This is a genomic window from Flavobacterium bizetiae (assembly GCF_902804475.1).
In the GTDB taxonomy this organism is placed as follows: domain Bacteria; phylum Bacteroidota; class Bacteroidia; order Flavobacteriales; family Flavobacteriaceae; genus Flavobacterium; species Flavobacterium bizetiae.
Genome location: NZ_CADCSU010000032.1, coordinates 1 through 57,671 on the forward strand (window position 1 = coordinate 1; position 57,671 = coordinate 57,671).

At 34.8% G+C, this 57,671-nt stretch carries 48 protein-coding genes, 2 tRNA genes and 1 riboswitch (1 of these 51 running past the window's edge); of the genes, 23 read left to right on the forward strand and 27 right to left on the reverse strand.

Annotated elements, in window-relative coordinates:
- From FLACOL7796_RS01985 to FLACOL7796_RS02040, 12 genes are all read right to left on the reverse strand, one after another.
- A partial coding sequence (locus FLACOL7796_RS01985; protein WP_197913309.1) for a fibronectin type III domain-containing protein occupies positions 1-3,681 on the reverse strand: 3,681 nt, incomplete at its 3' end.
- A 495-nt stretch (positions 3,682-4,176) separates the two neighbouring features.
- Positions 4,177-5,103, reverse strand: a complete 927-nt coding sequence (gene queG, locus FLACOL7796_RS01990; protein WP_173969173.1) for a tRNA epoxyqueuosine(34) reductase QueG — start codon at positions 5,101-5,103, stop codon at positions 4,177-4,179.
- A complete protein-coding gene (locus FLACOL7796_RS01995) occupies positions 5,100-6,446 on the reverse strand; it encodes a cytochrome P450 (protein WP_173969174.1) in 1,347 nt (448 codons plus the stop codon). Before FLACOL7796_RS01995 ends, queG begins: the two co-directional genes overlap by 4 nt.
- An 11-nt stretch (positions 6,447-6,457) precedes the next feature.
- The gene (gene ruvB / locus FLACOL7796_RS02000; protein WP_041516368.1) at positions 6,458-7,480 is read right to left on the reverse strand and encodes a Holliday junction branch migration DNA helicase RuvB; all 1,023 of its coding nucleotides are present in this window, start codon (positions 7,478-7,480) and stop codon (positions 6,458-6,460) included.
- A 175-nt stretch (positions 7,481-7,655) separates the two neighbouring features.
- The gene (locus FLACOL7796_RS02005; RefSeq protein ID WP_065448000.1) at positions 7,656-9,458 is read right to left on the reverse strand and encodes a cytochrome c oxidase subunit I; all 1,803 of its coding nucleotides are present in this window, start codon (positions 9,456-9,458) and stop codon (positions 7,656-7,658) included.
- A gap of 31 nt (positions 9,459-9,489) precedes the next feature.
- Entirely contained in the window at positions 9,490-10,674 is a 1,185-nt protein-coding gene (locus FLACOL7796_RS02010) for a cytochrome c oxidase subunit II (RefSeq protein WP_173969175.1), read from the reverse strand.
- A gap of 19 nt (positions 10,675-10,693) precedes the next feature.
- On the reverse strand, positions 10,694-12,088 hold the full coding sequence (locus FLACOL7796_RS02015) for a cation-translocating P-type ATPase (protein WP_173969176.1): 1,395 nt from the start codon (positions 12,086-12,088) through the stop codon (positions 10,694-10,696).
- 27 nt (positions 12,089-12,115) lie between these two features.
- A complete protein-coding gene (locus FLACOL7796_RS02020; protein WP_065448004.1) occupies positions 12,116-12,661 on the reverse strand; it encodes a c-type cytochrome in 546 nt (181 codons plus the stop codon).
- Positions 12,662-12,669: 8 nt separating this feature from the next.
- On the reverse strand, positions 12,670-13,194 hold the full coding sequence (locus FLACOL7796_RS02025) for a DUF3341 domain-containing protein (RefSeq protein WP_127337706.1): 525 nt from the start codon (positions 13,192-13,194) through the stop codon (positions 12,670-12,672).
- Complete coding sequence (gene nrfD / locus FLACOL7796_RS02030) at positions 13,187-14,587, reverse strand: NrfD/PsrC family molybdoenzyme membrane anchor subunit (protein WP_089048078.1); 1,401 nt, start codon at positions 14,585-14,587, stop codon at positions 13,187-13,189. The genes FLACOL7796_RS02025 and nrfD overlap by 8 nt, the downstream gene beginning before the upstream one ends.
- Positions 14,588-14,621: 34 nt before the next feature.
- A complete protein-coding gene (locus FLACOL7796_RS02035) occupies positions 14,622-17,687 on the reverse strand; it encodes a TAT-variant-translocated molybdopterin oxidoreductase (RefSeq protein ID WP_173969177.1) in 3,066 nt (1,021 codons plus the stop codon).
- A gap of 32 nt (positions 17,688-17,719) precedes the next feature.
- The gene (locus FLACOL7796_RS02040) at positions 17,720-19,051 is read right to left on the reverse strand and encodes a c-type cytochrome (protein WP_173969178.1); all 1,332 of its coding nucleotides are present in this window, start codon (positions 19,049-19,051) and stop codon (positions 17,720-17,722) included.
- Between the two features lie 219 nt (positions 19,052-19,270).
- Here FLACOL7796_RS02040 and FLACOL7796_RS02045 point away from each other — a divergent pair, with 219 nt between their 5' ends.
- A complete protein-coding gene (locus FLACOL7796_RS02045; RefSeq protein WP_173969179.1) occupies positions 19,271-19,660 on the forward strand; it encodes an SPOR domain-containing protein in 390 nt (129 codons plus the stop codon).
- 356 nt (positions 19,661-20,016) lie between these two features.
- On the opposite strand, the gene FLACOL7796_RS02050 is transcribed toward FLACOL7796_RS02045, so the two are convergent.
- The 4 genes from FLACOL7796_RS02050 to rimP all read right to left on the reverse strand — a co-directional run bounded on the left by FLACOL7796_RS02050 (position 20,017) and on the right by rimP (position 25,341).
- Positions 20,017-20,526, reverse strand: coding sequence for a DUF4920 domain-containing protein (locus FLACOL7796_RS02050; RefSeq protein WP_173969180.1), 510 nt, complete (start codon positions 20,524-20,526; stop codon positions 20,017-20,019).
- Between the two features lie 155 nt (positions 20,527-20,681).
- Complete coding sequence (infB, locus tag FLACOL7796_RS02055) at positions 20,682-23,567, reverse strand: translation initiation factor IF-2 (protein WP_173969181.1); 2,886 nt, start codon at positions 23,565-23,567, stop codon at positions 20,682-20,684.
- A 48-nt stretch (positions 23,568-23,615) separates the two neighbouring features.
- Positions 23,616-24,863, reverse strand: a complete 1,248-nt coding sequence (gene nusA / locus FLACOL7796_RS02060; protein WP_041516381.1) for a transcription termination factor NusA — start codon at positions 24,861-24,863, stop codon at positions 23,616-23,618.
- Positions 24,864-24,876: 13 nt separating this feature from the next.
- Entirely contained in the window at positions 24,877-25,341 is a 465-nt protein-coding gene (gene rimP / locus FLACOL7796_RS02065; protein WP_173969182.1) for a ribosome assembly cofactor RimP, read from the reverse strand.
- 174 nt (positions 25,342-25,515) lie between these two features.
- Here rimP and FLACOL7796_RS02070 point away from each other — a divergent pair, with 174 nt between their 5' ends.
- From FLACOL7796_RS02070 to FLACOL7796_RS02080, 3 genes are all read left to right on the forward strand, one after another.
- Positions 25,516-26,340 carry a universal stress protein gene (locus tag FLACOL7796_RS02070; protein ID WP_173969183.1) on the forward strand — a complete coding sequence of 275 codons (825 nt, stop codon included), beginning with the start codon at positions 25,516-25,518 and terminating at the stop codon, positions 26,338-26,340.
- A 189-nt stretch (positions 26,341-26,529) separates the two neighbouring features.
- Positions 26,530-27,945 (forward strand): aldehyde dehydrogenase family protein, encoded by a 1,416-nt coding sequence (locus FLACOL7796_RS02075; protein WP_173969184.1) that lies wholly within the window; start codon positions 26,530-26,532, stop codon positions 27,943-27,945.
- Positions 27,946-28,008: 63 nt separating this feature from the next.
- Positions 28,009-28,815: a helix-turn-helix domain-containing protein gene (locus FLACOL7796_RS02080; protein WP_173969185.1), complete on the forward strand. Its 807-nt coding sequence runs from the start codon at positions 28,009-28,011 to the stop codon at positions 28,813-28,815.
- Positions 28,816-29,053: 238 nt separating this feature from the next.
- Here FLACOL7796_RS02080 and FLACOL7796_RS02085 read toward each other — a convergent pair.
- A tRNA-Gln gene (locus FLACOL7796_RS02085) sits at positions 29,054-29,124 on the reverse strand.
- A 97-nt stretch (positions 29,125-29,221) separates the two neighbouring features.
- Positions 29,222-29,292 (reverse strand) — tRNA-Gln (locus FLACOL7796_RS02090).
- A 245-nt stretch (positions 29,293-29,537) separates the two neighbouring features.
- On the opposite strand from FLACOL7796_RS02090, the gene FLACOL7796_RS02095 reads away from it, so the two are divergent.
- The gene (locus FLACOL7796_RS02095; protein WP_173969186.1) at positions 29,538-32,816 is read left to right on the forward strand and encodes a glycosyltransferase family 117 protein; all 3,279 of its coding nucleotides are present in this window, start codon (positions 29,538-29,540) and stop codon (positions 32,814-32,816) included.
- 95 nt (positions 32,817-32,911) lie between these two features.
- Positions 32,912-33,547, forward strand: coding sequence for a polysaccharide deacetylase family protein (locus FLACOL7796_RS02100; RefSeq protein WP_173969187.1), 636 nt, complete (start codon positions 32,912-32,914; stop codon positions 33,545-33,547).
- A gap of 25 nt (positions 33,548-33,572) precedes the next feature.
- Here the strand turns inward: FLACOL7796_RS02100 and FLACOL7796_RS02105 are convergent, their stop codons facing one another.
- From FLACOL7796_RS02105 to FLACOL7796_RS02135, 7 genes are all read right to left on the reverse strand, one after another.
- Positions 33,573-33,875, reverse strand: coding sequence for a thioredoxin family protein (locus tag FLACOL7796_RS02105; RefSeq protein ID WP_026728605.1), 303 nt, complete (start codon positions 33,873-33,875; stop codon positions 33,573-33,575).
- 74 nt (positions 33,876-33,949) lie between these two features.
- The gene (locus tag FLACOL7796_RS02110; RefSeq protein WP_173969188.1) at positions 33,950-35,185 is read right to left on the reverse strand and encodes a metallophosphoesterase; all 1,236 of its coding nucleotides are present in this window, start codon (positions 35,183-35,185) and stop codon (positions 33,950-33,952) included.
- A gap of 174 nt (positions 35,186-35,359) precedes the next feature.
- Entirely contained in the window at positions 35,360-35,548 is a 189-nt protein-coding gene (locus FLACOL7796_RS02115) for a hypothetical protein (RefSeq protein WP_065448131.1), read from the reverse strand.
- A gap of 109 nt (positions 35,549-35,657) precedes the next feature.
- Entirely contained in the window at positions 35,658-36,998 is a 1,341-nt protein-coding gene (locus FLACOL7796_RS02120; RefSeq protein WP_232067270.1) for a sensor histidine kinase, read from the reverse strand.
- 11 nt (positions 36,999-37,009) lie between these two features.
- The gene (locus FLACOL7796_RS02125) at positions 37,010-37,684 is read right to left on the reverse strand and encodes a response regulator transcription factor (protein ID WP_173969189.1); all 675 of its coding nucleotides are present in this window, start codon (positions 37,682-37,684) and stop codon (positions 37,010-37,012) included.
- A 189-nt stretch (positions 37,685-37,873) separates the two neighbouring features.
- Positions 37,874-38,056: a hypothetical protein gene (locus FLACOL7796_RS02130; RefSeq protein ID WP_173969190.1), complete on the reverse strand. Its 183-nt coding sequence runs from the start codon at positions 38,054-38,056 to the stop codon at positions 37,874-37,876.
- A 51-nt stretch (positions 38,057-38,107) separates the two neighbouring features.
- The gene (locus FLACOL7796_RS02135) at positions 38,108-38,305 is read right to left on the reverse strand and encodes a hypothetical protein (protein ID WP_173969191.1); all 198 of its coding nucleotides are present in this window, start codon (positions 38,303-38,305) and stop codon (positions 38,108-38,110) included.
- A 328-nt stretch (positions 38,306-38,633) separates the two neighbouring features.
- Here FLACOL7796_RS02135 and polA point away from each other — a divergent pair, with 328 nt between their 5' ends.
- Positions 38,634-41,480, forward strand: coding sequence for a DNA polymerase I (polA, locus tag FLACOL7796_RS02140; protein ID WP_173969192.1), 2,847 nt, complete (start codon positions 38,634-38,636; stop codon positions 41,478-41,480).
- Positions 41,481-41,692: 212 nt separating this feature from the next.
- On the opposite strand, the gene FLACOL7796_RS02145 is transcribed toward polA, so the two are convergent.
- Positions 41,693-42,718, reverse strand: a complete 1,026-nt coding sequence (locus FLACOL7796_RS02145; protein ID WP_173969193.1) for a LacI family DNA-binding transcriptional regulator — start codon at positions 42,716-42,718, stop codon at positions 41,693-41,695.
- 197 nt (positions 42,719-42,915) lie between these two features.
- Here FLACOL7796_RS02145 and FLACOL7796_RS02150 point away from each other — a divergent pair, with 197 nt between their 5' ends.
- From FLACOL7796_RS02150 to tsf, 6 genes are all read left to right on the forward strand, one after another.
- Entirely contained in the window at positions 42,916-43,662 is a 747-nt protein-coding gene (locus tag FLACOL7796_RS02150; protein WP_173969194.1) for a ferritin-like domain-containing protein, read from the forward strand.
- A gap of 26 nt (positions 43,663-43,688) precedes the next feature.
- Positions 43,689-44,501 carry a ferritin-like domain-containing protein gene (locus tag FLACOL7796_RS02155; RefSeq protein ID WP_173969195.1) on the forward strand — a complete coding sequence of 271 codons (813 nt, stop codon included), beginning with the start codon at positions 43,689-43,691 and terminating at the stop codon, positions 44,499-44,501.
- A gap of 193 nt (positions 44,502-44,694) precedes the next feature.
- Entirely contained in the window at positions 44,695-45,150 is a 456-nt protein-coding gene (gene rplM, locus FLACOL7796_RS02160) for a 50S ribosomal protein L13 (protein WP_007808911.1), read from the forward strand.
- The gene (rpsI, locus tag FLACOL7796_RS02165; protein WP_099710716.1) at positions 45,150-45,536 is read left to right on the forward strand and encodes a 30S ribosomal protein S9; all 387 of its coding nucleotides are present in this window, start codon (positions 45,150-45,152) and stop codon (positions 45,534-45,536) included. Before rplM ends, rpsI begins: the two co-directional genes overlap by 1 nt.
- 176 nt (positions 45,537-45,712) lie before the next feature.
- Positions 45,713-46,504 carry a 30S ribosomal protein S2 gene (gene rpsB, locus FLACOL7796_RS02170; protein WP_083693453.1) on the forward strand — a complete coding sequence of 264 codons (792 nt, stop codon included), beginning with the start codon at positions 45,713-45,715 and terminating at the stop codon, positions 46,502-46,504.
- Positions 46,505-46,640: 136 nt separating this feature from the next.
- Positions 46,641-47,603: a translation elongation factor Ts gene (gene tsf, locus FLACOL7796_RS02175; protein WP_173969196.1), complete on the forward strand. Its 963-nt coding sequence runs from the start codon at positions 46,641-46,643 to the stop codon at positions 47,601-47,603.
- A 214-nt stretch (positions 47,604-47,817) separates the two neighbouring features.
- Here tsf and FLACOL7796_RS02180 read toward each other — a convergent pair whose 3' ends face one another.
- Positions 47,818-49,935: a M3 family metallopeptidase gene (locus tag FLACOL7796_RS02180; RefSeq protein ID WP_173969197.1), complete on the reverse strand. Its 2,118-nt coding sequence runs from the start codon at positions 49,933-49,935 to the stop codon at positions 47,818-47,820.
- 181 nt (positions 49,936-50,116) lie between these two features.
- On the opposite strand from FLACOL7796_RS02180, the gene FLACOL7796_RS02185 reads away from it, so the two are divergent.
- The 10 genes from FLACOL7796_RS02185 to thiH form a co-directional block, all read left to right on the forward strand.
- Entirely contained in the window at positions 50,117-50,797 is a 681-nt protein-coding gene (locus FLACOL7796_RS02185) for a queuosine precursor transporter (protein WP_173969239.1), read from the forward strand.
- Positions 50,794-51,435: a hypothetical protein gene (locus FLACOL7796_RS02190; RefSeq protein WP_173969198.1), complete on the forward strand. Its 642-nt coding sequence runs from the start codon at positions 50,794-50,796 to the stop codon at positions 51,433-51,435. The genes FLACOL7796_RS02185 and FLACOL7796_RS02190 overlap by 4 nt, the downstream gene beginning before the upstream one ends.
- Positions 51,435-52,007, forward strand: a complete 573-nt coding sequence (locus FLACOL7796_RS02195; RefSeq protein ID WP_173969199.1) for a DNA-3-methyladenine glycosylase I — start codon at positions 51,435-51,437, stop codon at positions 52,005-52,007. Before FLACOL7796_RS02190 ends, FLACOL7796_RS02195 begins: the two co-directional genes overlap by 1 nt.
- 85 nt (positions 52,008-52,092) lie before the next feature.
- Positions 52,093-52,190, forward strand: a riboswitch (TPP riboswitch).
- Between the two features lie 86 nt (positions 52,191-52,276).
- Positions 52,277-52,483 carry a sulfur carrier protein ThiS gene (thiS, locus tag FLACOL7796_RS02200; RefSeq protein WP_173969200.1) on the forward strand — a complete coding sequence of 69 codons (207 nt, stop codon included), beginning with the start codon at positions 52,277-52,279 and terminating at the stop codon, positions 52,481-52,483.
- A gap of 304 nt (positions 52,484-52,787) precedes the next feature.
- Entirely contained in the window at positions 52,788-54,611 is a 1,824-nt protein-coding gene (gene thiC, locus FLACOL7796_RS02205) for a phosphomethylpyrimidine synthase ThiC (protein ID WP_173969201.1), read from the forward strand.
- A 35-nt stretch (positions 54,612-54,646) separates the two neighbouring features.
- Positions 54,647-55,237, forward strand: a complete 591-nt coding sequence (locus tag FLACOL7796_RS02210; RefSeq protein ID WP_173969202.1) for a thiamine phosphate synthase — start codon at positions 54,647-54,649, stop codon at positions 55,235-55,237.
- A complete protein-coding gene (locus FLACOL7796_RS02215; protein ID WP_173969203.1) occupies positions 55,204-55,959 on the forward strand; it encodes a hydroxymethylpyrimidine/phosphomethylpyrimidine kinase in 756 nt (251 codons plus the stop codon). The genes FLACOL7796_RS02210 and FLACOL7796_RS02215 overlap by 34 nt, the downstream gene beginning before the upstream one ends.
- Positions 55,949-56,587, forward strand: coding sequence for a thiamine phosphate synthase (locus FLACOL7796_RS02220; RefSeq protein WP_173969204.1), 639 nt, complete (start codon positions 55,949-55,951; stop codon positions 56,585-56,587). Before FLACOL7796_RS02215 ends, FLACOL7796_RS02220 begins: the two co-directional genes overlap by 11 nt.
- The gene (locus FLACOL7796_RS02225) at positions 56,568-57,344 is read left to right on the forward strand and encodes a thiazole synthase (RefSeq protein WP_317168312.1); all 777 of its coding nucleotides are present in this window, start codon (positions 56,568-56,570) and stop codon (positions 57,342-57,344) included. Before FLACOL7796_RS02220 ends, FLACOL7796_RS02225 begins: the two co-directional genes overlap by 20 nt.
- Before the next feature lie 149 nt (positions 57,345-57,493).
- On the forward strand, positions 57,494-57,671 hold the 5' portion of the coding sequence (thiH, locus tag FLACOL7796_RS02230; protein ID WP_173969205.1) for a 2-iminoacetate synthase ThiH. It continues 950 nt past the right edge of the window; the window shows 178 of its 1,128 coding nt (coding positions 1-178); it begins with the start codon at positions 57,494-57,496; its stop codon lies off the right edge, out of view.

Here is a 57,671-nt window from a genome sequence, read left to right on the forward strand (position 1 = left end):
TGCTGCTGTAGAAGTCGTATTGCTCGCTGTTCCTGCAAATGGATTTACTGTAAAGCTAACATCTGAGTTTGTAGAAGCACAGCTTCCATTAGCTGCAACGGTATATTTAATCGTTACATTAGTATCTGTTGTAACTGCAGCAGGTGTATAAGTTGTTCCTGAGATAGTTCCTCCCCCTAATACAACACTCCATGTTCCTCCTGCCGGAGTAGCCGATAAAGTCTTGGTATCTGTACTACAAATTGCTGCTGTAGAAGTCGTATTGCTCGCTGTTCCTGCAAATGGATTTACTGTAAAGCTAACATCTGAGTTTGTAGAAGCACAGCTTCCATTAGCTGCAACAGTATATTTAATCGTTACATTAGTATCTGTTGTAACTGCAGCAGGTGTATAAGTTGTTCCTGAGATAGTTCCTCCTCCTAATACAACACTCCATGTTCCTCCTGCCGGAGTAGCCGATAAAGTCTTGGTATCTGTACTACAAATTGATGCTGTAGAAGTCGTATTGCTCGCTGTTCCTGCAAATGGATTTACCGTAAAGGTAACATCTGAATTTGTAGAAGCACAGCTTCCATTGGCTGCAACGGTATATTTAATCGTTACATTAGTATTTGCTGTAACTGCAGCAGGTGTATAAGTTGTTCCTGAGATAGTTCCTCCTCCTAATACAACACTCCATGTTCCACCTGCCGGTGTAGCTGATAAAGTCTTGGTATCAGTAGAGCAGATTGCTGCTGTAGAAGTTGTATTGTTTGCATTTCCTGGAAATGTATCTATAGTAATTTCCGCACTACCTGTCATTGTAGATGAACAAGATGTCGTTGCATTAACTGCTTTAACAGTATATGTACCTGCAGCTGTTTTTGTTCCAAATGTTATAGCATTACCATTTCCTGCAACAGGAGAACCAGTATCTGTACCATTTAATTTTAATTGATAATTTACTCCTGTTTGAGAATTACTTAAACCAACTGCTCGTCCTGATCCACCTGAACAATATGAACCTGCACCGGTAACATTATAAGCTATTGGTAATGCATTTACTGTTACTAGAACCACATCTGAAAAAACAGCAGAACAAACTCCATTTTGAACAACAGCTCTAAAATAAGTATTTGCTGTTAAATTCCCTGCCGCAGCACTTGTTAATGTTGTTGAAGTAATATTGATATCCGTAAATGTTGAAAAACCAGCATCTGTTGATTTTTGCCATCTTAAAACAGAACCTGTATTACTGCTCAATACTAAATTTGCCGGAGAGCTTCCAGCGCAAATTGCAGGTACTGATGCCACTGTTCCTCCAACTGAATAGGCGTTTACGTTTAGTGTAACATCTCTATTAACTGTACTGGTACAGTTTGGCGTTGCACTTGTTGTAGTAACACTGATTACTCTTAATGTTTTACCATTATTTGCTGCCGTTAAAACTGCAGTTTCAAAAAAACCTTCACCTGATACATCTGCCGCAATACCCGTAATAGGAGTTTGTGCAACTCCATCTATAGAATATGTAATAGTAGATGTACTGCCAGGCAATAATCCCGTCAACTTCATTCTTGCAGGAGAGCCGGCACATGCTGCTGCAGGTTGCGACACTGATGCCAAACTTGGAACTGGGCTTATTGTAATTAAAACTGATGTTGAATTTGCTTCCGTACATGAACCGCTTTTTACAACTGCTCTATAATAAGTATTCGTAGTAAGTGCTCCCATTTGAGCACTTGTTAAAACAGCAGCTGTAGCACCGTTAATATTATTAAATGCACTATTATTTATTGATGACTGCCATTGAATCGTTCCTGTATAACCTGTTAAAGTCAAATCTTGTGGAGACGTTCCTGAACAAATAGTTTGCGCACTTGATACTGTTCCCGCTACTGAGCCATTACCTACAACTACTGTAATTACATTAGAAGATGTTAGTCCAGCTCCGCAAGTATTGTGAGACCAAACTTTTAGGTAATAAGTCTGACCAGAAATCAAACCTGAAACATTATAAGAATTAGAAGTCGTTAAACTACTGCCATTATAACCAGGTAAATGATTAGAAAAATCAGAATTTGTAGAAACTTCTAATCCATAAGATGTTGCATTTGGAACCGTGTTCCAATTTGCTGTAAAACTATTACAAGTAATTGCCGTTGCAGCTGTAGCTGTTGGTGCACTTGCTCCTCCGTAAACCACTGACGCTACGTTACTTACATTACTACAAGTTGAAATAGACGCTATTCTTCGATAATACATAGTCGTATTAATTGACGGAGTTGTGTAATTTTGATTTGTAGCGCCTGAAATTGTACCAAAAGTTATATTATTGCTACTGCTTTCCCATCTATATGTGATATTCGAACCTTTGCCATCTGTTGCGGCAGCACCTGTAATTACAATAGAACGTGCAATATTATCACAAAAACTTGATGTACCAGGGCTAATTGAATTATTTGTTATTGGCGCATAAGCTTTATAAGTTATTGTAGAACTATTAGAAGTTTTACCATAGGAATCATCAAAAGTATAGTTTATTGTAACTGGCCCAACAATCGTGTTATCTATTGGAGTAAATGTAACTTTTCCAGTTGTAGAATCATAAGTAAATACTCCCTGACCTGAGACTGTTTTAGTTGTTTGAATTCCAGAAGTAGCAGGATCTAAATCTACAGAAGATTTATTAATAGTACCCATTGTATTAACTGCTCCATTATCGTTCGCTGTTATATCTCCAGAAGTTGCTGCTAAACCAATACATCCTTCAAAAGAATCTGCATTTGCAATTGGAGTAAGCAATGTAGCCGGGTCAACCGTTATATTTAAATTACGAATTTCATGAAAATTGTTTGATCCACCAGTTGAAGAAGAAATGGCAAATTTTAAATTAGGCGGAGCTGTAGTTTTATATTCATAATTATTAATTATTAAATCCCTTGCACTTCCATGGGTTAAATAAACATCAATAAAAAAACCACCACCTGTACGAGGTTTTAGAACAACCTCCATCTTTCTAAAACCTGCTATCGAACTATTTGTTGCATTCCTGTTACCACCTGCAACATTAAAAGAACTCGCTAAAGCAGTCGTTTGTACCGAAATCAGATGATCATAACCCTTCAAGTCAGATCCTGCTCCTCTTAAAGTAATATTACTAGGCAAAACACCACCTGATGCGCCACCACTTTTTCCTTCATTATTAGCTGAAAAATTTCCATATTCGTCAATTCCAATACCTAAATAACCTTTAGAAAAACCAGTTTCCTGATTTCTTTGGGCATAACCCAATGAACCTCCAAAAGCTCCAGCGGTTGCCGTAGCTGTTGCATCAAATAAAATAAAGGCAATACCATCGGCACCATTTCCGCTATGGGTATAATATTCAAATGAAATAGTCATACCATAAGCAGATGGAAACGAGTATATATCTGAATAAACAATTCCTTTTTGGCTACCATCTCTGTTTGTAAGCCTTAAATATCCTGAACCGTCTAGATCAGTATAACCATCTTTTGGACCAAAACCTCCGGTTAAAAAGGCTGATGGCGAACCGCCAAACGAAACACCTGGAGCCGTTGAATTTTTAAATGATTGTGAATATGGAAATTGAGCCCTCGTTTGACTGGTAACAAATAATAATAAAACAAGAGAAATTAGCCTAAGAAGTTTAGACTGACTAAGAGTAAAGTTACGCATAGACAACTGTGAATTTAAGAATAGAAATATTGAAAGCAGAAGAACCAAATTTGGTTTTCAGCATTTGAAGCAGATACGATAAAATAAAAGAAATGGATTTTGAAAATCTTAAAAAAGGAGTTTCCGGATTTTCACAAAAATAAAGTAGTTTTTGCACCATAAATGTATGTAGTTCAAGACACAAAAAATGTCTTTAGGTTAAATTAGTAGTTTTGGAGCCGCGAAAATATGCAAACACCTAATTACTAACTACTTTAGTCGATAAACTACACAGATAAACGTTGAATTACACTTTTAGTCGACAAAAATTAACCTTGAACCGCAGAAAACTTAACTATTCGATAATAAAAGAGGAGAAATTTCTTAATTTTTTGACGTATTATCGGTTTTTAAAGAAATTCAAGATAAAAACGTAAAAATCTTACAAATTAAAAAGAAAAAGAAATGAAAAAATAGTGTTTAAAAGAAAGAAAAAAGCATTCTTCCACTTTTAAATCACTCTAAAAATCTTACATTTCTTTTTAAACCTTCAAACTTGGTTCTTTTAATTGGGGAATTTTTAAAAACAGCACGAAAAGTCTCTTCCGTGATCTCAATCCAGTCTTTTTTGGAAAAAGAAAGTAGTTCCGGATTTGGATTAAATAAGGGCTCTGAATGAGGTTTCGAGAACCGATTCCAGGGGCAAACATCCTGGCAAGTATCACAACCAAACATCCATTCATCAAATTTTCCTTTCATTTCATAAGGAATATTTTCTTTGAGTTCAATCGTATAATAGGAGATACATTTGCTTCCGTCAACAACATGAGGCGCAACAATTGCCTGAGTAGGACAAGCATCAATACAGGCTGTACAAGAACCACAATGGTCTGTAGTCGCATGATCATATTCCAGGTCTAGATCGAGAATAAGCTCTGCAATAAAATAAAAAGAACCTACTTTTTGAGTCAACAGATTTCCACTTTTACCAATCCATCCTAAACCACTTTTTGCCGCCCATGCACGATCTAAAACAGGTGCCGAATCCACAAAAGCACGACCGGAAACATCGCCTATATTTTCCTGAATCGAGTGTAGAAATTCTTTTAGTTTTTCTTTGATTACAAAATGATAATCCTGACCATAGGCATATTTAGAAATTTTAAAGCTGTCTTGAGTTTGGGTTTCTTCCGGATAATAATTTAATAAAAGTGACACCACACTTTTGGCATCATCTACTAACAAGGTAGGATCTAAACGTTTGTCAAAATAATTCTCCATATACGCCATTTGGCCATGATGGTTGTTATTGAGCCATTTTTCAAGACGTGGTGCCTCCTCTTCCAGAAATCCAGCTTTAGATATTCCGCAAGAAAGAAAACCGAGGCGTTTTGCTTCTGATTTTATAAATTCTGAATATATTTCTTTTGCATTAATGCTCATCTTTTCGAAAATGAAACTTCTACACCAAGCGGTTTTAATGTAATTAAAGGATTAAACTGAACTGTATCAGTGCTGGATTTAATCTCATATTTTTTTACAATTTGAGCAATGGTCAAACACATTTCATAAATAGCAAATCCAGCTCCTATGCACATTCTTGGTCCCGCACCAAACGGGTAAAAATATTGCATAGACATTTTTTTCTGCTCGCCAAGAAATCGTTCAGGAATAAATTCATCCGGATTTTCCCAATATTTAGGATTTCGATGTAATTCGTAGAAAGAAACCCCAATAAGAGTTTCCTTTTTTATATGAAAACCAGCAAGAGTATCATCTGTAACATTTTGTCTGTCTGTAATCCATGCTGGCGGATACAAACGCATAGATTCATTTAATACTGCATTAGTATAAGTCATTTTTTGAAGCTGTTCCACAATATTCTCAGTTTGAGATTCTATCTCTAAAATCTCATCTAAAACTTTTTGTTGTACATCGGGATTTCTTCCTAAAAGATGTAAAGTAAAAGTCAAAGCATTTGCCGTAGTTTCATGTCCTGCGATAAAGAGCACTTTAATTTCATCTACTAATTGCTTAACCGACATACCTTCTTCCGTATCTTCATATCGGGTTTCCAAAAGCATATTGAGCAAGTCATTAATTTCTTCTTTCGAAGTCATTCTTTCTTCAATAATTTCATGAATAATGCTATTGTTTTCTTCAGCAAGTTCCAGATGTTTCTTTACTTGTCCGCTTAAAGAAAACCACCATGCTTTATGTGGAAGTCTAATTTCTTTGATTAAAAAATTCTGAACTTCTTCAATAATAAATTTAATTCGGTTTAGTTTTTCGTCAGAGATTGAAAGTTGAAACAATGACTTCGCCACGACATTAAACGCTAGCTGGCTCATTACAGGAAAAACATCAATAGATTCTCCCTCTACTAAATTATTCAATTCTGAAGTAATAGTCAAATTCATGTTTTCAACCAACTGATTCATCTTTTGCTTATGAAACGCAGGTTGAATTAATCTTCTTTGTTTTAACCAAAAATCACCATCAACAGTTAAAAGTCCTTTTCCTAAATATTTAGAAAGGTATACAGATTGAAATTTAGATTTATGATAATTCTTTTGATTCTTTTGTAAAATATATTGAGCAATTTCATTATCTCTTGATAAGATTATATGTTTAGAAACTCCAATTTTAAGAGAAAAAGAGTCTCCAAATTGTTCAAAATATCTTTTATGAAAAGGAATCGGATTTCTACGCACTCCTTCTGCATCCAGAAAGAATCTCACTATTGAAAGCCTGTTCGGGTAATTATATTTTCTATTTTCAGACATTTTGATTACAATTAAAACAATCCGCCCTGAATATTCGTATTTAATTTTCCTAAGTGCTTGTATGCTTTATCCGTTACCTCACGTCCGCGTGGCGTACGCATAATAAAACCTTCCTGAATTAAAAATGGTTCATAAACTTCTTCGATCGTTTCACTGCTTTCAGAAACTGCAGTTGCCAAAGTTGAAAGTCCAACAGGTCCGCCTTTAAATTTATTGATGATGGTTAACAAGATTTTATTATCCATTTCATCCAATCCATGCGCATCAACATTAAGGGCTCTTAAGGCATAACGTGCAATTTCAAGATCGATGGTTCCGTTACCTTTTATTTGTGCAAAATCTCGCACTCTACGTAATAATGCATTGGCTATACGAGGAGTTCCACGGCTTCTACCAGCTATTTCGATAGCAGCATCTAATGAAATTGGCATTTTAAGAATTGACGAACTTCTTTCAACAATAGTCGTTAAAAGTTCGGTAGTATAATATTGTAATCGCGATGAAATTCCGAAACGGGCACGCATTGGCGCCGTCAATAATCCTGAACGGGTTGTTGCCCCAATTAAAGTAAAAGGATTTAAATTAATTTGTACCGTTCTGGCATTTGGCCCAGACTCGATCATAATATCAATTTTAAAATCCTCCATTGCCGAGTAAAGATACTCTTCGACAATTGGGCTTAAACGATGAATTTCATCAATGAATAAAACATCTCTTTCATCGAGATTAGTCAAAAGACCCGCTAAATCTCCAGGTTTGTCTAAAACAGGTCCTGAAGTAATTTTGATACCCACTTCAAGTTCATTGGCCAAAATATTAGCCAAAGTAGTTTTACCTAATCCGGGAGGTCCGTGAAAAAGTGTATGATCAAGTGCTTCGCCACGTTGATTGGCTGCAGCAACAAAAACTTTTAAATTCTCTAAAACTTGATCTTGTCCGGCAAAATCATCAAATGACAGCGGACGCAATCTTTTTTCAAGATCTAATTCTTCTGGATTGTACCCATTTGTTGTGGGATCTAGGTTTTCATTCATTTTACAAAGATAGACAAAGTAATTAGTTTGTAAAATAGATAAATTTTAAATAAAACGAAACCCAATTTCAATTTTTTAAAATTACAAATTGCAATATGAGATTAAACTTAACTGGGATTTGGAATCTATAAAAACAAAAAAGACCATCTTTTCAGATGGTCTTTTTTAAATATTTTTAGTGGTGTAAAACTTCTTCACCTTCTTTCATTGGTACATTTTGAGGAACAAAATCTACATCGTGATTTGGGTTACTGTAGTCATATGGCCAACGGTATACGTGAGGAATTTCTCCTGGCCAGTTACCGTGAATATGCTCTACTGGAGTTGTCCACTCTAATGTTGTCGATTTCCATGGATTTTGTACTGCTTTCTTACCGTAGAAAATACTACTAAAGAAGTTGTACAAGAATACTAATTGGAACGCACCTCCTACAAGAGCAAATGTTGTAATTAAAACATTCACATTTTGCAAATCATCAAATAATGGGAAGTTTGTGTTTGTATAATAACGTCTTGGTAAACCAGCTAATCCGATAAAGTGCATTGGGAAGAAAACTCCGTAAGCACAAACTGCTGTTACCCAAAAGTGAATATAACCTAAGTTTTTGTTTAACATTCTTCCGTACATTTTAGGAAACCAGTGGTAAATACCAGCAAACATTCCGTAAAGTGCAGAGATACCCATTACTAAGTGAAAGTGAGCAATTACGAAGTATGTATCGTGAACGTTAATATCTAAAGTACTATCTCCTAAAATGATTCCTGTTAAACCTCCAGTGATGAAAGTAGAAACCATTCCGATAGAGAATAACATTGCAGGATTAAATTGCAGGTTACCTTTCCATAAAGTTGTAATCCAGTTGAACGCTTTTACAGCAGACGGAATTGCAATCAATAAAGTAGTAAAGGTAAATACAGATCCTAAGAAAGGATTCATACCTGAAATAAACATGTGGTGACCCCAAACAATTGTAGATAAAAATGCAATTGCAAGAACTGACATGATCATCGCTCTGTATCCAAAAATTGGTTTACGAGAGTTCGTAGCCATAATTTCAGAAACAAGACCCATTGCTGGTAAGATTACGATATATACCTCAGGGTGTCCTAAGAACCAGAATAAGTGTTCGAACAATACTGGAGAACCTCCTTGATAATGTAAAACCTCTCCTGCAATATAGATATCAGATAAGAAGAATGAAGTACCAAAACTTCTATCAAAAATCAATAATAAAGCAGCTGATAATAATACCGGGAACGAAATAACACCAATGATAGCTGTTACGAAAAATGTCCAGATTGTAAGCGGAAGTCTAGTCATAGACATTCCTTTTGTTCTTAAGTTGATAACAGTTACAATGTAGTTTAATGATCCCATTAATGAAGATGCAATAAAGATAGCCATCGAAACTAACCATAAAGTCATACCAGTTCCAGATCCAGGGATCGCTTGTGGTAAAGCACTTAACGGAGGGTAAATTGTCCAACCTGCAGAAGCTGGTCCAGCTTCAACAAATAAAGAAGATAACATGATTACAGCAGATAAGAAGAACAACCAGTATGAAATCATATTCATGAATCCAGAAGCCATATCTCTTGCTCCAATTTGAAGTGGAATAAGTAAGTTACTAAAAGTACCACTTAAACCAGCCGTTAGTACAAAGAATACCATAATGGTACCGTGAATTGTTACTAAAGCCAAATAAATATCATTTGCCATTACACCGTCAGGTGCAAATTTATCTCCTAATAAAACATTAAAGATTTTAAAAGACTCTTCTGGCCATGCTAATTGCATTCTAAAAAGCAAGGACATTGCAATACCAATTATACCCATAATAATACCGGTAATTAAGTATTGCTTAGCAATCATTTTATGATCAATACTAAAGATGTATTTAGTAATGAACGTTTCTTTATGATGATGTTCGTGCTCGTGATCGTGTCCGTGATCGTGACCGTGCGCTTCTGCTGACATATATGTGTACTTTAAATTTTCTTAATAAATATTATTTCATAGCAACTTTAGCTATAGCTGCTTTAACAGTATCAATTACCGCTTTTACAGTATCTTTAGCTGTACTATCTGTAGTAGCTTTTGCTCCTTCAGCTGGTGCTTTAGCAGCTGCTGCCGCTTTAATATCCTGAGCTAAAGTAGTTTTTTCGCTTAACCATTTTTTATAATCTTCCGGAGTATCAACAACCACTTTCATTTGCATGTTGTAGTGAGAAGCTCCACAAATTTTATTACATAATAATAAATAATCAAATGTATAAGGATCTAAAGCTGTACCTCCTTTTGCAACTAACTCAACGCTTTTTTCAGCTCTAAGTTTGTTGATATTTGCTACTTTCTCTACCATAAATGGTAACTCTCTGTATTCTGCAGTTGTATAAGTAGGAATAAAAGCAAATTCAGTAACCATTCCAGGAACACAGTTCATTTGCGCTCTAAAGTGAGGCATGTAAGCTGAGTGTAATACGTCTTGAGAACGCATTTTGAAATGTACTTTTTTACCTTTTGGAATATGCAATTCAGAAACTACAATATCATCAGCTGAGTTTTTATCAGACATATCAACACCTAAAGTATTAATACCTTCAATCAAACGAACGTTAGCTTTTCCTAAAACATTATCATTACCAGCATATCTCGCAGTCCATTTGAACTGTTGTGCGTATAATTCGATTTCAATTACGTCTTCATCTTTATCAACAAACATAATGTTGTTCCAAGCATACAATCCGTAAAGAATTAAACAAGCTAAAACTACAGACGGGATAATACTCCAAATTGCCTCTAATTTATTACTATCAGCAAAGAACAATGCTTTTTTATCTTTGTGTCCTCTGTTTTTAAAAGAAAACCAGTACAATAAACCTTGTGTAATAAATTGAACTACAAAAATTAAAACCCAAGTAATATTCATTAAGTTGTCTACCAAAAGTCCGTGCTCTGAAGCAGGAGTATGAAGTGCTAAATTACCCCATTTAAGTAAACCGTAGATCGTAAATATATATATGAAAGCTAAAAAGCCAAACATAACATATCCCTGAACATTATTATCATTATCTGATGCAACTTGAGAATCGTCCGAAGAAGATCCCACTTGAGTAAGATCAAATATCTTGGTCAATTGCCATAATGCAACTGCTAATAAAACTAAAACTATAATTACCAACAAACTTGTCATCTGTTTACTTCTTTAAATATTAATAATGAAAATGTTTACTTTCTTCAATGAAAGGATTTCTTTTTGCTAACAAAGGAGCTTTAGTTAATGCAGTGAACACTACAAAAATAAACAAACCTAAGAAGAAAAGTATAGATGCAATTTCAGAAACTCCAATAAACCATTTATCTCCAACTGTACCTGGCATAATCATATTAAAGAAATCTACGTAGTGACCTAGTAAGATAACAACACCAGCCATTACAATTACCCAGCTAAGACGTTTAAAGTCTGTGTTGATTAATATTAATAATGGGAACACGAAGTTCATAACTACAGCACCAAAGAATGGCAAGTTGTATAATTGAATTCTTGTTACGAAGTATGTTACCTCTTCAGGAATATTAGCATACCAGATTAACATGAATTGAGAGAACCATAAATAAGTCCAGAAAACACTAATACCAAACATAAATTTAGCTAAATCGTGAATGTGACTTGTATTTACATACTCTAAATATCCTTTAGATTTTAAGTAAACAGTTACTAATGCAATTGCAGTAATACCACTTACGAAGAAAGATGCGAAAACATACCATCCAAATAAAGTACTGAACCAGTGTGGATCGATTGACATAATCCAATCCCAAGACATAATAGACTCAGATACGATAAAGAATACTAAGAAACCAGCAGTTAATTTGAAATTCTTTTTGTAGTATAGATCATCTTTTGCGTCATCCTGAGCTAAACAATTTTTTCTAGATTGGTAACGGTATAAGTTCCATCCTACTAAAAAGATAGCTGCTCTAATAATCCAGAAAGTAAAGTTTAAATATCCTGATTTTCCAGCAATAATTTTATCATAGTTTGGACTATTAGGATCAGTAACCCCTTCACCTAACCATACAAATATGTGATTAAAGTGTAATCCGCAAAGAATTAAGATAATAAAGAAAATAATTGAACCTATCGGTAAATAAGCTGTGATTCCTTGCATAACTCTAAACAAAACCGGAGACCAACCTGCCTGAGCAACTTGTTGAATAGCATAAAATGCTAAAGTTCCCATAGAAAGTAGTAAGAAGAAAATACAAGCAACATATAAAGCTGACCAAGGCTTATTTTGCAATTGGTGCAATACATGCGTTAAATGTTCTTTGTGTTCATCAGCAGCATTTACTGTTTCATGCTCGCCACCTTTGTGCGATTCATGCGAAGCTTCAGCAGCTTCGTGGTGTCCAGCTTCTTGATGAGAAGTTTCTGCTGTTGCTTCATGCGCAGCACCATGAGAACCATGTGCATCTGCAGCTAGAATTTTTTCAACTTCTTGAATATCTTTAGGAGCAGTTAAAAAACCATATCCAATTCCTAATACACCAAGTACCATTAGGATGATAGAAAAAGTTTTTAATTTACTTGAAAATGTATACATATCTATTACGATCAGTTTGTTCAACAATTATAATTGGCTTTTTAGTTTTAGAACATAGTCAGCAACTAACCAACGTTCGTGGGCACTTAATTGATTTGCATGTGAACCCATTGCATTTAAACCATAAGTTTCAACGTGAAAGATACTTCCTTCAGTGATTTCTCTGTCTTTATAGCTAGGTACTCCAAGAAATTTTTCTCTTTCAACCAATTTACCTTTACCGTTTCCAGTTGCACCATGACAACTGATACAGTAAATTTCGAAAAGTTCTTTTCCTTTACCGGAATTTCTTTCGATAGAATCCAAAGGCGATTTTAAATTAGCTTTAGCCAATTCATAACCAGCAGTTGAATTTTCATATTCATAAGGCTCAAAACCTCTATTAATACTTCCTTCTGCAGGAAGTTGTCCTTCTTTTCCACCTTTAAATATTTTTGCCTCTGAATATGGCTCATATGCCAAAGACTCATACATATTAGGGAAATACTGATAGTTTGGTGCCGAAGTATTGTGGCATGATGAAACTAAAATAGTTATACCAACTAAAAGTGTTATTTTATATATCCTTTTCATAGCTACAATTAATTCTTTTCAATTACTTTAACTTCAACAGCACCTGTACCTTCAAAGAAAGAAACTAGTTCTGCTTCGTTATCATTTACGGCAACTTCCATTAAAAAATGGTCATCTGTTGTTCTTACATCAGGATTTTCAGCTTCTTTGAATGGCCATAATCTACTTCTCATATAAAAAGTAATAACCATTAAGTGGGCAGCAAAAAATACTGTCATCTCAAACATAATTGGCACAAATGATGGCATATTCTGAATGAAACTAAAACTTGGTTTTCCACCAATATCTTGTGGCCAATCATGAATCATGATATAACTCATCATGGTTGTAGCAACAGAAATACCAACACATCCATATAAAAATGCACAAATTGCTAATCTTGTTGGTGCTAAACCCATAGCTTTATCCAATCCGTGAACTGGGAATGGAGTAAAAACCTCTTCAATATGATGATGAGCAGCTCTGGTTTTCTTTACTGCATCCATCAAAATATCATCGTCATTATAAATGGCGTATATTACTTTATTACTCATGATGTGAATCTTTATTTGCTCTTTCTCTAATGTAATTATCTCCTGTTCCTTTCAAAATTGTTTTTACCTCTGCCTGAGCAATTACAGGGAATGTTCTAGAGTATAATAAAAACAATACGAAGAAGAAACCTATCGTTCCGATGAAAATTCCAATATCAACAAATGTTGGTGAAAACATTGTCCAAGAAGATGGAAGGTAATCTCTATGTAAAGAAGTAACAATAATTACGAATCTTTCAAACCACATTCCGATGTTTACAACGATCGAAATAATAAATGAAAACATGATACTTGTTCTTAATTTCTTGAACCACATAAATTGTGGAGAGAAAACGTTACAAGTCATCATCGACCAATATGCCCACCAGTAAGGTCCGGTAGCTCTGTTCAAGAACGCATATTGCTCATATTCTACACCTGAATACCAAGCTACGAATAACTCAGTGATATACGCTACCCCTACGATAGAACCTGTAATCATGATTACAATGTTCATTAACTCGATATGTTGTAATGTAATATACGCTTCAAGATTAGAAACTTTTCTCATAACGATCAACAAGGTATTTACCATTGCAAATCCTGAGAATACCGCTCCGGCAACGAAGTACGGAGGGAAGATTGTTGTATGCCATCCTGGAATTACAGAAGTAGCAAAGTCCATAGATACAATCGTGTGTACAGAAAGTACAAGAGGAGTAGCTAAACCAGCTAATACTAAAGATACTTCTTCAAAACGTTGCCAGTCTTTTGCTCTACCACTCCATCCAAAACTTAGGATAGAATATACTCTTTTATTAAAAGGTGTTATTGCTCTATCACGTAGCATTGCAAAGTCAGGTAATAAACCAGTCCACCAGAAAACTAATGATACTGAAAGATACGTAGAAATTGCAAATACATCCCAAAGTAGCGGTGAGTTAAAGTTAACCCATAATGATCCAAATTGATTTGGAATAGGTAAAACCCAGTATGCTAACCATGGACGACCCATGTGAATAATTGGGAATAAACCTGCCTGAACTACCGAGAAGATAGTCATAGCTTCTGCAGAACGGTTAATCGCCATTCTCCAACGTTGACGGAAAAGTAATAATACCGCAGAAATTAATGTTCCGGCGTGACCAATACCAACCCACCAAACGAAGTTCGTGATATCCCAGGCCCAACCAACTGTTTTATTTAATCCCCATGTTCCAATACCGGTAGATACGGTGTAAATAATACAACCTAACCCCCAAAGGAAGGCTATTAATGCGATTGAAAATACAATCCACCAATGTTTGTTTGCTGGCCCTTCAACAGGGGCAGCTACATCTACAGTTACATCGTGATAAGATTTATCACCTATAACTAAAGGTTTTCTAATGGGTGCTTCGTAGTGAGACGACATAATCCTTTATATGTTTCTTAATTAATAATTTATTCTAAGTATTTCTAACTTTAACATGGTAAACCACATTAGGTTTTGTTCCAACATGCTCTAATAAGTGGTATGATCTATCATCAGCCGCTAATTTAGCAACTTTACTTTCAGCATCATTAACATCACCAAATATCATTGCTCCAGAAGAACAAGCATTTGAACAAGCTGTTTGGAATTCTCCATCAGCAACCGGACGACCTTCATTTTTTGCTTTCAATTTAGTCGCCTGTGTCATTTGAATACACATAGAACATTTTTCCATAACTCCACGAGAACGAACGTTTACGTCTGGATTTAATACCATACGACCTAAATCATCATTCATGTGGTAATCGAATTCACTGTTTTTGTTGTACAAGAACCAGTTAAAACGACGTACTTTATACGGACAGTTGTTTGCACAATAACGAGTACCAACACATCTGTTGTATGCCATGTGGTTTTGACCTTCACGACCGTGAGATGTAGCAGCAACAGGACAAACTGTCTCACATGGTGCGTGATTACAGTGTTGACACATTACTGGTTGGAAAGAAACTTGTGGATTATCTCCAGGTTTTTCCATTTCGTTAAATGTAGACAATGAACTAGATAAACCAGCTATATTATCTTTTCTTTCGTTATCTCCTTCAAAAGTACTTTCAGAAGAGTAATATCTGTCAATACGCAACCAGTGCATATCACGACTTCTTCTTACCTCTGCTTTACCTACAACAGGAACGTTGTTTTCAGCGTGACAAGCAATAACACATGCTCCACAACCTGTACAAGCGTTTAAGTCAATAGAAAGGTTAAAGTGATGTCCTGTAGTACGATCAAATGATTCCCATAAATCGACAGTTGTAGCTTTTACTTCTTCGTGATCTAAAGATACCATTGGTTGTTCGTTCCAATGTTCAGCATCTTCAGTATTAAAAATTTTAAGAGTAGTTTCTTTAATGATATCTCCTCTACCCATTAATGTTTTCTGTCCCTGAACACAAGCAAACTCGTGAACACCATTTGCTTTCGCAATAGTAACAGATTGAACACTATTGAAGTTTTTATATAATGAGTAAGCGTTTAAACCTACTACCATTTCTTCTTTTAAAGCAGCCTTACGACCGTAACCTAATGCCAAACCAACTGTACCAACAGCTTGTCCTGGCTGAACAATTACCGGAACGTTTTCCAATTTTAAACCATCAGCAGTAGTAATTGTAGCATAACTTCCGTTTAAACCTCCGTTTGCAACAATTTCATTTGATAAGTTATATTTTTTAGCATCAGCATTCGAAACTGTAACATAGTTATCCCAAGAAACTCTTGTGATTGGATCAGGAAACTCTTGCAACCAAGGATTGTTTGCTTGTTGACCGTCACCCATACCTGTTTTAGTATATAATACTAATTCAAACTCTCCACTAGATTTAGATTTAGCAACAGCATTTGCAGCAGCACTATAATCAACAGATCCTGCAGATAATGCAGATGAACCAATAACAAAAACACCATCATGTAAAACTTTGTTCCAAGAAGAACCTGCGATAATTGAAGCTGAATTAGCTTTAATATAATCATAGAAGTTTCCAGGAGTTCCGTTTAATGACAATAAAACGTCTTGAAATTGTTTTGTATTAAAGATAGGACGAATAGTTGGCTGAGTCAGACTATAAGTTCCTTTTGTAATTACAACATCTCCCCAAGCCTCTAAATAATGAGGAGCCGGAGCAGCAATTGTAGTTATAGATGCAGTTTCATCTTCTTTTAAAGAAAACGCAACTGACGTTTTTACTTTTTTCAATCCAGATACAAAAGAAGCTGAATCAGCTAAAGTATAAACCGGATTAATTCCGCTCATGATTAAAGTATGAACACTTCCAGCATTCATATCTTTTACCAATTGAGACACAACCGCATTAGATCCTTTTCTAATTTGTCTTGTACCAGCAGTATTAAAAGCTTCACTCGCCAATACCTGATTGATCGCTAAAACTAATAATTGAGCATTTTTATCTTCAAGACCTGAAACTAATACTCCTTTAGCACCAGCAAGTTTCAACTGTTGAGCAGCTTTAACTACTTCTGGTTTAAACTTAGCATCTAAAGAATTAGCTACAGAAGATCCTGTAATTATATTATAAATTTGAACTAAAGCTTGTTTTTGATCAACACTACTCATAGGAATACGCTTATCAGCAGCAGCTCCAGACAATGTCATGTTTGATTCTAACTGAAAGTGACGAGACATTTTCTTAGATCCGGTAGGCCCTGCAGGAATTCTTCCCTGAGCATATCCTGAATCATATCCACCACCTTGCCAGTCTCCTAAGAAATCAGCTCCAACAGAAACAATTAAAGAAGCTTTTGAAAAATCATAATCAACAAGCGCTCTTTCTCCGTAAACTGTTTCGAATGCATCTAGTGCTTCTGATGAAGAAACTGCATCATAAACAACATGTTTTGCATTAGGATTTTTAGCAATGAATTCAGCTATTAATTTTTCAGTAGATGGACTCGCCAAAGTATTTGTCAACAATACCACTTGTCCGCCTTTTGCTTTTGCTTCAGCAAGACTTGATTTTATTCTCAAATCAACAGCAGACCAGCTACCATTTTTTCCGTCCACCTTAGGCTCTTTCAAACGCATGCTATCATATAATGATAAGATAGATGCATGAATTCTAGCATTAGCTGAAAACTTAGATCCAGAAATAGTATTGTTATCAATTTTAATTGGACGACCCTCACGAGTTTTTACTAATAAGTTAGCAAAATCAAAACCATCAAAAACAGTAGTTGCATAATAATCTGCAACACCAGGAATGATTTGTTCTGGTTGTAAAACATATGGTATAGACTTGTGAACAGGACCTTCGCAGGCAGCAAGCGTAACCGCTGCAGTACTAAATCCTACGTACTTTAAAAAGTCACGACGTGAAGTTCCAGATGAAGCTAAAGCATCTGCATTTCCTAAGAATTCTTCAGTAGGAATTTCTTCAACAAATTCGTTATTTCTAAGCGCCTCAACAATAGAACTATTCTCTAGTTCTTCAACACTTTTCCAGTATTTTTTGTTTGATGACATTGTATATAAATATTAAAATCTTAATAATTCGATTAATAGTGGCATTTACCGCATTCTAAACCTCCCATTTGCGCTGCAGTCAATTTTTCTACACCGTATTTTTTAGAAAGTTCAGCATGAATTTTATCATAGTAAGCATTACCTTCCATCTTAACATCAGTTTTTCTATGGCAATCAATACACCATCCCATTGTTAATTTAGAATATTGCTTCATGATCTCAAATTCCTGCACTGGACCGTGACAAGTTTGACATTCAACTCCCGCAACATTAACGTGTTGAGAGTGGTTGAAGTAAACAAAATCAGGAAGATTATGAATACGAACCCATTTTACCGGCTGCGTTTTTCCAGTATACTCCTGTTTAGCTTTATCCCAGCCAACAGCATCGTATAATTTTTGGATTTGAGCATCGTAAAATGCTTTGCTGTACTCAGGAGTAGCAGTAGTTTCAGCAACTTCAGAAATATTTTTATGACAGTTCATACAAACATTCAAAGATGGAATACCAGCTGTTTTACTCACACGAGCAGCAGAGTGACAATATTTACAATTGATTTCGTTATCACCAGCGTGAATTTTATGAGAATAGTGAATTGGCTGAATTGGCTCATAATTTTGATCAACACCTACTTGCATTAAGTATGCATACACAAAATAACCACTTGCCAAAAGCAAGAATATAGAAGTAACCAAAACCAGGAATTGGTTTTTAGCAAAAGCTTTCCAGATTGGAGTTCTAGCTTCTCTAGGAGCAACTTCAATACCATTATTACTTGCTACTTTCGTTAACACTTTGTTCACCATGAACAACATAACTACCAAGATAGCCATTACAAGAGCAAGAGCTCCTAAAATAATGTTATTTGAAATTCCACCACCTTCAACGTTAGTTCCAGGAGGAGTAGCTGCACCAGGAGCACCGGCAGCAGGCTCAGCTTTTACTTCAGAAGTATAAGCAATAATGTTATCAATATCACCTGTTGATAATTGAGGAAAAGAAGTCATTACTGACTTGTTGTGCTCTTCAAATAATTTAACTGCAACAGGATCTCCTGATTTAATCATTTCGGAGCTGTTATGCACCCACTTGTAAATCCATGCCATCTCATGTTTGGCAGCAACCCCTCTTAGGGCCGGACCTGTTGACTTAGCATCTAATTTGTGACATGCAGCGCAATTTGCATTAAAAAGTTCTTTCCCTTTTACTGGATCACCACCTGCAGCAGCAGCCGGAGCAGCAGCTTCAGGCGCCGCCGGAGCAGCAGCTTCTTGAGCAAATGAAGTTAGGGAGAAAATTAACGTTAGCGATAAGCTAAGTAGTAATTTTCTTGAGATCGAATTATGGTTACCCACCTTTTTCATATAGTATAATAATTATCTACTAATTTTTGGTATGATTTTTTCTGTAATAAATCAACGAAAAACTAATACCTTCTTTTAAAACTTGCACAAAAATACGACTTATGAACTATTCTCAAAACCTTAAAATACTCTTAAATATCAATTTATATCAATTCTAAATAATATTAAAATTTTATATACAAACTTTAAATAGTAATTTCGCGTAAAAACCATCACATTATGAGAATTTTAACCCCTTCAAAAAGAGTTTTCTTAACACTAACAATGTTCACATTAGCATATAATATTAATGCTCAAGACCAAAATTTAATAGTAAATCAAGATCCTAAATTTGACCAATTATTGAGTGAAAAACGAAAAATTAACACGTCAATAAACACAAACGATACTTACAAAATTCAAATATTTAGCGGCAAAAGCGAAGAAGCAAAGAAAACGTTATCGGATTTTAAAAGAGAATTTAACACCATAGACGGAACAATAATTTTCAATACACCCAACTATAAGGTCATGGTAGGTAATTTCAAAACCCGAATAGAAGCCGAACGAAATCTTGCCGAGATAAAAAAGAGATATAAAAGCGTCTTTTTAATAAAGCCAAGCAAATAAAAACATCCATTAAACACACAAAAGCGAGATTATATCTCGCTTTTTTTATTGATAAAATCTAAAACATATAAAAAATCCTCGTTTAACAGGGATAAACAACCCACCTATTCGATAATAACCCGATTTTCAAACAAGGCGCATACATCTTTATTTACTTCAATAAACACTCGCCTTATACCAAAAACCCTAACAGTACATCAAATTAGACCATATTACTTTGCGTAATTACCAAGCCAATTCTTAACAACAAAAGGAATTCATTATACACTTAAACAATACTCTACAAACAAAAAAGCTCCAATTAAACATTGAAGCTTTACAATACAATTATAAAATTGGTATTCTAACCCAACAAGCTAGTTCACCACCTTTATACCTTTTGCCAGAAACCTTATTTCTTCTTTTGGTAAAGTAATAGCATCAATCTCTGATTGTGGCTTTTTAGCATCTTTAGCATAATGTTTAAGTTCTTCTACAGATGTTATTTCTTTTTCGGCAACACCTTCCAAAATAACATTTTTTCCCTTTAATGCAGTAGGCACAAAAAAGCCATAATCTTTCATTTTTACAAAAAATGAAGAACCATCATCAGTTTTAAGAGTTACCCAGCATCCTTTTTTAGGACACACATCTGTCACCTCACCTTTTACAATAACATTCTCCGCCTTTTTGTCCTGTTTTAACTTTCCTTCTAATGCTTCAACCGAAATTGCTTTAGCCTCAGATGTTTTAGACACATCAGCTCCATAATAATCACCAACGGCAGCATTACCTGCCGGCGGACCTTTCTTCGCTACAGCTTCCTGAGAAAAAGACGAAGCAGAAATACTTATAAAAATAACAACAGCGTATAATAATCGTTTCATATCAAAATATTTTTTATCAAAAATAACATTAAAATTTAAAACTAGTTATATTCTTATTTAATTATAAAATCAATCTTAAAAGCCCCTTTCATCAAAAATTAACCACAAAAAAAGTCCCAATTTTCATTGGGACTTTAAAATATAATTATTGAATATTATTTCAATTTCTTTTTAATTGCAACTTCATGGTATGCTTCAATAACATCTCTTTCTTCGATGTCGTTGTAACCTTTAATTTGAATACCACAATCATAACCTTTAGAAACTTCTTTAACATCATCTTTGAAACGTTTCAATGCAACAAGTTCTCCTGTATGCACCACTACTCCTTCTCTGATAACTCTAATTTTAGAAGATCTCATGATTTTACCATCCATCACCATACAACCTGCAATCGAACCAACTTTAGAAATTTTGAAGATCTCACGGATCTCAGCAGTTCCTAAAACTTCTTCTTTCATCTCAGGAGCTAACATTCCTTCCATCGCATCTTTCAAGTCATCGATAGCAGCATAGATAATAGAATAGTAACGGATATCGATTTCTTCTTTATCAGCCAACTGTCTTGCATTTCCAGCAGGACGAACATTAAATCCGATAATGATCGCATCAGAAGCAGAAGCCAACATAACGTCAGTTTCAGTAATTGCTCCAACACCTTTATGTATGATATTAATTTGAACTTCTTCAGTAGAAAGTTTAGAGAACGAATCTGATAATGCTTCAACAGATCCATCCACGTCTCCTTTAAGGATCACGTTCAATTCTTTAAACTGACCAAGTGCGATACGACGACCAATTTCATCAAGTGTAATATGACGTTGCGTACGTACAGATTGTTCACGCATTAATTGAGAACGTTTAGAGGCAATTTGTTTTGCTTCTTTTTCATCTTCAAATACATTGAATTTATCACCTGCAGTTGCAGCACCATCTAAACCTAATACAGATACCGGAGTTGACGGTCCTGCTTCAAGAACAGTATGCCCTCTTTCATCATGCATAGCTTTAATCTTACCATGATGTTTACCAGCCAACATGTAATCTCCAATTTTCAATGTTCCTTGTTGAACTAAAATTGTAGAAACATATCCTTTTCCTTTATCTAAGAAAGCCTCAACTACAGTTCCCTGAGCCGCTTTATTTGGATTTGCTTTTAAGTCTAAGATTTCAGCTTCTAATAAAACTTTTTCTAATAATTCTTTTACTCCTGTTCCAACTTTTGCAGAAATATCATGTGACTGAATTTTTCCACCCCAATCTTCAACAAGTAAATTCATACTAGCCAAACGCTCTTTGATTTTTTCAACATTAGCATTTGGTTTATCAATTTTATTGATTGCAAATATAATTGGCACCCCCGCAGCTTGTGCGTGAGAGATTGCTTCTTTTGTTTGTGGCATGATGTCATCATCCGCCGCAACAACGATAATAGCGATATCGGTAACCTGAGCTCCACGTGCACGCATCGCGGTAAACGCCTCGTGACCCGGTGTATCTAAGAATGCGATTTTTTGACCATTATCTAAAGTTACTCCGTAAGCTCCAATGTGTTGTGTAATACCTCCAGACTCACCAGCAATAACATTTTCTTTACGGATATAATCCAGTAAAGATGTTTTACCGTGATCGACGTGACCCATTACAGTAACAATCGGTGCTCTAACTACTAAATCTTCTTCTTTATCTTCTACTACTTCAATAGCATCTTCGATATCAACTGTGATAAACTCAACTTCATAACCAAACTCGTCAGCTACAATAGTTAATGTTTCAGCATCTAAACGCTGGTTCATGGTTACCATGATACCAAGAGACATACAAGTTCCAATTACTTTAGTAATCGGCACATCCATCATGATTGCAATTTCACCTACAGTAACAAACTCAGTAACCTTAATAGTTTTACTTCCTTCGTCAAGTGCTCTTTGCTCTTCATCAGATTTCTGACGGTGCGTATCTCTCTTATCCCTTCTGTATTTAGCAGCTTTTGATTTTCCACCTTTACCCTGAAGTTTTTCAAGAGTCTCTCTAATTTGGTTTTTTACTTCCTCTTCAGTAGGCTCAACTTTAGCAACAATTGCAGGACGGTTTCCTTTTACGAAACCTGGTCTAGCGCTTCTGTTAGCATTAAAACCTCCACCACCAGTATTTGGTGTAATTTTATTAGGGTTTGGAGTTCCTGGCGCATTACCTGTAGCAGGTTTTGGCGCACCCGGAGTTCCCGGTTTAGGAGCAATTCTTTTACGCTTATTTTTATTCGCGTTATTTCCGGCTCCCGGAGTTCCTGGTTTATTAGGAGTTATCTTTGGATCTTCTTTCTTTTTCTTAGGCTTATTAAATTGAGACAAGTCAATTGTTTGCCCTGTAAGAGTAGTTCCAGATAATTTTTGATATTGTGTAGTAATCGTTTCCTCTGCAGTTGTAGGATCAGTTGAAATAACCGGTTCCTGAGCAACTTTTGGAGTTTCTACTTTTACTTCTTTAACTTCTTTTTTCTCTGTAATAATAGGTTTTTCTACCTTTTTCTCTTCAGAAACTACAGGAGCCACTGGCTCAGGCTGTACAACTTCTTTTTGAACAGGTTTTTCTGGTTGAGCTGGAGCAACAACAACTTTTGGCTCTTCTACCTTAGCTGGTTCTTCAGCAGGAGGAGAAACAACAGTAGGTTTCTTTGGATTTAAATCAATTTTACCAACTTGAACAGGTCCGGTTACAACAGCTCTCGCTTTTATAATCTCTTGTTGCTTTTGGCGCTCTTCGTCTTGTCTGCGTTTGTCTTCAATTTCTTTTTCACGTTCTACACGCAAAGCTTCTTTTTCTTTTCTTTTCTCTTCACCAACTTCTTTAGAAGCTTCTTTGTTCCCCTTATCGCCCGCAAATTGGCTTTGTAGGATATTAAATTCGCTATCAGAAATTTTCGCATTTGGATTTGCATCAATAGCAATTCCCTTATCTTTTAGATAATCAACAGCTCTTTCTAACGAAATATTTAATTCCCTTAAAACCTTGTTTATTCTTATTACTCTCTCTTCAGACATATAACCTTTTTATTATTACCTTTTTCGTTGTGTTGTTAGAGCAGATAACTAGCTATCAAACTCTTCTTTTAGTATTTTCATAACATCAAGAATTGTTTCCTCTTCTAAATCTGTTCTTCTTACTAAATCTTCTACTTCTTGCTTCAAGATACTTCTAGCTGTATCCAAACCAATTTTTGCAAATTCTTCGATAACCCAGCCTTCAATTTCATCTGAAAACTCAGTTAATTCAACGTCATCATCTTCGCCACTAGCAACATCACCTTCTCTGATAACATCTAGCTCGTAGCCTGTTAGCTGACCCGCTAATTTTATATTATGACCACCTCTACCAATTGCTTTAGAAACTTCTTCTAATTTCAAGAAAACTTCAGCTCTTTTGTTTTCTTCATCAATTTTGATTGAAGAAACTTTTGCAGGGCTTAATGCTCTTGTAATAAACAATTGAATATTACTTGTATAGTTGATTACGTCGATATTTTCGTTTCCTAACTCACGAACAATTCCGTGAATACGAGATCCTTTCATACCCACACAAGCTCCAACAGGATCAATTCTATCATCATAAGAATCTACCGCTACTTTTGCTTTCTCTCCTGGAATACGCACTACATTTTTAACAGTAATCAAACCATCGAATACTTCAGGAATTTCTTGTTCAAACAATTTCTCTAAAAACTTCTCAGAAGTTCTAGACATAATAATTTGAGGTTTATTTCCTTTCAATTCAACGCTTTCAATGATTCCACGAACGTTATCTCCTTTACGGAAAAAGTCAGACGGAATTTGTTTTTCTTTTGGAAGCACAATTTCATTTCCTTCATCATCGACCAAAATTACAACTCTTGGGCGAACATGGTGCACTTCTGCAGTATAAATATCACCAATAATATCTTTAAATTGTTTATAAAGATTTGTATTATCGTGTTCGTGAATTTTAGATATAAGGTTTTGGCGTAAAGCTAAAATAGCTCTTCTTCCTAAATCGATCAATTTAACTTCTTCAGAAACTTCTTCACCTATTTCAAAATCCGCTTCGATCATTCTTGCTTCAGTCAAGGTAATTTCTTCGTTCTCAAAATCAAGATCTTCGTCAGCAACAATTACTCTTCGTCTCCATATCTCCATATCTCCTTTATCAGGATTTATGATAATATCGAAGTTATCATCAGAACCGTATTTTTTCTTTAATGCATTTCTAAACACGTCCTCTAAAATTGCCATAAGCGTTACACGATCAATAAGTTTATTATCTTTAAACTCTGAGAATGAATCGATTAATGCTAAATTTTCCATGCGAATTCTTTAATTAAAATGTTACTGTAACAATTGCCTCTTTAATTTCTGTATAAGGTATTTGTTGCTCTTTTTGAACTGTTTCTTTTCCTTTTCCTACTTTTTTCGGTTCTCTTGCCTTCCAAGACAAAATTATAAAAACATCGTTAGCTTCTACTAATTCTGCTTCAATTTTTTCATTATTTGTAGTAACAATCAATGTTCTACCAATATTTTTCTTGTATTGCCTTGTCATTTTCAATGGTGATCCTACTCCAACCGATGCTACTTCAAGCGAAAAATCCTGCTCTTCACGATCCAGATTATTCTCGATTGCACGACTTATGTCAATACAATCCTGCAACGCCACTCCATTATCACCGTCTAAACCTACACTAATCTTGAAAGAGTCTGAGATAGCCAGATCAATCAAAAAGATTGAGGGCTTTTCTAAAAGAGCCTCTGCTATTAATCCGTTTACTTTTTCTTTAAATGTCATAATTTTATAAAAAGAGGGGACACTTAGTCCCCTCATTATTTAGATTTTAATAAATAACGGTGCAAATATAGTGTTTTTTTTATAAATCAAAATAAATAGATTGCTCTAAAAATATTTCTTATCTTTATAATAGCATTAAAACAACAGAATTTCACATTATTTAACCCAAAAACTATGAAACGAATTCTAGTACCTACCGACTTTTCTGAACATGCCGAAAACGCCTTAAAAGTTGCTGCACAAATTGCCCAAAAAAACAATTCTGAGATTATCATCTTACACATGCTTGAATTACCAAGCCAAATGAACGATGCTGTTTTAGGAGGAGCAAGCATTCCTGAAACGATGCTTTTTATGAAAAAAGCGAATGAAATGCTTGACGAAGTCTCATCAAGACCGTATCTGGACGGAATTTCGATAACCGAAATTGTAAAGATGGACAAGCCTATTCATGGCATCACACAAGTTAGCAAAGATCATGAAGTAGATTTGATTGTTATGGGATCTCATGGCTCATCAGGAATCGAAGAATTATTAATTGGTTCTAACACTGAAAAAGTAGTTCGCAATTCAGAAATCCCGGTTTTAGTGATCAAAAAAGGCATTACAAATTTCAATGCTTCAAATATTGTTTTTGCTTCGGATTTTTCTGACGAAACGAAAAAGCCGTTTGAAAAATTTGTAAACCTAAGCAAACTTTTTGAAGCAAAAATACACCTTGTTACAATTTGCACTCCTAACAGTTTTAAACCAACTCATGTAGCAGAAAAAGCAATGAATGATTTTACAACTGAATTTAACCTTAGCAATTATCAAACACATATTTACAACGATACTAATATCGAAAAAGGAATTATCAACTTTTCTAACAGTATAAATGCAGACATTATAGGAATGTGCACACACGGAAGAACCGGATTCGCCCACTTCTTTAACGGAAGTATTAGCGAAGGATTAGTAAATCATGCCGTAAAACCCGTAATTACATTTAAAATTTAAAACCTAAATAAATCATATACTAAAGCCTCTCAATCGAGAGGCTTTTTCTTTATAATCATCACCAACCTACCCTGTAAAGAAAAATATTTTTTCATGAGCTTTTTAACAAAGTTACTTTGAGCTTTCCAACAAAGTCAACAGCGTAGTTAATCAAGATCTTTGTCAAATAAAAATCACAAACAATACAACATGAAAACAATAGACAAGATTTACGTTAACGGAGAATTTATCACTCCACAAGGAACAGAATATTTTGATTTAATAAGCCCAACTACAAATGAAAAACTTGGAAAAGTGCTTTTAGGAAATCAAAAAGACACACAAAATGCTATTGCAGCTGCCAAAGAAGCTTTTAAAACTTTTTCTAAAACCACAACAGCCGAAAGAATTCAATATTTAAAAAACATTCAGGCTTCTATCGAAAAAAGAAAAGAAGAATTTATCGATGTAATGATTGAAGAGTACGGAGGAACACGCCAATTTGTAACCATTAGTTACGACTACATGCTAAAAGGTTTTGAGTCTGCAATTAACTTACTAAACACTTACAACTTTACCAAAACAATGGGAGAATCTGAAGTTCAGATGACACCGCTTGGCGTAGTAGGAATCATTATTCCATGGAATTCAAGCAATGGTTTTATATGCAGTAAATTATCGACTGCAATTGTAGCAGGATGTACGACTGTAATAAAACCAAGCGAAATGAGCGCACAACAAACGCAATTAATCGCAGAATGTCTTCACGAGGCAGGATTACCAAAAGGTGTTTTTAATATCGTAAACGGATTAGGAGAAATAGTTGGAGCTGAAATAAGCCGCAATCCGGATATTGCCAAAATCTCTTTTACCGGATCTACGAATGTGGGAAAAATTATTGCAAAAGAAGCGGTTGAAACCATGAAAAGAGTTACTCTTGAACTGGGCGGAAAATCTCCTAATATCATTCTTGACGACGCTAATTTTTCAGAAGCAATTCCGCTTGCTATAATCGCTGCTTATATGAATAGCGGACAGGCCTGTATTGCCGGAACACGATTATTAGTTCCTGAAAACCGACTTGAAGAAGTCAAAGAACTAATCAAAGAAGTTATTTCAAACACTATTGTTGGCGACCCAAAAAACGAAACCACTGCAGTTGGACCTATGGTAAGCGCAAAACAATACGAACGCGTTCAAAGCTATATTCAGACCGGGATTAACGAAGGTGCAGAAATTTTAACAGGAGGCTTAGGAAAACCCGAAGGATTAGAAAAAGGAAATTTTGTAAAACCAACCGTTTTTGTCAATGCAAACAATCAAATGCGAATTGCCAGAGAAGAAATTTTCGGACCAGTTTTATCTGTTATAACATACAAAACCGAAGAAGAAGCAGTCGAAATCGCCAACGATACCACCTACGGATTACAAGCTTATGTAAGTTCATCAGATGAAAAAAGAGCTCATAAAATTGCCTCTCAAATAAATGCAGGACGTGTACAAATAAACGGAATGGGACATGATCCTATGGCTCCGTTTGGAGGATTTAAACAATCCGGAATAGGCAGAGAATTCGGAATAATGGGACTTGAAGCTTATCTCGAACCAAAAGCATTAATTCGATAAAAAACAAAGATCCGGAAAATCTTCTTTTACAAAGATTTCCGGATCTTTTAGTAACTTTACATTATGACAGCAAAATCAACAACAAAACCCCAAATACTCTACTCCTGTTACTATTCTCGTAGTCGCGAAGGCGAGAATTTCATACCCGAACACGTATTTAGCTATCAGATTTCAGGAGAAATGATTGCTTCCGACAGCAAGAACACTTATACTTCAAAAGAAGGAGATTTTCGTTTTAGCAGAAGAAATCATTTAGCAAAATTCGTCAAGATTCCGCCCGAAGGAGGTGAATTCAAAACCATATCACTTTTCTTAGATCAGGAAATCCTGCGCGAAATTAGTGCCGAATACAACTTTAAAATCAACAAAAAAACAGATTCTGAAGCCATGATTTCATTGGCTCCAAATCCGCTTTACAAATCTTTTATGGAATCACTGATTTCTTATCTCGAAGTAGAACAAGAAAACAACGAAGCTCTTTTTCATTTAAAAATAAAAGAAGCCGTTCACCTTTTACTTAAAGTAAATCCTGAATTGAAAGATATCTTATTTGATTTTAATGAGCCTGGCAAAATTGACTTAGAAGCATTCATGAATAAAAACTTCCATTTCAATGTACATCTTACCCGTTTTGCGTATCTCACCGGAAGAAGTTTGGCCACTTTTAAAAGAGATTTTCAAAAAGTGTTTCAGGAAACACCCGGAAAATGGCTTTTAAATAAAAGATTGCAAGAAGCTTATTACCTAATTAACCAAGGAAGACCACCATCAGAAGTTTATATTGGCGTTGGCTTTGAAGACTTATCTCATTTTTCATTTTCATTCAAAAAGAAATTCGGCATTGTTCCGTCTTCTTTATTTTCGAAATAATAACGGAAAGCAAAAATTCCAATTTTTAAATTCCAAATTCCAAACTGCACAAACTTAGAAGCCGTTATAATTCTAGTTCCCAAGCGTAAAACCACGGAGTATAGACGTAAAATAAATTTCATAAAACCTACCCATTCCCTACCCGTTCCAGAAATTTGGAATTTGGGATTTAAAAATTGAGATTTTTTCTTAAAATTTATTCCATAAAAAAAACCTCTCGATTGAGAGGCTTTTTATGTTGGTCTACAAGGACTCGAACCTTGAAAGACTGCACCAAAAACAGTTGTGTTACCATTACACCATAGACCAATAATAATGCTTACGCGAATGCAAATTTAAAGCTTTTTTTAGTTTGCACAACTTTTTTTTTGAATAAAAAAGCCTCTCGGTAGAGAGGCTTTTTATGTTGGTCTACAAGGACTCGAACCTTGAAAGACTGCACCAAAAACAGTTGTGTTACCATTACACCATAGACCAGCGTTGCTGTTAAGCGAGTGCAAATTTAGAGCTTTTTTTAGTTTGCGCAAACTTTTTCATTAAAAAAAATCATTTTTTTTCATTTTTCTTTCTCTCCAACTCGTAATGATTTCACAAGTATTTCACAAACAATACATTACTCCAAACAAATACTTTTGTAGAATTTTATGTTAATGCTCTTCTCTTTCAACAAAAAAACATTTTCTTTGTAAGATAGAAAATACACATAATTATAACACCTAAATATGGCACAATTCAATTTCAATAAATGGAATACAATTATTGGTTGGTTTGCATTTGCAATCGCTTTAACTACCTATACATTAACTGTTGAACCAACTATGAGCTTCTGGGATTGTGGCGAATATATTGCCACAGCAGCTAAACTAGAAGTTGGTCACCCTCCCGGGGCTCCTTTATTCCAGATGATGGGCGCATTTTTTGCCATGTTTGCCATAGATGCACAACATGTCGCTGTAATGGTAAATATGATGTCTGTTTTCTCAAGTGCCTTTACTATTCTATTTATGTTTTGGTCTTCGTCTATGATTTTGAAAAAGATTATAGAACGTTTTTCAGAAATCAATCAAAACAATTCTATTGTAATATTAGGAAGTTCTTTTGTTGGAGCTCTAGCCTATACATTCTCTGACAGTTTCTGGTTTAATGCCGTTGAAGCTGAAGTTTACGCCATGGCTTCTCTATTGATTGCATTACTTTTCTGGCTTGGTCTTCGTTGGGAACAAGACATGGACAAACCTAAAGGAAACAAATGGTTATTAGTAATCTCTTTAGTTGTAGGACTTTCTTTTGGAGTTCACTTTATGGCTTTATTGACTATTCCTTCAATAGGTTTTCTTTACTACTTTAAACATTATGAAAAAGTTACTATCAAAAACTTTCTTATTGCCAATGTTGTAGTAATTGGTATTTTATTATTCATCTTCAAATTGCTTTTACCATTAACTATGGAAGCATTTGCTGATACTGAGGTTTTCATGGTAAACAACATTGGACTGCCATTTAACTCAGGAACTATATTCGTAGCATTGGTTTTAATTGCTTTCTTTTATTTTGGATTAAAATTTACAAAACAAAAAGGCTTAGTTTTCTATAACACTATAATTCTTTGCATCTTATTTATCTTTATTGGTTTCTCAACCTGGATGATGTTACCGGTTCGTGCGAATGCAAATCCTGTAATTAACGAAAACAAACCATCTGATGCTGCCGAAGTTTTAGCCTATTATAACCGTGAACAATACGGTGTAAACCCTTTATTTTATGGACCTCAGTACACAGAAGTTTTTGCCGGTCTTGATGCAAAAAATCCATACTCAGACAAAAAACCTAACTACGAGAGAGATTACAAAACAGGTAAATATATTATTACCAATAATTATAAAAACGCCAGTCAAAATTCAGACGACAATCAAAAAGCGATTTTGCCAAGAATGTGGAGTACTGAAACAGGACATATTCAAAACTATATCAGTTTTACAAACCCTCCTAAATTCAAAATAAATCCTAACTACGATTACGAACAGGATTTAGGAAAATACGGAATTGACGCAAGCCAGTTAACCGAAGAAGAATACAACAAAGCCACAGCACAATTGCGTAATGAGGTTGAAAAAACAATTTCTGAATTCAGAAATGCGTATGCTCAAAAACAAATTGATAACGAAGGTTACGTTAAGTTCTTAAAAAGCTATGGCGATTATTTAATTATCGAAAAACCAACTACTGTAGATAATTTCAGCTTCATGTTCGAATACCAATTTGGATACATGTACTGGAGATATTTAATGTGGAATTTCGTTGGACGCCAAAGTGATGTTCAGGGGAAATACGATAATCTTGACGGAAACTGGATCAGCGGAATCAAAGCACTTGATTCTCTACACCTTGGTTCTCAGGACAATTTACCGTCAGACGTTTTAAACAACAAAGGAAGAAACGTTTATTTCTTCTTACCATTTATTTTAGGTCTTATCGGATTAATGTACCATGCCAACAAAGACCTTAAGAGCTTTTATGTACTTCTGGCGTTATTTTTATTTACCGGAATCGCATTAAAAATATACCTGAACGAAAGACCATTCGAACCTCGAGAAAGAGATTATGCACTTGTAGGATCTTTTTATGTATTTGCAATCTGGATAGGTTTTGGAGTTTATTCACTCTACGAAACAATTCAAAAATACATTGCTCCTAAAATTGCAGGTCCGGTTGTTATCGCTGCAAGTTTACTGGCAGCTCCTGTTTTAATGGCATCTCAAAACTGGGATGATCACGACAGATCAGGAAAATATACTGCCGTTGCAATGGCAAAAGCATACTTAAATTCTTGCGACAAAAATGCCATTTTATTTACCATTGGAGACAATGATACGTTCCCGCTATGGTATGCTCAGGAAATTGAAGGTATTAGAACTGATGTTAAAATCGTAAATACAAGTTTATTTATGACAGACTGGTACATTGATCAAATGAAAGCAAAAGCTTACGAGTCTGATCCTTTACCAATATCTTTCACACATGATCAGTATGTAGGGGATAATTTAGATTATGTTGCTCATATTCCTAAAATTGAAACACGTTGGAACATCACTGATTTTATTGATTTTATCAAGAATCCAAAATCAACTGTAGGTTTGCAAAACGGACAAACAATTCATTTTTATCCAACAAATAAAATCAGACTTAACGTTGATAAAGCAACCATTATTAAAAACAAAGTCGTTAATCCAAAATACAACGACTCTATTGTTCCTTATATGGATATTGACATTAAAGGAAGTGCGTTGTACAAAAACCGTTTAATGATGCTGGATATCTTAGCGAACAATAACTGGAAAAGACCAATTTATTTTAGTGGAGGCGCTTTTGACGACGAAGATTATTTATGGTTGAAAGATTATTTACAGCTAGACGGAATGGTTTACAAATTAGTTCCTATTAGAAACAAGCCTTCAAAAGATGGCGGACCAATGGATATGGGACAAATTGATGCTGATAAAATGTATGATATTGTAATGAAATGGGATTGGGGAAATAGTAATGGTAACATTTATCACGATCCTGAAACCAGAAGAAACAGTATCACATACCGTACAAACTTATCACGCTTAATGAACCAACTTATTGCAGAAGGTAAAATTGATAAAGCCAAAAACATTATCAACTTAGCAATAACAAAAATGCCTCTGGATAAATTTGGATACTACTCTTTAGTAGAACCATTTGCAGGAGGATATTATAAAGTTGGAGAAACTGCCAAAGCACATGATTTACTAAACAAACTAGTAAATAAATACAAAGAGGAGTTAAATTATTATGCGACTTTAACACCTGGCGACCAAAGCGATTTAGCAATTGATATCATTACTGACATTGAGCGTTACAGAAGCTTGCTACAAGTTATGAAAGAAAATAAAGATCTTGCTTTCTACGAAAAACACAAAGTAACATTTAATACTTATGTAAATGTCTTTGAACGTTTTGGAAGAGAAAAAGAATAATAATATACGAAAAACATAGCAATTAAAAAAATGCAGCGCAACTTGATAAATAGCGCTGCATTTTTTATTTTTACATATCTGTAAAACAAATTAAAATGAGCTTTTATTGGGTAAAAACAAATTCATTCATCAAAAGGGTATTTTCTAAATATTGTTGGGACATTCCAAACAACGAAAAGAAAATATACCTAACCTTTGATGATGGCCCAACTCCCGAGATTACAGACTGGGTTTTATCTGAATTGAAAAAGTTTGATGCAAAGGCTACTTTCTTTTGTATCGGAAAAAACATAAAAGCCAATTTAGCTTTATTCGAAAAACTTCTTACAGACGGACACGCAATAGGAAATCATACCATGAACCATGTTAATGGATGGAAAAGCAACAATGATGACTATATTGAAAACGTTAAGAATTGTGCTGCCGTTTTAGAAGAAGAAAAAACATGCAACCTTATATTTCGCCCGCCTTACGGGAAAATTAAAAAAGCACAATCTAAAATCCTAAGAAAATTGGGGTATAAGATTATTATGTGGGATGTTTTAAGCGCTGATTTTGATCAGACGATTACTCCTGAAAAGTGCCTTGAAAATGTTACTAAAAATGTAAAATCAGGAAGCGTAATTGTGTTTCATGACAGCATAAAAGCGTCACCTAATTTAAAGTTTGCCTTGCCTAAAACTTTACACTTTTTAAAGGAAAATGGCTATACATTTGACATTATTCACTAAATAACCTCAAACAAAAAGTAGTATTTTATTGATTGAATTGTTCCTGGACAATTCCGATAATGGTATTGGCATCAAGTTCTCCGGATTGTCTCCAGATCATTTGCCCTTCTTTATAAATCATTAAAGTAGGCAATCCTTTTATACGTAAAGCTTCTGCAAGCTCCTGATTTTTATCTACATCAATCTTAATCACTTTGGCTTTATCGCCTAGCGCAGCCGCAACATCCTTAATAACAGGATGCATCGATACAGATGATTCGTTCCAATCTGTGTAAAAATCAATTAACACCGGAACCTGAGCATTTATAAGTTCTCCAAATTTTGACATAAAACCAAAAATTTAATTCTTTTTTATTCTGTTAAAAAGAGATAATTATATACAAATGTAGCATTTTTAACGAATTAAGCCACATTGTTCCCTTTTTTTAGTTCAATCACTGTTATTTCAGGCATTATACCTACTCGCCCCGGATAAGCGTGAAAACCAAATCCGCGATTTACATAAACGTATCGGCCAACATTTTCGTATAATCCTGCCCATTGTTTATAAATGTACTGCGCCAGACTCCACTTAAAATATCCCGGAATTTCAATTCCAAACTGCATTCCATGTGTATGACCTGCTAAAGTCAAATGAAAGTTTTTAGGATGATTTTTAATCTCATACTCCCAATGACTCGGATCATGACTCATTAAGACTTTAAAATCGTCCTGATGCACATTTTGAGAGGCTTTATTTAAATCTCCGGCCTTTTTAAAATTGTGCCCCCAATTCTCTACTCCAATCAGCGCGATTTTATCATCGCCTTTTTGAATGTAAGTATGCTCATTTAACAAAAGCTCAAAACCTATTTGTCCGTAAAGATTTTTAATTTCTTTGAAGTTTTCGTCTTTTTCTTTTTCAGAAGGCCACGTTACATATTCGCCGTAATCATGATTTCCTAAAACTGAAAACTTCCCGTATTTATAATCTTTTATTCTATTAAAAGTCTCCAACCACGGATGCATTTCTTTAGCATGAGTATTTACAATATCTCCGGTAAATAAAATCATATCTGCCTCTTGCTCATTAATCAAATCAATGGCATAATTTATTTTGTCCGGATTATCAAAACTTCCGCTATGAACGTCTGAAATCTGAGTAATTTTAAACCCATCAAAAGCGTCCGGTAAATCAGGAAAATAAATCGTCTGCCTGAAAACTTTAAAATTATATTTACCTTCAAAAATTCCGTAAATCAGCGATAAAAAAGGAACAGCAGCCAAACCTAATGCTATCTGACTCACAAATTTTCGCCTGTTTGGCATCATCTCAGAACGCGGCGTGTTATACATGAAATAATTCAGGATACTTGCTCCTATTCTAAAAATATCTTCTCCAAACATCACAAGTGTCAAAACTATTTTTGGCACATAAACCAATAACATCAACCCCATTGTAAACATGGTTTGCTTGGTTTGCCCAACAGAACGATCAAATTGCGTAAAAGAGTAAATGATAAAAATTAAAAGCAGTAAACTTATAATTTGATAACTCACCAAAACCCATCTCAATTTCACTAAGGTACGAAAGGCTTGATAAGAATAGAACTCAATAAATAAAAAAAGAGCACATAGAATTATAAAACGAATGATCATTATTTATAGTTTTAAGCAAAGTAACAAAGAATGAAATTTCAAATGGTTTTTATTATCAAAAATTTAACTCAATAAGAACAAAAAGCTGATAGATTTCTCTACCAGCTTTTTCTCTACCAAATTTTTTAAAACCTTTATAATCCACAACACGGTTTACATCAAACCTGTATTGTTTTATTTTTTAGCTTCTGGTTTAGCTGCTTCTGCTTTAACTTCAGCTTTTTTAGCTTTTTTGTCTGCTTTTTTCTCTTTTTTAGGAGCTTTTGCTTCTTTTGCCGGAGTTGTTTGTGCTGGAGTTGTTTGAGCGCTTACCATTGCAGTTGTTCCTAAAACAGCTACTGCTAACATTACTAATTTTTTCATGATTGAAGTGTTTATGATTATTATTATTATTTTCATTTATTATACCTCAAAGATATATACGCTAAATGAAGACAAAATGAAGATTGCACTACTTTGAAAAAATTAACGTTTAATTGTGTTTTATGATTTCAGGAAACAGCAATACAAAGGTTGTACCTTCATCAGGAGCCGAAGAAACCTTTATCTCGATATGATGAAAAGAGGCAATACTATCAGCAATAGCAAGCCCTAATCCCTGCCCTTCCTGATCTGAACTAATTCTGGCAAACCTGCTGAATATTTTTTCGATTTGAGAAGCATTCATCCCAATTCCGGAATCTGCTATCGAAATAAAATAACGTTCCTCTACAAAACCATCTGTAACTATAATACTTCCGTTCGGTTTATTGTACTTTATTGCGTTCGTTACCAGGTTATAAATCAAAATATGAATAAGGGTTTTATTTCCTGTAAAGGAAAAATCATGCTCCATTTTATTTAAAAACTGAATTTCTCTATCATCAATTCGATCTTGCAAATCTTCCTGAAGATCTGTAACAATCTCATGAAAATTTACCTCTTCATTTGCTTCGTACTGATTGTTTTCGATTCTGGAAATCAGCAATAAATTATTGATGATTTTTTTTAGCATATCAAGAGTTCGCAATGAACCCGCAATTTTATCAAAAGCATTATCATCTAAAGAATCATTTTGAAGCAAATTCTCGAACTTGTTTTTAAGCAACGCAATAGGCGTTAACAATTCATGCGAAACATTTGATATAAACTGTTTTTCTTTTTTAAAAAGTTCCGCAATACGATCCATCATCTGATTTAAAACAAAATCAAGTTCCCTAAAATCTCTCGATCTTGCTTTTATGGGTGTATGATCAAAAGCTTCAGGCTCGTTGACACGCCTTATTTTCGTATCAATAATTTTGTAGAAAGGTTTTAGTAAATATTCAATATAAAAAGTATCTGCCAAAAAAGTAATCAGCAAAATAACCACAAAGACAATTATAATAAAGAACCTGATAATAAATGTAAGATCCTTTACTTCACCAAGACTACTTCCTATTTCGAGTTGATATCCCTGATTATCGTATGTAAAATGATATTGAAGAATGCGATACTCATTTTCTTCTCCTTCTATAATACGGTATTCATTGGTAAAAACAGCTTTCTTTTGATTTGCTTTTTTTACAGAAGATTTAGAAAGTACCAAAAACTCACTATGTAGTGTAGAAAATTGCGAGTAGGTTTCAGTCGAATCGTCTTCATTTTCTATAAAATCATCAATTTCATTTCGATCCAAATGCTGTATGAACTTTTGTTTCTTCTCCAGCAATCCATTATTAATATGTCGGTAAACAACATTTTCAACCAGAATGGGCAACATTAGCCATAAAACCAAAATCACTAACAATCTGGTTAGCGCATTAAAAATAGCCAATTGATGCTTTATCTTCACAATGTTTTTATTTACTCATTAATACGATAACCAACGTTTCTAACGGTTTCAAACCAATCTATTGCGGTATGTTTGTCTAGTTTTTTTCGAAGATTTCGAACATGAACATCAATAAAATTAGAATCTGAATTTACTTCGAGAATATCGCCCCAAATATGTTCGGTTAATTGTAATCTGGTAATTACGCGATTTTTGTTCAGCACTAAATACTGAAAAATATCAAATTCCTTTTTGGTAAGACTGATCGGAATATTATCGTAACTCACTTTATAATCCTGAAGCTGCAACAAAAAACCATGAATACTCAAACTGTTCACGGTAAAACCATGAATTCTTCGAATTACAGCAAATAATCTCGCACTAAGTTCTGTTAGCGCAAAAGGTTTCGTCAAATAATCATCGGCTCCCAAATGCAGTCCATTTATTCTGTCGTCTAGCTCTCCTCTGGCCGTAAGCACAATAACCGCAATTTTTGATTTTGTTTTTCGAACTGTTTGCAAAACCTCAAATCCATCTCCGTCAGGCAAGCCAAGATCAAGAAGCATCGCATCATAATCGTTACTATTTACCTCTTCAAGAGCATCGCTGCAATTATGAGCAATCTTGCAAACGTAACCTACGTTGCACAAAAAATCATAAACCTCTACGGCAAGTTCTTTATTATCTTCAACAATTAGAATATTCATAATACAGCGTTTAAGCGCAACTAAATTTAAGCAATTCTAAAAAAAATATTGCGCAATATTAAAAAAATTAACGAATCAAAAAAAGCTGATAAATTTCTTTATCAGCTTTCGCCATCTGCATTCTCATAATCATTACTTCTGTTTTGCCTCCTTTACAATTCTTCGAAAGCAAAACGAAAACAATTTCTATTATTTTACTTTAGCTGCCTCTGCTTTTGGAACTTCTGTTTTTGCTTTTTTATCAGCTTTATTTTTGTGGTGTTTTGTTGCTTTAACTTCTTTTGCAGGCGCTGCCGGAGCTGGAGTTGTTTGAGCACTTACCATTGCAGTTGTTCCTAAAACTGTTACTAATAACATCAATAATTTTTTCATGATTTCTAAATTTTTAAATTAATTAACCTTTTGTTTTATAATAACCTTTTCTTATTTTTTTACTTTAGCAGTCTCTACTTTAGCAGCTTCGCTTTTTTCTGATTTTACTTTTTTATCAGATTTGGTTTTTGGATGTTTTGTTGCTTTAACTTCTTTTGCAGGAGTTGCTTTAACATCTTTTGCAGGAAACGCACTAACCATTACACTTGTGCCTAAAACTGCCACTAATAACATCAATAAATTTCTCATGATTTCTATTATTTAAAAAATTAATTCCTTTTATTTTATAGATCAAATGTACCCCTGTAATATGAAGACAAAATGAAGAAATTCCTGATCATAACTATTTTAACTTGACATTAACTATTGGTGCTTTTTTCACCATATAAGTAATATAAGTTCATTTAATTTTATCAATGAAATTTTAGACGCACTGCTGTGCGTCTCTACAATGCAGTGCGTCTCTAGAGAATGCGTACTGCTAAAATGAACTTATATTACTTATATGGTAAAAAATTTCTTTTTTGATTAATTTTTGAAACCCAATTGTTTATTTTTACAGACTAATATTTTTTTTATGTCAACTCAAAAACGTCTTTTTCTTCTCGATGCTTATGCACTAATTTTTCGTGGTTATTATGCCTTTATAAAAAATCCGCGAATTAATTCAAAAGGAATGGATACATCAGCGATCATGGGATTCATGAATTCGCTTTTAGATGTTATTAAACGTGAAAAACCAGACCATTTGGCTGTAGCTTTTGATAAAGGCGGAAGCCAATTACGTAACGAAATATTCCCTGAATATAAAGCAAATCGCGACGTTACGCCCGAAGCGATTAAAATTGCCGTACCTTATATATGTGAGCTTTTAAAAGCCATGCACATTCCTATTATTCAGGTTGAAGGTTTTGAAGCCGATGATTTGATTGGAACAATTGCCAAACAAGCCGAAAAAGAGAACTATAAAGTTTTTATGGTAACTCCTGATAAGGATTTTGCACAATTAGTATCAGAGAATATCTTCATGTACAAACCAGCCCGTATGGGTAATGGTATTGAAATTTGGGGTGTTCCTGAAGTTTTAGCCAAATTTGAAATCGAAAGACCGGAACAGGTAATTGACTTTCTGGGTATGATGGGTGATGCTGCCGATAATATTCCTGGACTTCCCGGAGTTGGAGAAGTAACAGCCAAGAAACTTTTGAAAGAATTTGGAACAATGGAAAATCTTTTAGCGAATACAGATAAGCTGAAAGGAAAAATGAAAGAGAATATCGAAGCTAACAAAGAGAAAGGATTACTTTCTAAAACATTAGCCACAATATTATTAGATTGCCCGGTAACTTTTAATGAAGATGATTACGAGTTAACCCGTCCTGATATCGAAAAAACTGACGCTATTTTTCAGGAATTGGAATTTAGAAGAATGGCAGAACAATTTGATAATTTATTCAAAGTGGGTGGCGGAAATGAACTTGCAAATACATCACAGTCAGCAGACCCTAAATTATATAAAAAACCACAACCTAAAAACGAGGATCAATTTGATCTTTTTGGAGGCGGTGCCACTACAGATGAAAACACTGAAGAAAGAACTTCATTTTACAATACTTTAGAAAATACACCTCACTCCTATCAGGCTATTGAAGGCGATTTAGGAATTAAATTACTAATTCAAAATTTACAAAAACAGACTGCTGTTTGTTTTGATACTGAAACTACTGGTTTAGATGCTTTGCATGCTGAATTGGTAGGAATGTCTTTTGCTTACGAAAAAGGAAAAGCATTTTACGTTCCGTTTCCGGAAAGTCAGGAAGAAGCTCAGATTTTAGTAGATAAATTTAAACCATTTTTTGAGAATGAAAACATCGAAAAAATTGGTCAGAATTTAAAATACGATCTCAAAATCCTTTCGAATTATGGCGTTGCTGTAAAAGGAAAACTTTTTGATACGATGATAGCGCATTATTTGATTAATCCGGATATGCGTCATAATATGGATATTTTAGCCGAAACGTATTTAAAATATTCTCCAAAATCAATTGAAACTTTAATTGGCAAAAAAGGTAAAAACCAAATCACAATGCGTGACGTAGCTCTTGAAGACATCAAGGAATATGCTGCTGAAGATGCCGATATTACATTACAATTAAAAGAGCTTTTTACTACTGAATTAGACAAAACTGAAACTAAAAAGTTATTTGACGAAATCGAAATTCCGTTAGTAAGCGTTTTAGCCGACATGGAAACAGAAGGAATTCGGTTAGATGTTGAGTTTTTAAGTGTAATGTCTAAAGAAATGGACATTGAGATTAAATCTCTCGAAGAAAAAATATATGAGACTGCCGGTGAGAAATTTAATCTTGCCTCTCCAAAACAATTAGGAGATATTTTATTTGATAAAATGAAAATTGGCGGAGCTAAACAAAAGAAAACCAAAACTGGTCAATATGCGACTGGCGAAGAAGTTTTAACGTATTTGGCGAACGACAATCCAATTGTAAAACAAATTCTGGATTGGCGTCAGATGGTAAAACTTCAAAGTACTTATATTTTGGCTTTACCGGAACAAGTAGACAAAAAAACTTTGCGTGTTCATACTGATTATATGCAAACTGTTGCTGCAACAGGACGTTTGAGTTCTAATAATCCGAACTTACAAAATATCCCGATTCGTACTGAAAGAGGCCGCCAGATTCGTAAAGCTTTTGTCGCTCGCGATGAAAACCATACTTTAATCTCTGCCGATTACTCGCAAATAGAATTAAGAATTATTGCCGCTTTAAGTGGTGAAGAAAATATGATTGCCGCTTTCCAGAACGGAGAAGACATTCACAAAGCTACTGCTGCAAAAGTATTCGATGTACCGTTAGACGAAGTTTCACGCGAACAAAGAAGCAATGCCAAAACGGTAAACTTTGGTATTATATATGGTGTTTCTGCTTTTGGGTTAAGTAATCAAACTTCATTATCCCGTAGCGAAAGTGCTGCCTTGATCGAAGCGTATTACAAAACATACCCAAGATTACGTTCCTATATTAATGAACAAATAGAGTTTGCACGCGAAAAAGGTTACGTACAAACTATTCTTGGTCGTCGTAGATATTTAAAAGACATTAATTCTGCAAATGCTGTAGTTCGTAGCGCCGCAGAAAGAAATGCCGTAAACGCACCAATTCAGGGAAGCGCTGCCGATGTTATTAAAATCGCGATGATCAACATTCATAAAAAATTAAAAGAAGAAAACTGGAAATCTAAAATGTTACTTCAGGTACATGATGAGCTTGTGTTCGATGTTCACAATGATGAACTAGAAAAAATTCAACCAATGATTAAACACGAAATGGAAAATGCATTTATGATGAGCGTTCCTTTAGATGTTGAACTTGGTTTAGGTAAAGATTGGTTAGAAGCGCATTAATTTATTTTAGATTTTTGATTGTAGATTTTAGATTTCTACCCAATCTTGTCATTTCGACGAAGGAGAAATCTTCGCAAGGTAACTCCGCAATGAGAATCCAATCTTTGTCGAGCTTCTCACGAAGATTTCTCCTTCGTCGAAATGACAAAAAATGCACAAACAAAAAAAAGACTATCCTTTCGGATAGTCTTTTTTTATACACATATTGTGTTTTATTTTTTTCTAGTCGATTCTCTTTCTTTCAACTTCGTCTTAATAACGATAGTTTCGTAATCAGAAGTTTCTTCTTCAGACTCTTCTAAACGTTTAATCAATTGCTTAGCGGCAACTTCTCCAATTTCGATTCCGTGTTGACTTACGGTTGTTAAACTTGGTGATAAACGTCTTGAAGCTAAAATTCCATCGGCAAAACCAATGATCGAAATATCTTCAGGAACTTTATATCCTTTTTTCAAACTCACACGTAATGCAGCAACTGAATCATTTTCATCCAAAGCAAAAATAGCGTCGATTTTGTTATCGAAAATAGCATCAATTTTAGCTTTCATATCATCCTCAGAATCGGTACGTAGAATAATTTTTTCGTTTACCGGAATATTATTATCAGCCAAAGCTTTTAAATATCCATCTGCTCTTAATTTTCCAACACTTAAATTATCAACCGAAGAAATTAAGGCGATATTTTTACATCCTAAATTAATCAAATGCTGCGTTGAATTTAAAGCCGAATCGAAATCATCAACTACCACTTTATCACATTCTACTTCATCAGCAATACGATCAAACATCACGATTGGAGTTCCGTCGTTTATAATTGCAGAGAAATGAGTATAGTCCTGTAATTTTTGAGCCTCTTCAGAAACAGACAAAATGAATCCGTCAATTGTTCCGTTACTCAACATTTCAAGCGTATGAATTTCTTTCTCTAAAGATTCGTTCGAAATACATGTAATTACGTTATATCCTTTTTTATCGGCTACTTTTTCGATACCACTAAACACCTTAGCAAAAAAGGAGTTTAATATATTAGGTATAATTACACCAATTGTTTTCGTTTTACGGTTCTTTAAATTTAAACCAATAACATTCGGCTTATAATTTTTGAGTTTGGCATACTCCTTAATCTTCACCTTCGTTTGCTCACTAATCTCCGGACTGTCATTTAACGCCTTAGAAACTGTAGAAACAGAAACACCTAATTCTTTCGCAATTTGTTTTAGAGTTGCTTTAGCTTTCATTTAAAAATAATTTTTATGTAATTAATACAAATATAGTAGAATTACCTAAAATAAAACAAAAAACACCTACCAGTATTTGAATTTGTAAGGTCTTTTTAAAATAATTTTAAAATAGTGCCATTTTTCAAAACCGCCTCTCTTAAAATTACGTTAATAACTTAATACATGTTATTAACCTTTTTTAAAAAACCTAGATTATGAAAAACGAAGTTAAAATTCATGAAGTTGATCCTTCATTGAATAACAGAAGGAGCTTCTTAAAGCTCAGTGGCTTAGCACTAGCAGGCGCAGGTCTTGTAATAGCTGGCTGCAGCGACAATGATCATGATAACGATATGGAAGACACATCATTACCAGGTGTAAAAAATGGTGTTTTTGATTTAGGCTCTGGAGATTTTGGAGTATTAACTTATGCGTATGCTCTTGAACAACTAGAAGCCGACTTTTATACTAAAGTTGTAAACTCTACAAGTTTTAATACTACATTTAATGATATTGAACGTCAGGTTCTAACTGATTTGTATCATCACGAAGTAATTCACAGAGATTTTTTCAAAGCTGCTTTATCCGGGGCACTACCAAATCCAAGTGCGCAATTACTTCCTACTTTAGCTTTTAATTATGGTTCTTTAAATTTCAACAGCCGTACTGAAGTTCTTGCTACAGCAAAAGCTTTAGAAGATACAGGAGTTGCTGCTTATAATGGAGCCGGAAAACTAATTAAAAGCGCCGACTATTTACTATTAGCAGGAAAAATTGTTTCGGTAGAAGCCCGACATGCATCCGCTATTAGAAGTTTGATCAATCCTAATTCTAAGGATTTTGCTGGTGATGATATTATAAGTACATCAACTGGTTTGGATGTTGCTAAAGATCCTTCTAAAATTTTACCAATTGCCGGAGGTTTCATTACTACAAAATTTACTGCCAAATATTTACCTTAATCTTAACTAGCTAAAACTTAGAAATTATGAATATTTTAAAATTTATAGAAACATTTACTGATGACAGCTTAATGAGAAGCACTGGCTCTAGAAGAGATAGTTTTAATCAGTTTGGAAACATAGGAAAAACTTTGGCATATGCATCAATCCCATTTGGATTATCTGCTATGGCTAATAAAGCATTAGCAAAAGATATTACTGCAACACCGGCTACACCTATCGGAGCTTTGCAATTTGCATTGACCTTAGAATACCTGGAAAACGAATTTTATGCTATGGCATTAGATTCAGGAGTAATTCCTGCATCAGAAAATGGCGGGCGGGATTTAAAAGTTTTTCAGCAAATAGCAGCACATGAGTCAAGTCATGTTAAATTTTTAATTGCAGGATTAGGAGGACCGGGAGGCGCAAACTTCGTTGCTAAACCTACTTTTGATTTTACCGTTGGCGGAGCTTTTGATCCGTTTGGCAACTATCAAACCTTTTTAGCATTGGCACAAGCTTTTGAAGACACAGGAGTAAGAGCATACAAAGGTCAGGCAGGAAATTTAATTTCTACACCGGACTTATTGACTGCTGCACTACAAATTCATTCTGTAGAAGCGCGTCATGCCTCTGAAGTACGAAGACTACGCGGATTAAAAGGATGGATTACAAATGACGAAAGAGGCGCAGGAATGCCATCTGCAACACAAGCAGTTTATGCTGGCGAAGGAGTAACTGTTCAGGCAGGATTCAACACTGCCGCAGCATTTGGAGCTGCCGCAGGATCAGAAGCTTACGACGAGCCACTTAACACACAACAAGTTGTTGATATTGCCAATTTATTCATTGTTTAGCAAAAACAATTCTAAATATTGAACCACCTTCGCGTTATTGTGAAGGTGTTTTTTTTTTATTGTTTTAAATACAAAACTGACACGCTGATTTTCAGCATATAAAATATTCTTTTAAGGTATTTGGTTTTAAAATAATTAATTGTACTTTTGCATCCCATTTATTGGGGATGGAATGTTTAATTAAAATAATATTATGGACGCATTAAGCTACAAGACAATTTCAGCTAGCAAAGCCACTGTAACTAAAGAGTGGATTGTTGTTGATGCAGAGGGTCATAACTTAGGTCGTCTTGCTTCAAAGGTTGCAATGATCTTAAGAGGTAAGTACAAGCCAAGTTACACACCACACGTTGACTGTGGAGATAACGTAATTGTTATCAACTCAGAAAAAATTAACCTTACAGGTACAAAAATGAATGACAAAATTTACATGCGTCATACAGGTTACCCAGGAGGACAAAGAACTTTAACTGCTAAAGTATTGCAATCTAAAAACCCTGCATTATTAGTAGAAAAAGCTGTAAAAGGAATGTTACCTAAAAATAAATTAGGTGCTGAACTTTTTAGAAATCTAAATGTTGTTGTAGGATCTGAGCACAAACAAGGAGCTCAAAAACCTAGAACTGTTAACCTAAACGATCTTAAGTAATGGGAGTTATTCACAAAATCGGTAGAAGAAAAACCGCTGTTGCACGTGTATATGTTTCTGAAGGAACAGGAAAAATCACTGTAAACAAAAAAGAATTCGCAACTTACTTTCCAACTGCAACTTTACAATACAAAGTTTTACAACCATTGTCTATGACAGAAAATGTAAACAACTTTGATGTAAAAGTAAACGTTTACGGAGGTGGTTCAACTGGTCAGGCAGAAGCTGTAAGAATGGCATTAGCACGTGTTATGTGTGAAGTAAATGCTGAAAACAGAGGTATCCTTAAACCAGAAGGTTTATTAACAAGAGATCCAAGAATGGTTGAACGTAAGAAATTCGGTCAGAAGAAAGCTCGTAAGAGATTCCAATTCTCTAAACGTTAATATTACCTGTCTTGTTCAATTAGGACAAGACATGATCAATTATTTATTGAAATTAAAAAACACAGTTGTTGTTGCTCTCCTATCGAGGTAGGAAATAGTTTAGCATCTAAATGTATAAAGCCTGGGAAACCGCCATTTATACATTGCTAATCAACAGAACGTAAACTAGTACAAAAATGGCAAACAAAATAGAAGTAAAAGACTTACTAGAAGCAGGTGTTCACTTTGGACACATGACTAGAAAATGGGACCCAAACATGGCCCCTTACATTTATATGGAGCGTAATGGTATTCACATTATCAATCTATATAAAACTGCAGCTAAAATTGAAGAAGCTAACGAAGCTTTGAAAAAAATCGCTGCATCAGGTAGAAAAATCTTATTCGTAGCTACCAAAAAACAAGCAAAAGACATCGTTGCTGAAAAAGCAAAAGCTGCAAACATGCCTTACATCACTGAAAGATGGCCTGGTGGAATGCTAACTAACTTTGTAACTATCAGAAAGGCAGTTAAAAAAATGTCTTCTATTGATAAAATGAAGAAAGATGGTACTTTCATGACGTTATCTAAAAAAGAGCGTTTGCAAGTTGATCGTCTACGTGCGAAACTAGAGAAAAACTTAGGTTCAATTGCTGACATGTCTAGACTACCAGCTGCATTGTTCGTAGTAGATATCAAAGCTGAACATATCGCAATAAAAGAAGCACAAAAATTAAACATTCCAGTTTTCGCAATGGTTGATACGAATTCTGACCCAAGAGAGGTTGATTACGTTATTCCTGCAAATGATGATGCTTCTAAATCAATTGACAAAATTTTATCTTTAGTTACTGCTGCTGTAATCGACGGTCTTTCTGACAGAGGTTCTGACAAAGAAACTGAAGCTACAACAGAAGAAGCTACTGCTGCTCCTGCTGTAGAAGCTGCGCCAGCTGTTGAAGCTGCTGCTCCTGCAACTGAAGAATAAATCAAATTTAAATTCCAAATTTTAAATTCTAAAATCCAAACACAAATTAAAAACGTTATGTTGATAATTTAATAAAATTGGAGTTTAGAATTTAAAAGATGGAATTTTTACTTTTAACATTAAAATTCAAAATATTATGGCAACAATTACTGCTGCAGACGTAAATAAATTAAGACAATCTACAGGTGCCGGAATGATGGACTGTAAAAAAGCTTTAGTTGAGGCTGACGGAGATTTCGATAAAGCTATACAAGTCCTTAGAGAAAAAGGACAAAAAGTTGCTGCTAACCGTTCTGACCGTGAGTCTTCTGAAGGAGCTGCTGTTTCTTTTATCAATGCTGACAATACTAAAGGAGCTATCATCACTTTAAACTGCGAAACTGATTTCGTAGGTAAAAATGAGGCTTTCGTAACTTTAGCTAAAGAATTAGTAGAAAAAGCTATTAACTTCTCTTCTAAAGAAGAATTTTTAGCTTCAGATTTCAACGGAATTACTGTTGCTGAAAAATTAATCGAGCAAACTGGAGTTATCGGAGAAAAAATCGAAATCGGTGGTTTCGAAATTTTAGAAGGTGCTTTCGTTGGATCTTATGTTCACGTTAACAAAATTGCTGCATTAACTGCAATTTCTGCTGCAATTCCTAACGCTGACGTTTTAACTAAAGATGTTTCTATGCAAGTAGCTTCTATGGGAGCTGATACATTATCTTACAAAGATTTTGATCCTGCTTTTGTTGAATCTGAACTTGCTGCTCGTATTGCTGTAATCGAAAAAGATAATGAAGAAGCTAAACGTTTAGGAAAAACTTTAAAAAATGTTCCTAAATATATTTCTTTCTCTCAATTGACTGAAGAAGTTTTAAAACAAGCTGAAGAAGATGCTAAAGCTGAATTAAAAGCTGAAGGTAAACCAGAGCAAATTTGGGACAAAATTATCCCAGGAAAAGTGCAACGTTTTATCTCTGACAACACTACTTTAGATCAAGAGAAAGCTTTGTTAGATCAAAACTTTATCAAAGATGATAGTAAAAAAGTTGGTGATTACGTTAAAGGATTCAACGTTGAAATCACAGGTTTCAAAAGAGTTACTTTAGGTTAATATATTATTTCAATATAAAAAGCCCTGAATATTTATTTATTCAGGGCTTTTTTTTGCTTTAATAGTTTTCAAAAGAGCTTTGTCAAAGTTTAAAACTTTGACAAAGCTTCTAGTAAATCAGCTATTTAAAATATGTAAAAAAATCAATCCTAAACCTAACAAAAAAATCCCTGCATAAAATAATATGCAGGGATTTCATTAAAAATTTAATCTCTTATTTTTTATCCTTAATCGGAAAATTTCTTGCACGCATTAAAGCATCAGATTTAGGAGCTCTGCCTCTAAAGTTTTCATAAGCTTTCTCCTGATCGATAGTGTTTCCTACGCTAAAAACATTATCATAAAGACGTTTTGCGACATCTTTATCATAAGGGCCTTTTCCTTCTGTAAAAGCTTCCCAAGCATCTGCATTGATAACATCAGCCCATAAATAGCTATAATATCCGGCAGCATAACCATCACCAGAGAAAATATGGCCGAATTGAGGAATTCTATGACGCATAACAATTTCTGACGGCATACGAAGCGCCTCTAATGTCTCTTTTTCGAATTTATGAGGATCAATAGGCGAAGTCGTTAAATGTAGCTTCATATCGATCAAAGAACTAGAAATTGTTTCTACAGTAGAGAAACCTTCACCAAAATTAGACGCTTTTTCGATTCTGTCTACTAATGATTGTGGCAATGGTTGATTTGTTTTATAATTTAAAGCAAATTTATTCAATACCTCAGGAGTAGCCAACCAGTGCTCTAATAATTGAGACGGGAACTCTACATAATCTCTTGCAACAGATGTTCCTGCAAGACTTGGATACGTTACATTAGAACATAATCCGTGAAGCGCGTGCCCAAATTCATGAAAAAGAGTTGTTGCATCTTCCCAAGAAATTAAAACCGGCTCGTTTCCTGTTCCTTTTATAAAATTACAGTTATTAGATACAATGGTCAAAACCTCACCATCCATTCTTTGCTGATCACGATATGCATTCATCCATGCACCAGAACGTTTTCCTGCACGTGCATAAGGATCAAAATACCATAATCCAACAACTTTACCGGTTAACTTGTTGCTTACTTCCCAAACGCGTACATCTGGATGGTAAACCGGAACGTCTTTAATTTGTTTGAAACTTAAATTGAATAATTCTCCCGCAACCCAAAACATACCTTCACGTAAGTTTTCTAATTGCAAATAAGGTTTCACCTCATTTTGATCTAAATCGTATTTTGCTTTTCTAACTTTTTCAGCATAATAACGGTAATCCCAAGGCTGAATTTTAAATTTACCACCTTCGGCATCAACAATCTTTTGCATTTCGGCAACATCCTGATGTACTTTTTCTACAGCTGGCTCCCAAACGGACATCATTAAATCTATTGTTTTCTTAGGATCTTTTGCCATTTTGTTAGACAAACTCCAATCAGCAAAAGTAGGGAAACCTAACAATTTTGCTTTTTGAGTACGCAATTGCAAGATAGAAACTAATGTAGCGTTGTTATCATTTGCATTACCATTATCACCACGCTTAACAAAAATGTCAAATGCTTTTTCTCTTAAATCTCTACGAGTTGAGAAAGTTAAAAATGGTTCAATAGACGAACGTGTATTTGCAACACAACCCAGAACATCTAATTTTCTACTTTTTGCTTCAGCAATTGCAGCATTTTTTACTTCAGCCGGTAAACCATCAAAATCACTTTCGGTTTTTAAAGCTACATATTGATTGTGCTCTTCTGCCAATAAATTTTGACTGAATTTAGTAAAAAGACTCGCCAGTTCCTGATTAATCTTAGCTACTTTTTCTTTGTCCTGCACACTTAATTTAGCTCCTTCACGAACAAAATCAGTATAGTACAACCAAATCAAACGTTGTTGCTCACTAGTAAGTTTTTTGCTTTCTTTTGAGTTGTACAAAGTCTCTATTCTGGTAAATAATTTTTTATTTTGTAAAACTTTGTCATTAAAAGCAGAAAGTTTAGGAGACATTTCTGTTTCGACAGCGTCAAATTCCGGAGTACTTAAAGTAGAACCATAAATTCCGTAAACGGTATAAATTCTGGATATTGTTTTTCCTGAACGCTCTAAAGCAGCAATTGTATTATCAAAAGTTGGTGCTTTCGGATTATTTGCAATAGCATCAACCTCGTTTAGTTTTTCCTGAATCGCAAATTCAAGTGCTGGTTTAAAATCTGAAACCTTGTACTCATTAAAAGCAGGAACTCCACCATAAGGACCTGTCCATTTTTTCAACAATGGATTATCAGAATTGTTTTGCGCAGTGGCCGTAAATAAAGTTGTCCCCATGAGAAAAATTGTAATTAATTTCTTCATTATCATTAATTTGATTTAAAATAAAATAAAACATGTTATTGTTTCAAATGTAACTAAAAATCAGCATTCAAAATAAAATTTTAACTTTCACATTTACCTCACACCCTATTTAATTTAATAATTATCCATTCTCAATTATAAAAGAAATAGTTTAAATTTGGCACATCATTTACCACATCACATGTTTAAAACCCGAAAAGAAATTGTTTTTGTCGTTCTGGCAGGAATTTTCATAACGAATGCCGTTGTCGCTGAACTAATTGGAGGAAAATTAATTCAGATTGGACCATTTGTTATGAGTATTGGTATTTTGCCCTGGCCTGTCGTTTTTTTAACTACAGATTTAATCAATGAATATTTTGGCGAAAAAGGAGTAAAAAAACTATCTTTTATTACCGCTTGTCTAATCGCTTATGCTTTTCTAATACTATTTATGGCAATTGTAATTCCGGCTGCAAAAGGAATTAGCCCCGTAAACGACGAGCAATTTCTAGCTGTTTTTGGGCAAAGTATGTGGATAATTGTAGGTAGCTTAATCGCCTTTATGGCATCTCAATTAATTGATGTTTGGATTTTCTGGTTCTTTAAAAGACGAACCGGAGAAAGAAAAATTTGGCTTAGAACTACCGGATCAACTGTAGTTTCGCAACTATTTGATTCCTTTATTGTACTCGGAATTGCCTTTTGGTTACCCGGAAAAATCAATTTCGACACCTTTCTTTCCTCTGCTTTAATTGGCTACACATTCAAATTAACGATAGCTATTTTATTGACTCCGCTGATTTATGTTGGACATCATTTAATTAAAAAATATCTTGACGAAGAGAAATCTGCAGAGAAAAAAGAAGATACTATCGAATGAAAAATCAAAATCTAATTGTACTAGTTTTCGTTTTCTGTCTTCTTATTAGTTGTAATAAAAATGATCGCGAAAAAATATTACAATCAACCACAAGCATTTCCGATAAAATAAAAGACATTTCAAAAAGTACAGCCGAAACCATAACAGCGGTTACAGATTCGATTACAAAAACATTTGTGCCAAAGAAAATAAAAAACAACAAAGCCATTACAGAAGAAGCAAGCATTGTAAAAGACAGTATTGAAATAGAAAATCCGAATAACGAAAAACTCAAAGGTTTTAGCTATTTTAGAAAATTACTTTTGACTTGTAAAACTGGAGAAACATTAACCCAAAAAGAATTAATCGAAGATCATAACATCCCGAAAGAAGGCGTGAAATTAATAAAAAGCATTACTAAAACTGCCGAAGACGAAATTGCCATTAAATGGAAATCGACCTGGTTTGTCGAAAAAATTTCGGATGCTAAATTTACAGATGCGCGAATGAAGATAAAATTCGAAGCCAACAAAATGTACACCTCGGGAAAAGCAATCGGAATAAAATACAACAAAAAGATTTACAACGATTTAATTATCATCGGGAACTCAGCCTATATTCCTTCTGTAAAAGGGTATCACTGGAAAATTGGAAAATAATGGAAAATACAGATCTAATACGATGCGGTTGGTGTTCTGCCAGCGATTTATACAAAAAATACCATGACGAAGAATGGGGTAAACCCGTTTACGACGATGAGTCATTATTCGAGTTCTTAATTCTCGAAACTTTTCAGGCAGGATTAAGCTGGATCACGATTCTAAACAAAAGAGAAAATTTCAGAACAGCTTTTGATCATTTTGATTATAAAAAAATAGCCCAGTATCCCGAAGAAAAAATCGAAGCATTACTTCAGGACACCGGAATTATTCGCAACAAATTAAAAATCCGTTCAGCAGTTACAAACGCTCAGGCCTTCATGAAAATTCAGGAAAAATTTGGCAGTTTCTCTACGTATATCTGGAAATTCACCAACGGAAAACCCATCAACAACAATCCCAAAACATTAAAAGACGTTCCCGCCACTACTCCACTTTCAGACGAAATCAGTAAAGATTTAAAAAAAAGAGGCTTTAAATTCGTAGGCTCAACCGTAATTTACGCGCACATGCAAGCCACCGGAATGGTCAACGATCATATCGAAGATTGCTTTACCCGAAAGGAAAAATAGTTTGCAGTCACAGTCGCAGTTTTCAGTTTTTTTGAACCTGAAACTTGAAACCTGAAACTTTTAAACAAAAATTACATATATTTGCTTCACACTTTAGGGGTGTCTACAACTTTGTAGGCTGAGATTTTACCCTCTGAACCTGATCTAGTTCATACTAGCGTAGGGAAAAGTAAGATGACTTCTGCGCGCATTTCTATGCGCAATTGTAGCCATTCCTAAGGTATAGATTCACCCGAGTGAATCTTAGATAAACCAAAAAAAACAAAGGAATGGAACTAAAAATCAATCAACAAACAAAACATTTCAATGCTGAATCGCTAAGCGTTCAATCATTGCTCGATCTCGAAATTCCGCACAAACAAAACGGAATCGCCGTTGCCATCAACAACACCGTTGTTCCAAAAACGAACTGGAACCAACATCTCGTACACGAAACCGACGAAATCTTAATTATTTCAGCAACACAAGGAGGATAATACGGCTGCCTAAACGGGCTATCCGTTTCAAGTCCGCAGTCGTCAACCCAAAAAATATAGTCTTAGCAAAGCTTCCGTTGGTCGCTTTCCTAATCCTTATTTTTTTACGGTTTTCTCCTTTACGGGCTTTTCACTTCTATCCCTGGCAGAAAAAAACAAACTCCAAAAAATAAATTCCAAATTCCAAATTCCAATTAAAAAAAACACACAGAAGAACACCTGAAAAAGACGTACTGCTGTGCGTCTCTACAATTGACAGTTACATTTTTACATCTCACATTTTACAACATACATCTCACAAGCTATGACTACAGAAGAACAAATCTCCAGAACCCCTTTTCCTAATTCCAAGAAAGTTTATGTAAAAGGCGAAATTCACCCAATAGAAGTAGCCATGCGCGAAGTAGTACTTAGCGACACCAAACTTTCTAATGGCGGAATCGAGAAAAATCCATCCGTAACAGTTTACGACACTTCAGGACCATACACCGATCCTAATATCGAAATTGACATTCGCAAAGGATTACCAAGATTAAGAGAAGAATGGATTTTAATCCGAAATGATGTCGAAATTCTAAACGAAATCACATCAGATTACGGACAAACCCGATTAAAAGATGAAACCCTAAATCATCTTCGTTTCGAATATTTACATCAGCCAAAACGTGCCAAAAAAGGCGCCAACGTAACACAATTATACTACGCAAAACAAGGTATAATAACTCCGGAAATGGAATATATTGCCATCCGTGAAAATCAGCGTATCGAATTGCTAAACGAACAAACCAAAGCGATGCGATGCCAGCACGACGGACATAGTTTTGGAGCCAACACGCCAAAAAGTAAAATCACGCCCGAATTTGTTCGTAGCGAAGTAGCTTGCGGAAGAGCCATTATCCCTAACAACATCAACCATCCCGAAAGCGAACCCATGATAGTGGGGCGTAATTTCCTTGTAAAAATCAACGCCAATATTGGGAACAGTGCTGTAACATCGAGCATCGAAGAAGAAGTAGAGAAAGCTGTTTGGGCTTGCCGCTGGGGAGCTGACACGATTATGGATTTATCGACAGGAAAAAATATTCACGAAACCAGAGAATGGATTATTCGTAATTCACCGGTTCCAATTGGTACCGTTCCAATTTATCAGGCTTTAGAAAAAGTAAAAGGAATCGCCGAAGATTTAACCTGGGAAGTTTTCCGCGATACTTTGATCGAACAGGCAGAACAAGGTGTTTCGTATTTCACCATTCACGCCGGAGTTTTATTGCGTTATATTCATTTAACCGCAGATCGCGTTACCGGAATCGTTTCTCGTGGCGGATCGATCATGGCAAAATGGTGTTTATTCCATCATAAAGAAAACTTTTTATACACGCATTTCGAAGAAATCTGCGAAATCATGAAACAATATGATGTAGCCTTTTCTTTAGGAGATGGTCTACGTCCGGGTTCGATTGCAGATGCTAACGACGCAGCTCAATTTGCCGAATTGGAAACTCTTGGAGAACTAACCAAAATTGCATGGAAACATGATGTACAGGTTTTTATAGAAGGTCCGGGTCACGTGCCTATGCACATGATCAAAGAAAACATGGACAAACAATTAGAACATTGTCATGAAGCACCTTTCTATACTTTAGGGCCATTAACGACTGATATTGCACCAGGTTACGATCATATTACATCGGCAATTGGAGCCGCTATGATTGGTTGGTACGGTTGCGCTATGTTGTGTTATGTAACACCAAAAGAACACCTTGGTTTACCCAATAAAAAAGACGTAAAAGATGGTGTTATCACCTATAAAATTTCTGCCCATGCCGCAGATTTAGCCAAAGGTCATCCGGGAGCACAATATCGCGACAATGCGTTAAGTAAAGCCCGTTTTGAATTCCGTTGGGAAGATCAGTTTAATTTATCATTAGATCCAGATACCGCAAGAGAATTTCATGATGAAACCCTTCCTGCTGATGGCGCAAAAGTGGCGCATTTCTGTTCAATGTGCGGACCAAAATTCTGCTCTATGAAAATCTCTCAGGAAATACGCGATGTCGCTGCTGCCGAAAAAGGAATGCAGGAGAAATCAGAAGAGTTTATCGAGCAAGGAAAAGAGATTTATATTTAAGAAGAGGTTAGAAAATAGAGTAAAGAAGAAAGACTATGATCGTAATTACCAATCCTTCTGCAATTGCAAACGAAATCAGTAGTATAGATTCCTTGTTTAAGGAAGGATTGTCTTTGCTTCATATCAGGAAACCCAATTTTTCTGCGATCGAAATGGTTGAGTTTATTCATCAGATAAAACCCGAATATCGGGATCGTTTGGTAGTACATAAACATCACGATTTAGCCGAAGATTTCGGGATTAAAAGAATTCATTTTTCCGAAAAGAACAGAGAAAATAGTTTTTCAATTCGTTCGAATCAAAAGATATTTTCAACATCGACGCACTCTATTGAGGATTTTAATTCCTTAGAAAATGATTTTGATTATGCTTTTTTAAGTCCTGTTTTCACAAGTATTTCTAAAGAAGATTATCATCCAAAAACAAACCTTTTTAAAGCTTTACAGTCAAGAACAAACCACAATACAAAAGTCATTGCTTTAGGCGGAATCGACTCTAAAAACATTCAAAAAGCACTTGAAAACGGTTTTGATGATGTAGCTCTTTTAGGAAGTATCTGGAATAACGAAAACCCAATAAAACAATTTAAATTATGTCAACAAATCGCCCTTTCGTACTCAGTATAGCAGGTTTTGACCCAACTGGCGGTGCAGGTGTTTTGGCTGATGTCAAAACATTTGAGCAACATCAGGTTACCGGATTTGCGATTACGACCGCGAATACCATCCAGACCGAAAATGAGTTTTTTGACATTGAATGGACAAACTTGAATTTTGTAATTCGATCGATCGAAACCTTGTTTAAAAACTATAATATTCAATCTGTAAAAATTGGAATAATTCCTTCGTTAGATTATTTAAACCAAATTTTTTCGACGATAAAAACCTTATCTCCAGCAACAAAAATTATTTGGGATCCGGTTTTAAAATCGACTACAAAATTTGAATTTATGAAGATGAAAGATCAATCCGACTTAAATCAGGTTTTATCTAAAATAGATTTGATTACACCTAATTACAACGAAATGGAGGTTTTGTTTCCGAGATTTATTTCAGAGAAACTTTGGTTACAAAATCAAATTCCAACTTCTGTTTTACTAAAAGGCGGACATAATCCTTTTGAAACAGGAACAGATCGTTTATTTTTTAAAAATGAAATTATTGATTTGCTTCCGTCCAAAGAAAAATGTTTTGAAAAACACGGTTCCGGCTGTGTATTATCATCTGCAATTACAGCAAATTTAGCTTTGAATTTTCCCCTAATCGAAGCGTGTAAGAATGCTAAAACCTACATCGAAAAATACCTGAGTTCAACTTCAAATTTAATCGGATATCACTATGTACCATAAATTGCAATACATCTCACAAGGAAATACAATCGAAGAACAATTGTACAATATTCATCAGGCATTAGACGCTGGTTGCGATTGGGTACAAATGCGATTTAAAAATCAAACCGCAAAAGACACTTTTGCATTGGCGGAAGCCGTAAAATTTTTATGCGAAGAATATCTCGCCAACTTTATTGTAAACGACAATCTTTATCTCGCACAACAAATTGCTGCCGACGGCGTGCATTTAGGACTCACAGACATGAAAATAGAGGAAGCCAGAGCCATTTTAGGCAGTACCAAAATCATTGGAGGAACTGCCAATACGTTTGAAGACATCGAAAATCACGTGAAAAATGGTTGTGATTATATTGGTTTAGGGCCATTTAGATTCACCAGTACAAAAGAGAAATTAAGTCCCATTTTAGGTTTATCAGGGTATTTTGATATTCTTGAAAAAATGAAAAAAAACAAAATAGAAATCCCGGTGTATGCCATTGGAGGAATCGATTTAAAAGATATAAGTCCGTTAATGGAAACAAGAATTCATGGCATTGCAGTTTCAGGAATGATTACAAACAGCGATCAAAAGAAAAAATTAATTCAACAATTAAACGAAAAGTTATATGCAAACGTCATTGTTTAAAATTGGAGACAAAACCTTAACCTCCCGCCTATTTTTAGGCACGGGTAAATTTGGTTCGAACCTTGAAATGGAAGAAGCTATTTTAGCCTCAGAAAGTGAGTTAGTAACTGTTGCCCTAAAACGCATTGATTTAGAGACAGAAACGGATGCTATATTATCACACTTACAACATCCTAATATTCATTTATTACCGAATACTTCGGGCGCAAGAAATGCCAAAGAAGCCGTTTTTGCAGCACAATTAGCGAGAGAAGCTTTAGAAACAAACTGGCTGAAACTAGAAATTCATCCGGATCCTAAATACTTAATGCCGGATCCTATTGAAACCTTAAAAGCAACAGAAGAACTGGCCAAACTTGGTTTCTTTGTTCTGCCTTATATTCACGCTGATCCTGTTTTATGCAAACATTTAGAGAATGCAGGAACTTCGGCTGTTATGCCTTTAGGTTCGCCAATTGGAAGCAATAAAGGTCTTAAAACAATCGATTTCCTCGAAATTATAATCGAACAAAGCAATGTTCCCGTAATTGTAGACGCCGGAATTGGCGCACCATCTGACGCTGCAAAAGCAATGGAAATTGGTGCCGATGCTGTTTTGGTAAACACAGCAATTGCCGTAGCCGGAAATCCGAAATTAATGGCGGAGGCTTTTAAGGAAGCTGTTATTGCTGGCCGAAAAGCTTTTGAAGCGCGTATTCCGAATCAGCATAATTATGCTGTGGCTTCTAGTCCTTTGACATCATTTCTTTACGAATAATTTAACCGCAAAGTTCGCAAGGTTTTTTCGCAAAGTTCGCTAAGCTTTGCGAACTTTTAGACAAACATAAAGAACACAAAGCTTAGCGAACTTTGCGTAAATCTTAGCGCACTTTGCGGTAAAAAAACTCGCAGTTAAAACACAATCCAATGAAAACATTCAAATCGGTTTTTGAGAACTATGATTGGGATACTATTCAATCTAAAATATACCAAACCACATCAAAAGATGTAGAATGCTCTTTATCTAAAACCAAACGAAATCTCGATGACTTTTTGGCTTTGATTTCTCCTGTTGCACAAAATTATCTGGAGCAAATGGCGCAGG

Coding starts and splice junctions, on each gene's coding strand:
- FLACOL7796_RS02035 (WP_173969177.1), bottom strand. CDS start 17,687: ATGTCATCAAACAAAAAATACTGGAAAAGTGTTGAAGAACTAGAGAAT.
- FLACOL7796_RS02225 (WP_317168312.1), top strand. CDS start 56,568: ATGCAAACGTCATTGTTTAAAATTGGAGACAAAACCTTAACCTCCCGC.
- FLACOL7796_RS02070 (WP_173969183.1), top strand. CDS start 25,516: ATGAAACGAATTCTAGTACCTACCGACTTTTCTGAACATGCCGAAAAC.
- thiS (WP_173969200.1), top strand. CDS start 52,277: ATGGAACTAAAAATCAATCAACAAACAAAACATTTCAATGCTGAATCG.
- FLACOL7796_RS02080 (WP_173969185.1), top strand. CDS start 28,009: ATGACAGCAAAATCAACAACAAAACCCCAAATACTCTACTCCTGTTAC.
- FLACOL7796_RS02185 (WP_173969239.1), top strand. CDS start 50,117: ATGTTTAAAACCCGAAAAGAAATTGTTTTTGTCGTTCTGGCAGGAATT.
- rpsB (WP_083693453.1), top strand. CDS start 45,713: ATGGCAAACAAAATAGAAGTAAAAGACTTACTAGAAGCAGGTGTTCAC.
- FLACOL7796_RS02135 (WP_173969191.1), bottom strand. CDS start 38,305: ATGAGAAATTTATTGATGTTATTAGTGGCAGTTTTAGGCACAAGTGTA.
- FLACOL7796_RS02195 (WP_173969199.1), top strand. CDS start 51,435: ATGGAAAATACAGATCTAATACGATGCGGTTGGTGTTCTGCCAGCGAT.
- queG (WP_173969173.1), bottom strand. CDS start 5,103: ATGAGCATTAATGCAAAAGAAATATATTCAGAATTTATAAAATCAGAA.
- thiC (WP_173969201.1), top strand. CDS start 52,788: ATGACTACAGAAGAACAAATCTCCAGAACCCCTTTTCCTAATTCCAAG.
- rplM (WP_007808911.1), top strand. CDS start 44,695: ATGGACGCATTAAGCTACAAGACAATTTCAGCTAGCAAAGCCACTGTA.
- FLACOL7796_RS01995 (WP_173969174.1), bottom strand. CDS start 6,446: ATGTCTGAAAATAGAAAATATAATTACCCGAACAGGCTTTCAATAGTG.
- FLACOL7796_RS02100 (WP_173969187.1), top strand. CDS start 32,912: ATGAGCTTTTATTGGGTAAAAACAAATTCATTCATCAAAAGGGTATTT.
- nrfD (WP_089048078.1), bottom strand. CDS start 14,587: ATGTCGTCTCACTACGAAGCACCCATTAGAAAACCTTTAGTTATAGGT.
- FLACOL7796_RS02040 (WP_173969178.1), bottom strand. CDS start 19,051: ATGAAAAAGGTGGGTAACCATAATTCGATCTCAAGAAAATTACTACTT.
- FLACOL7796_RS02155 (WP_173969195.1), top strand. CDS start 43,689: ATGAATATTTTAAAATTTATAGAAACATTTACTGATGACAGCTTAATG.
- rpsI (WP_099710716.1), top strand. CDS start 45,150: ATGGGAGTTATTCACAAAATCGGTAGAAGAAAAACCGCTGTTGCACGT.
- FLACOL7796_RS02210 (WP_173969202.1), top strand. CDS start 54,647: ATGATCGTAATTACCAATCCTTCTGCAATTGCAAACGAAATCAGTAGT.
- FLACOL7796_RS02050 (WP_173969180.1), bottom strand. CDS start 20,526: ATGAAACGATTATTATACGCTGTTGTTATTTTTATAAGTATTTCTGCT.
- FLACOL7796_RS02005 (WP_065448000.1), bottom strand. CDS start 9,458: ATGTCAGCAGAAGCGCACGGTCACGATCACGGACACGATCACGAGCAC.
- FLACOL7796_RS02115 (WP_065448131.1), bottom strand. CDS start 35,548: ATGAAAAAATTAGTAATGTTAGCAGTAGCTGTTTTAGGAACAACTGCA.
- infB (WP_173969181.1), bottom strand. CDS start 23,567: ATGTCTGAAGAGAGAGTAATAAGAATAAACAAGGTTTTAAGGGAATTA.
- FLACOL7796_RS02150 (WP_173969194.1), top strand. CDS start 42,916: ATGAAAAACGAAGTTAAAATTCATGAAGTTGATCCTTCATTGAATAAC.
- rimP (WP_173969182.1), bottom strand. CDS start 25,341: ATGACATTTAAAGAAAAAGTAAACGGATTAATAGCAGAGGCTCTTTTA.
- FLACOL7796_RS02020 (WP_065448004.1), bottom strand. CDS start 12,661: ATGAAAAGGATATATAAAATAACACTTTTAGTTGGTATAACTATTTTA.
- FLACOL7796_RS02010 (WP_173969175.1), bottom strand. CDS start 10,674: ATGACAAGTTTGTTGGTAATTATAGTTTTAGTTTTATTAGCAGTTGCA.
- FLACOL7796_RS02095 (WP_173969186.1), top strand. CDS start 29,538: ATGGCACAATTCAATTTCAATAAATGGAATACAATTATTGGTTGGTTT.
- tsf (WP_173969196.1), top strand. CDS start 46,641: ATGGCAACAATTACTGCTGCAGACGTAAATAAATTAAGACAATCTACA.
- polA (WP_173969192.1), top strand. CDS start 38,634: ATGTCAACTCAAAAACGTCTTTTTCTTCTCGATGCTTATGCACTAATT.
- FLACOL7796_RS02220 (WP_173969204.1), top strand. CDS start 55,949: ATGTACCATAAATTGCAATACATCTCACAAGGAAATACAATCGAAGAA.
- FLACOL7796_RS02110 (WP_173969188.1), bottom strand. CDS start 35,185: ATGATCATTCGTTTTATAATTCTATGTGCTCTTTTTTTATTTATTGAG.
- FLACOL7796_RS02075 (WP_173969184.1), top strand. CDS start 26,530: ATGAAAACAATAGACAAGATTTACGTTAACGGAGAATTTATCACTCCA.
- FLACOL7796_RS02025 (WP_127337706.1), bottom strand. CDS start 13,194: ATGAGTAATAAAGTAATATACGCCATTTATAATGACGATGATATTTTG.
- FLACOL7796_RS02130 (WP_173969190.1), bottom strand. CDS start 38,056: ATGAAAAAATTATTGATGTTATTAGTAACAGTTTTAGGAACAACTGCA.
- nusA (WP_041516381.1), bottom strand. CDS start 24,863: ATGGAAAATTTAGCATTAATCGATTCATTCTCAGAGTTTAAAGATAAT.
- FLACOL7796_RS02045 (WP_173969179.1), top strand. CDS start 19,271: ATGAGAATTTTAACCCCTTCAAAAAGAGTTTTCTTAACACTAACAATG.
- FLACOL7796_RS02190 (WP_173969198.1), top strand. CDS start 50,794: ATGAAAAATCAAAATCTAATTGTACTAGTTTTCGTTTTCTGTCTTCTT.
- FLACOL7796_RS02145 (WP_173969193.1), bottom strand. CDS start 42,718: ATGAAAGCTAAAGCAACTCTAAAACAAATTGCGAAAGAATTAGGTGTT.
- FLACOL7796_RS02015 (WP_173969176.1), bottom strand. CDS start 12,088: ATGTATACATTTTCAAGTAAATTAAAAACTTTTTCTATCATCCTAATG.
- FLACOL7796_RS02180 (WP_173969197.1), bottom strand. CDS start 49,935: ATGAAGAAATTAATTACAATTTTTCTCATGGGGACAACTTTATTTACG.
- ruvB (WP_041516368.1), bottom strand. CDS start 7,480: ATGAATGAAAACCTAGATCCCACAACAAATGGGTACAATCCAGAAGAA.
- FLACOL7796_RS02125 (WP_173969189.1), bottom strand. CDS start 37,684: ATGAATATTCTAATTGTTGAAGATAATAAAGAACTTGCCGTAGAGGTT.
- FLACOL7796_RS02105 (WP_026728605.1), bottom strand. CDS start 33,875: ATGTCAAAATTTGGAGAACTTATAAATGCTCAGGTTCCGGTGTTAATT.
- FLACOL7796_RS02215 (WP_173969203.1), top strand. CDS start 55,204: ATGTCAACAAATCGCCCTTTCGTACTCAGTATAGCAGGTTTTGACCCA.